Source organism: Pedococcus sp. P1_H8 (assembly GCF_056405175.1).
Window position 1 is genome coordinate 169390 of record NZ_JBFUCP010000007.1, and the last position, 57476, is coordinate 226865.

Genomic DNA, 57476 nt, shown 5'->3' on the forward strand with positions numbered 1-57476 from the left:
AGGCAACGGTCCCGAGGAGCAGGAACCCGGTGACCACCAGACGTCCCCAGGGGGTCGGCACCAAGAAGGGGAACCGGTCCATCCAGGTGTTCCTGGCCGTTGTCGCGCTGATCTGGATCTTCCCCGTCGGCTACGCGGTGCTCAACAGCTTCCGCGACTACGCCTACACCTCGAAGAACGGCTACCTGTCGTTCGGCGGATTCACCCTGTCCAACTACAAGAACGCCTGGGAGCAGGCGAACTTCTCCCACACGATGCTGAACTCGGCCTACATCACCGTGCCATCGGTGCTGCTGACCTTGTTCCTGTCCTGCTGCGTGGCCTTCGTCGTCGCGAGGTTCTCCTTCAAGTTTAACCTCGCGCTGCTCGGTCTGTTCACCGCGGCCAACCTGCTGCCGCCGCAGGCGCTGCTCATCCCGGTCTACCGCATGTTCCGGGCGATCGAGGTGCCGTTCTGGTTCAGCGAGTCCGGCACGCTGCTCAACTCCTACTGGGGCCTGATCCTGGTCAACGTGGCCTTCCAGACGGGCTTCTGCACGTTCGTCCTGTCCAACTACATGAAGACGCTGCCCCGCGAGCTCTACGAGTCGGCCGTGGTCGACGGTGCCGGCGTGCTGCGCCAGTTCTTCCAGCTCACGCTGCCGCTGTGCCGACCCCCGCTCGCCGCCCTGGCGACGCTCGAGGTCACCTGGATCTACAACGAGTTCTTCTGGGCGACCGTGCTCCTGCAGTCCGGCGACAAGTTCCCCGTGACGAGCTCGATCAACAACCTGCGGGGCCAGTTCTTCACCGACAACAACCTCGTAGCCGCCGGCTCGGTCGTCATAGCATTGCCCACCCTGATCATCTTCTTCCTGCTGCAGAAGCAGTTCGTCGCAGGCCTGACGCTGGGAGCCACCAAGGGATGACCCCGCAGACCGCAGTCCTCCGGTCCGCCGGCACGTGCCTGGTCTACGAGATCCCCGACAAGGGTCTGCCGACGGTGCTCCACTGGGGCGCGGACCTGCCCGACGGCGTCGCCTCCGAGCTCGCCGGGATCGTGGGTGGGCCGGTGCCCCACAACGCCCTCGACGAGCCGTGGCCACTGACCCTCCTGCCCACCTCGGGCGACGGCTGGCTCGGCACGCCCGGGTATGCCGCGCACCGCGCCGGCGGCGCGGCTGCCCCCCGCTGGGTGGTGACCACACAGCTGGACGGCGAGCGTTCCCTGGTCACGACGGCTCGCTATGGCGCCACCGAGGTGCGGCTGCGGCATACCCTCGACGCCCACGGCGTCCTGCGCGTCTCGACGTCGGTCACCAACCGCTCGGACGGGGACGGCGCCGACGTCCCCCTGGACGTGGGCGCCCTGAGGGCCATCCTGCCGTTGCCCTCGAGGGCAGCCGAGGTCCTCGACCTCACCGGCCGCTGGTGCCGCGAGCGGTCTCCCCAGCGCTCGACGCTGCAGGACGGCACCCACCTGCGGGCCTCCCGCCGAGGGCGCACCGGCCACGACGCGACCCTGCTGCTGACGGTCGGGACGGCCGGCTTCGGCTTCCGGACCGGTGAGGTGTGGTCGGTCCACGTCGCCTGGAGCGGCAACCACGAGCACCTCACCGAGCGCCTGCCCGAGGGCGCCGGTGTGCACGCCTCCGTCCTCGGCGGCGGCGAGCTCCTCGAGCCCGGAGAGGTGCGGCTCGCGCCGGGAGAGACCTACACGGCCCCCGAGGTCGTCTTCGTCCACGCCGTCGACGGTCTCGACGGACTGTCGCGACGGCTGCACCGCAGCCAGCGGGCGTCGGCGGCCCACAGCAACGCCCCGCGCCCCCTCGTCCTCAACACCTGGGAGGCGGTCTACTTCGACCACGACCTCGAGCGCCTCACCGAGCTGGCCGACACGGCAGCGCGGATCGGGGTGGAGCGGTTCGTCCTGGACGACGGGTGGTTCGGCGGCAGGCGGGACGACCACAGCGGCCTGGGGGACTGGGTCGTCTCGCGGGACATGTGGCCACAGGGTCTGCAGCCACTGGTCGAGCACGTCAAGGGACTCGGCATGGAGTTCGGGCTGTGGTTCGAGCCCGAGATGGTCAACCTCGACTCCGACCTGGTGCGCAGCCACCCCGACTGGGTGCTCGGCCCCGGGGCGGGGCATCCGCGGCCCTCGCGCGACCAGCACGTGCTCGACCTCGCGAACCCCCGGGCCGCCGCTCAGGTCGAAGGCCAGATCAGCGCCCTGGTGACCGAGCTCGGCATCGACTTCATCAAGTGGGACCACAACCGCGACCTGCACGAGGCCGTGCACACGGACGCCAGTGGCGTCGACCGTCCTGCCGTCCACGCGCAGACGCAGGCGTTCTACGACCTCCTCGACCGGCTGCGTGCCACCCACCCCGACCTCGAGATCGAGTCCTGCTCCAGTGGAGGTGCCCGCGTCGACCTCGGCGTCCTGGCCCGCACCGACCGGATCTGGACCAGCGACTGCAACGACGCGCTCGAGCGCAGTGCGATCCAGCGCTGGACGTCATTGCTCGTGCCGGCCGAGCTCATGGGGACGCACGTGGGCCCGGCGACGGCCCACACGACCCACCGGACGCTGGACCTGTCCTTCCGGATGCTCGTCGCCCTGCAGGGCCACGCCGGACTCGAGTGGGACATCACGACCTGCACCTCCGAGGAGCTCGACGCCCTGTCCGCCTGGTCCGGGCTCTACCGCGAGCTGCGACCGCTGCTGCACTCCGGTGACCTCGTGCGCGCCGACCTGCCCGAGGAGGTGGGCCTGCTCGTGACCGGGACCGTCGCGCCGGCAGGTGAGGCCGCGGCATACACCGTCGTGCAGACGCACAGCGGGCCGTCGGTGGCGCCGGGGCTGGTCACCCTGCCAGGGCTCGACCCGACTCGTACCTACACCGTGCGCGTGCGGCACGAGGCGGGCCTGCCCGCCGTGACGCAGGCCCGTGGCCCGCAGTGGTGGGAGCAAGGCCTCGCCGACGGGATCCGGGTCAGCGGCGCAGCGCTGGGGCAGGTCGGTCTCGCCCTGCCGGTGCTGGCCCCCGCCCAAGGTTTCCTCCTGCACCTGACCTGACAGAATGGCGCGCATGCCTGAATCGTCCGCGCCCGCTGCGCTGCCCCGGATCCTGTCCGGGATGCAGCCGACCAGCGACTCCCTGCACCTCGGCAACTACCTCGGGGCACTGGTCAACTGGGTCACGCTGCAGGACGACTTCGACGCCTTCTACTTCGTGGCCGACCTCCACGCGCTGACCGTGCCCACCGACCCCGAGGTGCTGCGCCACCGCACGAGGGTGACGGCCGCACAGTTCATCGCCGGTGGCGTCGACCCGAAGCGGTCGGCGGTGTTCTGCCAGAGCCACCTCACCGAGCACGCCGAGCTCGGCTGGGTGATGAACTGCCTCACCGCCGACGGCGAGGCGCGTCGGATGACCCAGTTCAAGGACAAGGTCGCCAAGGGCCAGAACGCCAACGTCGGGCTGCTCACCTACCCGATGCTGATGGCCGCCGACATCCTCATGTACGACGCGGCCTACGTGCCGGTCGGAGAGGACCAGCGCCAGCACCTCGAGATCACCCGCGACCTCGCCGAGCGGTTCAACACCCGCTTCGGCGAGACCCTCGTGGTGCCCGACCCCTACATCGTCAAGGGCGCCGCCAAGATCATGGACCTGCAGGACCCCACGGCCAAGATGAGCAAAACGGGGTCCTCGCCCAAGGGCCTCATCGACCTCATGCAGGACCCGGGCAAGATCGCCAAGAACATCCGGTCGGCCGTCACCGACACCGACGGCGAGGTGCGCTACGACCCCGACGCCAAGCCTGGTGTCTCCAACCTGCTCGTCATCCACTCCGTGCTCTCCGGCACCTCGGTCGAGGACCTGGCGGCGTCGTTCGCGGGCCGTGGCTACGGCGACCTCAAGAAGGAGGTCGCCGAGGTGGTGGTCGAGCGGCTGACGCCCTTCCAGACGCGGATGTCCGAGCTGCTCGCCGACCCGGCCGAGCTGGACCGCATCCTGGCCGACGGTGCCGACCGCGCGCGCGAGGTGGCGCAGGCGACGATGGCTCGGGTGCGTGCGGCCGTGGGGCTGCTTCCCAGTGCCCGCTGACAGCGTTCGGTAGGGTCGCGGTCGTGCCCACCATCGGTGTGTCCATCGCCATCCCGTCTCCGCACGCGGAAATGCTCCAGGGCAAGCGGGCCTCCTTCGGGGACCCGCTCGCCGAGTCCATCCCCACCCATGTGACGCTCCTGCCGCCCACCGAGGTCGGGGGCGACGACCTGTCGACGGTCGTCGAGCACCTGGAAGCCGTTGCCACGCAGGGGCGTTCGTTCCCCATGGTGTTGCGTGGCACCGGCACCTTCCGACCGATCTCGCCGGTCGTCTTCGTCCAGGTGTCCGGTGGGCTCGCCGACTGCGAGCTGCTCGAGAAGGCAGTGCGACGCGGGCCGCTCAAGCGCAAGCTCGACTTCTACTACCACCCCCACGTGACGGTGGCCCACCACGTCTCCGAGGACAACCTCGACCGCGCGTTCGCCGAGCTGGCGGACTTCGAGTGCACGTTCGACGTGGGCGAGTTCCACCTCTACGAACACGGCGCCGACGGTGTCTGGCGACCGGTGCGGTCGTTCGCCCTGAACGGGCGCTGACGTGCAGACGGTCAAGGCCTGGTGGGCCCGGTTCCAGACGACCCACGTCTGGCGCGCGTGGAAGCGGTACGGCGACCACAGGGGCAACCTGCTCGCTGGCGGTGTGGGGTACTTCGCCTTCTTCTCGATCTTCCCCGCGGTCCTGTTGGCCTTCACGGTGTTCGGACTGGTGCTGCGCAACCAGCCGCAGCTGCTCGACGACACCAAGAACGCCATCAACGACCTGCTCCCCGGCTTCGTCAAGAGCGACGCGCAGCCCGACGGCATCATCGATGTGACCGTGCCGACCGGCGCGACCCTGTCGGTCCAGGGAGTCGTCTCGGTGCTCGGCCTCGTCCTGGCGGGGACCGGATGGCTCAGCGCCCTCCGGGACGGGATCCGTGCGATCTTCGGTGTGCAGGGAGGGTCCGGCAATCCCGTCCTCGCCAAGCTGCGCGACGTCGGGGTCCTCGTCCTGCTCGGCGTCGGCATCCTGCTCTCGGCCGGGGTCGGGGCGACTGCCGGTGCGGTGGCGACCTGGGTGGCCGGGCGCGTCGGGCTGGGAGGTCAGGGCTGGGTGCTCACTGTGGTCGCGTTCCTGGTGGGGGTCGTGCTCGACGGCTTCCTCGTGGCGGTCATGCTGCGCCTCCTGTCGGGCATCCGCCTCCCGTGGCAGGCCGTGCGCAACGGCGCGGTCTTCGGCGGGATCGGCCTGACCGTGCTCAAGATGTTCGGCTCGGTGCTGCTCGCGAGCACGACCGGCAACAAGCTCTACCTCGGGTTCGCCCTCGTGGCCGGACTGCTCGTGTGGCTGAACCTCATGTCGCGGGTGATCCTCATCTCGGCGGCCTGGGCGGCCAACGACCTCGACACCGCCGGTGGCGCCGGCCTCAGCGCGGGCCAGGAGGCCAAGCTGGTCGAAGGGCCTGCGCCCGAGCCGCTGGACAGCATCCGCGAGCGCACCGACGCAGGTCTGCCGACCTTCGGCCAACGTGCCGCTGACCGGACCAGCGTGGCGGCCGGGGCGGTGCTGGGCGCCGTCGGTGCGGTGGCGTTGGGCACGCTCGGGCGCGGCATACGGAGCCTGGTTCGCCGGAGGTGAACCTCAGCGGTATCGGCCGCGGCGTGCCCGCACCGTGCGCCGGCGGACTCGTAGGCGGAGCAGCCCGACGAGCAGCACGAGGAGGACCAGCACCGCGGCGACGGGCCGCACCCACCGGCTCAGCGACGCGGAGTCCAGGTCCGCGCCGGGCAGCGCCGCCGCCGCCGTCGCGCCAGGGGTGTGCGGGCCTGCCGGGCCCGGGTTGGTGAGGGCGGGCGAGGTCGTGCTCGGCAGGAGGGTGGGCGACGCGGTGACCGTGCCGGGCGCGACGAGCTCACCCACCGGCCTCGCCTTGTCGGCGTAGGTGAAGGCCCAGTCGTACATCGCCGCTTGGGGGCGCCACGACGAGTCGAGCCCGTACATCTCGGTGAGCAGATAGGTCTTGCCCCCGCGGGTGACGGCCGAGATGAAGGTGCGGTTGGCAGCCTCGGTGTAGCCGTTCTTCACGCCGATGGTGCCGTCGTAGTTGTAGAGCAGCTTGTTGTGGTTGTTGACCTTGTAGGTCGCGCGCTTCTTCGTCTTGGGGTCCATGCGGCCGGGGAAGTCGACCTGCTTGGTCGTGACGTAGGTGCGGAAGTCTTTGAGCTGCAACGCTGCCCGACCGATCAGCGCCAGGTCGTAGGCACTCGACGTCTGCCCGGGTCGGTCCAGGCCGGACGGGTCCTTGGCGACGGTGTCGTGCGCTCCGAGGTATGCCGCCTGCTCGTTCATCGCGGCCAGGGTCGCCTCTCGCCCGCCGCCGGCTTCGCTGAGGGAGTAGGCGGCGTCGTTGCCCGACGCCATGAGCAACGCCTGGAACAGCTGTCCGGCCGTGTAGGGCAGTCCGGGCACCAACCCGACGCGCGTGCCGTCTGCGTTGGCATCGGCGGGGGTCGCGACGATCTTGCGCCCGGCCGGGATCTCGGGGATCAGCGTGAGGGCGGTCAGCGCCTTGAGCGTGCTGGCGGGCAGCAACCGGGCGTGCGCGGCCTTCGCTGCAACCACAGTCCCCGAGTCCAGGTCAGCCAGCACCCACGACACGTCACGCAGCGTGGGCGGGGCCGGAACCCCCGCCGGCAGATCCGTGACGACCCCCATCGACGCCAGCCGCGGGCCCCCCACCGACACCAGCGGATCGACAGTGCTCGCAGGCGTCGGCAGCGCCTTCGTCGTCACCGACGGCGACGGCGTCACCGCCCCGGATGCCGGGACTGCTGCACCCATCGAGATCGCGCCTGCCGAGACCAAGAGCCCGAGGAGCGCGCGCCGTACAGGTCCCGAGTGGGCGCCGAAGTGGGCGCGCAGCACCGTAAAACGAGCTTGCGAGAGGTGCAGGCGCCCGCTTCGGTGGCCGCGACCCGCGGGGGTGCGTGATGACGCTGGCAGGCGTGCCAACGGCTAGAAGCGACTCGTCAGGAGCGCGCGCTTCACTTCCTGGATCGCCTTCGTCACCTGGATGCCACGCGGGCACGCGTCGGTGCAGTTGAAGGTCGTGCGGCAGCGCCACACACCTTCCTTGTCGTTCAGGATCTCCAGGCGCTGCGCCCCGCCGTCGTCGCGGGTGTCGAAGATGAACCGGTGGGCGTTGACGATGGCGGCCGGGCCGAAGTACTGGCCGTCGTTCCAGAACACCGGGCAGCTCGTGGTGCAGGCGGCGCACAGGATGCACTTGGTCGTGTCGTCGAACCGGTCGCGGTCTGCCTGGCTCTGGATGCGCTCGCGCGTCGGCTCGTTGCCCTCGGTGATCAGGAACGGCATCACCTCGCGGTAGGCGTCGAAGAACGGCTCCATGTCGACGATGAGGTCCTTCTCGACGGGAAGGCCCTTGATCGGCTCGACGGTGATCGGCTTGTCGGGGTTGACGTCCTTGATGAGCGTCTTGCAGGCGAGCCGGTTCTTGCCGTTGATCCGCATGGCGTCCGACCCGCAGACCCCGTGGGCGCAGGACCTGCGGAACGACAGTGAGCCGTCCTGGTCCCACTTGATCTGGTGCAGGGCGTCCAGGACGCGGTCGGTGGCGTGCGAGGTGACCTGGTAGGTCTCCCAGTGCGGCTCGCTGTCGGTCTCGGGGTTGTAGCGCGAGATCTTCAGGGTGACGGTGAAGGACGGCACCGCGCCGGACTTGGGTGCGTCCTGACCAGCCGGGCCTGCGGAGGTCGTCTGGGTCGTGGTGGCGGTCATCAGTACTTGCGCTCCATCGGCTGGTAGCGGGTGACGGTCACGGGCTTGTAGTCGAGGCGGACCTCGTCCGCGAACTTCGGGCCCTGCTCGTCGTCGGCGACCGGCGCACGGTAGGCCATGGTGTGGCGCATGAAGTTGACGTCGTCGCGCGCCTCGTAGTCCTCACGGAAGTGACCGCCGCGGGACTCCTTGCGGGCCAGGGCCCCGAGGGTGATGACCTCGGCCAGCTCGATGAGGAAGCCGAGCTCGACGGCCTCGAGGAGGTCGGTGTTGTAGCGCTTGCCCTTGTCCTGGACGACGACGTGGGCGTAGCGCTCCTTGAGCTCGTCGATGACGCCGAGCGCCTCCTTCATGGAGGCCTCGGTGCGGAACACCTGGACGTTGCGGTCCATCGTCTCCTGCAGGGCTCGGCGCAGGTCGGCCACGCGCTCACCGCTGTCTCGGGTGCGGATGCCCTCGACCATGGCCTCGACGAAGGTCGAGGGGTTGGCCGGCAGGTCGACGTACGGTGCGTTCGCGGCATACTCCGCGGCGGCGATGCCGGCCCGGCGCCCGAAGACGTTGATGTCGAGCAGGCTGTTGGTGCCCAGGCGGTTGGAGCCGTGCACCGAGACGCAGGCGACCTCGCCGGCGGCGAACAGGCCCGGGACGACGTCGGTGTTGTTGCGCAGCACCTCGGTCTCCACGTTGGTCGGCACGCCGCCCATGGCGTAGTGCGCCGTCGGGTAGACCGGAACCGGCTCGGTGTAGGGCTCGACGCCGAGGTAGGTGCGGGCGAACTCGGTGATGTCGGGCAGCTTGGCGTCGATGTGGGCCGGCTCGAGGTGGGTCAGGTCGAGCAGGACGTAGTCCTTGTTGGGACCGGCGCCACGGCCTTCACGGACCTCGTTGGCCATGGAGCGGGCAACGATGTCGCGAGGCGCGAGGTCCTTGATGGTGGGGGCGTAGCGCTCCATGAACCGCTCGCCGTCGGCGTTGCGGAGGATGCCGCCCTCGCCACGCGCGGCTTCGGACAGGAGGATGCCGAGACCGGCCAGGCCGGTCGGGTGGAACTGGAAGAACTCCATGTCCTCCAACGGGATTCCGCGCCGGAAGGCGACCCCCATCCCGTCACCGGTGAGGGTGTGGGCGTTGGACGTGGTCTTGAAGACCTTGCCGGTGCCACCCGTGGCGAAGACGACCGACTTCGCCTGGAAGACGTGCAGCTCGCCGGTGGCGAGCTCGTAGGCCACGACGCCGGCAGTGTGCTGCACACCGTCTGCGCCGGTGTTCATCAGCAGGTCGAGGACGTAGAACTCGTTGTAGAACTCGACGCCCTGCTTGACGCAGTTCTGGTAGAGCGTCTGGAGGATCATGTGGCCGGTGCGGTCGGCGGCGAAGCAGGACCGGCGGACGGCGGCCTCACCGTGGTTGCGCGTGTGCCCACCGAAGCGGCGCTGGTCGATCTTGCCCTCGGGCGTGCGGTTGAACGGCAGACCCATCTTCTCGAGGTCGATGACGGCGTCGATGGCCTCGCGGCACATGATCTCCGCCGCGTCCTGGTCGACGAGGTAGTCGCCGCCCTTGACGGTGTCGAAGGTGTGCCACTCCCAGTTGTCCTCCTCGACGTTGGCGAGGGCGGCGCACATGCCACCCTGCGCCGCGCCGGTGTGGGACCGCGTCGGATAGAGCTTGGTCAGCACCGCCGTGCGGGTGCGGGTGCTCGACTCGAGCGCGGCACGCATGCCCGCCCCGCCGGCCCCGACGATGACCACGTCGTACTTGTGCGTCTGCATCAGTGTTGGTTCCTTTGGCGTTCCAGGGTCATCGTGCGCACACGGAGAGGGTGGCGGACGGGTCGAGGCACGGGTCGAAGGTGAAGATGACCAGCGTGCCGAGCACCATGACGAGCAGGGCGCTCGCGACCAGCAGACCCTTGAGGATCCACCGGGTGCGGTCCTTCTCCGTGTAGTCGTTGATGATCGTGCGGACGCCGTTGAAGCCGTGCAGCTCCGCGAGCCACAGCATCAGCAGGTCCCACGTCTGCCAGAACGGGCTGCTCCACTTGCCGGCGACGAACGCGAAGTCGATGCCGTGGATGCCCTCGCCCAGCATGAGGTTGACGAACAGGTGCCCGAACACGAGGACGAGCAGCAGCACGCCGCTGCCCCGCATGAAGACCCACGACCAGAGCTCGAAGTTGCCGCGGCTCTTGGAGACGCGGCGGTAGCGGGACTTCTTGGCGGAGGTGGCGTCGGGACCGGCGTGGTAGTTGGTTTCGGTGGTGGCGCTCATGGGTTCCCCTGGCCTCTCAGTGCGTGAACACGACGGTCAGGTGCCGGATCGCGAAGGGCGCGAACAGCACGACGAAACCGACGGCGACGGCCCAGAACAGCTGTCGCTGGTACTTCGGGCCCTTGGCCCAGAAGTCGACGGCGATGATGCGAAGACCGTTGAGCGCATGGAAGATCACGGCGGCGACCAGCCCGGCCTCGGCGATCCCGACGACGGGGTTCTTGTAGGCCCCCATCACCTCGTTGTAGGCGTCAGGGGAGACCCGCACCAGCGCCGTGTCGAGCACGTGCGCGAACAGGAAGAGGAAGATCAGTACGCCGCTGATGCGGTGGGCCACCCACGACCACATGCCTTCACGGCCGCGGTAGAGGGTCCCGTTGGCTGCCTGCGCCACTGCGCGTCCCTTTCGAAGCAGATGTCACGGCAGTCGTCGGCGAGCGTCGAGGGCCGTAGTTCGCCCGTCAGGTTATCGGCCCCGCCGCCCGGACCGTGAACGGCCTGCCTGTGAGAAACCAGACAGGCCCGGTTACCCGCCGGTATGCCGCGGGCCTGGCCCGCGCTACCCGGCGAGGGCGCGGGCGTGCCGGGCCGAGGAGTAGTGGGCGAGCAGCTGGTCGGTCAGCGAGGCCCAGCTCCGGTGGGCCACGCGGAGCCGCCCTGCCTCACCCATCGCCTCGCGCTTGACCCGGTCGCCGGCGAGGTGGGCAACCGCGTCGCGCAAGGCGGTCGGGTCGTCGGGGTCGAACAGCAGTCCCGTGCGCGAGTGGTCGACCAGGTCGAGCGGGCCGCCGCGGGCGGGTGCGATGACGGGCAGCCCCGTCGCCGCGGCCTCCTGCAGGGTCTGCCCGAAGGTCTCCCGGGTGCCGGTGTGCACGAAGAGGTCGAACGCGGCATACGCCCTGGCAAGGTCGTCGCCCTCGCGGCGGCCGAGGAACACGGTGTCGACGCCGACGGCGGCAAGGGCCGCGGCGTCGTCCTGGCGGGTGGGTCCCTCGCCCACGATCGCCACGCGCAGGCCCGGCAGGCCGGCGAGGGAGGCCAACCGGGTCAGCTCCTTCTCCGGGGCGAGCCGTCCGACGTAGCCGAGGAGCACCTCCCCCTGCGGCGCGAGGGACCGACGCAGTGCGCGGGTGCCGGCGTCCTCGCGCCACCCGGGGTGGAACAGGGCGGCGTCCACGCCACGGGCCCACAGGGCCGTGCGAGGTATGCCGTGCGCCTCCAGCTCGGCGAGCGTCGCCGACGAGGGGGCCAGGGTCAGGTCGGCCATCTCGTGCATCCGGCGGATCCAGCGCCAGGCCGCCCGGGCAGCGCCGCGGCCCACCGCCCCCGGGCCGTGTTGTCGGATGTAGCTGGGCATGTCGGTCTGGTAGATCGCCACGGTCGGGAGCCCGAGCCGTGTCGCGGCTGACAGGGCACTGGCGCCCAGCACGAACGGCGAGGCCACGTGGACGACGTCCGGCGCGAAGTCGGCCAGCGCCGCCTCCACCTCGCCACCCATCGGCAGCCCCACCGGGAACTGACGCACGGGGACGGACGCGAGGCCGTGGACGGCATACCCGGCGTAGTGGGTCGGGGCAGGACGGGGGGCAAGGATCAGCGCCTCGTGGCCACGGTCGCGCAGGCATTCGGTGACGCGGCAGACGCTGGTCGTGACCCCGTTGAGGTAGGGCAGGAACGACTCGGTGACGATGGCTACGCGCACCCGACCAGCGTCCGCACCCCGGGTGAGGTGACGGCCACCGTTGGGGGTGTGTCGGGTGAGCGGCAGGTGACGGACTGGTGGGTGGGCTAGCGTTCCCGCCATGTCATCGGCGGCGACCACTGAGGCTGCACCAACGAACGAGCACTTCTGGGCGGTGATCCCTGCCGGGGGTGCCGGGACGAGGCTGTGGCCGCTGTCGCGCGCGGGTTCGCCCAAGTTCCTGCACGACCTCACCGGATCGGGTCGCTCTCTCCTGCAGGCCACGTGGGACCGGCTGTCGCCGCTGACCGGGTCGCGGGTGCTGGTCGTCACCGGCGTCTCGCACCGCGCGGCGGTGGGGGAGCAGCTGTCGGACCTGCCGTCCGAGCAGCTCTTGGCCGAACCGGCGCCGCGCGACTCGATGGCGGCCATCGGGTGGGCGGCGGCGGTGCTCGAGGCGCGTGACCCCGAGGCGGTGCTCGGGTCGTTCGCGGCCGACCACGTGATCGCCGACGAGGAGGCGTTCCGCGCCTGTGTCGCCGAGGCCGTTCGCGTTGCCGAGCAGGGTTTCGTCGTCACGATCGGCATCGAACCCACCCATCCCGCAACGGGATTCGGCTACATCGAGATGGGTTCGCTGCTCGGCGAGGGGCCGGCCACGGCGGTCAGCCAGTTCGTCGAGAAGCCGGACCGGGCGCGGGCGGAGGAGTACCTCGCCACGGGGCGGTTCCGCTGGAACGCCGGCATGTTCGTCGTGAAGGCGACCGTGCTGCTGGACCTGCTGGCGCAGTGGCACCCCGAGCTCGCGGCGGGAGTCCGGGCGCTCGCGGCCGACCCCAGCCGGCTCGACGAGGTGTGGCCGGGGCTGGAGAAGATCGCGATCGACCACGCCGTCGCCGAACCCGCTGCCGCGCAGGGCAGGGTCGCGATGGTGCCGGGTGGGTTCGGCTGGGACGACGTGGGCGACTTCAGCTCCCTCGGCGCCCTGCTGACCGACGCCGCCGGTACGCCGGGGGTGCGGGTCCTCGGCGACGCCTCCACCGTGCGAGTGGTCGACTCGACGGGCATCGTCGTGCCGGGGATGGGCAGGGTCGTGGCGCTCGTGGGCCTCGACGACGTCGTGGTCGTCGACACCCCGGACGCGCTGCTCGTGATGTCCCGCGAACGCGCCCAGGACGTCAAGGCAGTCGTCGACGCCCTGCGGTCCGAGGGCCGCACCGACCTCCTCTGACCCCGGCCTCAGGTCGCGAGGTCGCGGCGGCGGAAGGCGGCGGCTCCCGCTCCTCCCGCGAGCGCCCCCACGACCAGCAGCCCCACAAGGCCGGCTGGGTTTGCGTCGCCGCCGGGCAGGCTGCCGAGGTGGTCGAACGGCGACAGCCCCAGCGCCCACCCCGGCAGGGACAGCAGGGCGCCGAACTCCCCGAGCACCACGAACACCGACAGCACCGCCCACGCCGCTGTCGAGAGCCTGGGTAGCAGCCCGAACAGCAGCACCGTGAGCGCGACGCAGACCAGCACGGCCGGGGCTGTGGCGAGCGCAGCCGGCAGCAGGTCGGCGACGCCGGTGTCGCTCACCGAGCCCGCGGCGAGCCCGGCCGCCACGCCCACCACGGCGAGCAGCCACACGGACCCCGCCGCCGCGATGACCAGGTGGCTCGCGAGCCAGCGCCACCGGCTGACCGGCGTGGCCAGGACGACCTCGGCGCGGGCGGAGCCCTCCTCCGAGCGCAGCCGCAGCGCGGTGGCGATGCCGTATGCCGCGGCCCCCACCGCGAGGAAGCGCAGCTCGGTGCCGAAGAAGGCATCGAGCAGCGAACCCTGGCCGCCGCTCATCTTGCGCAGCATCTCCTCGACGTCCGGGGAGTCGGCGATCTGGTCGACGGACGAGGCGATGTTGCCGACGACCAGGCCCAGCACGGCATACCCGATGGTCCAGCCGAGCAGCGATCCGCGCTGAAGGCGCCAGGCCAAGCCGAACGGCGTGGCGAGCCCTGCGCTGGCCCGCGCCGGACCGGGACGGGCGGCCCACAGGCCGGACCCGAGGTCGCGTCGGTGCAGCAGCACGTCGGCGACTGCGAGGAGCGCGCCGGTGGCCACCGCGGCGGGGAGCAGGATCCACAGCCGGTTCGCTCCGAACGGGCTGACCTTCTCGGCCCAGCCCAGGAAGGAGAGCCAGCCGAGGTCCGCTCCGGCTCCGGTGGCGGTGTCGGCCGTGGCCCGCACGACGAAGGCCAGCCCCAGGACGCCGATCGCGATGCCACCCGCGCCACGTGTCGTGGAGGTGAGCTGGACGGCGATTGCGGTGACGCCGGTCATCACGAGCCCGGCGACTACCTCCACGGTGCCGAGCGCGAACGACCCGGTGGCGTCGACCCCGGTGCCGAGCAGGCTCAGCGCGGAAAGCAGGCCGGTGGCGAGCACCGTCAGGGTCGCCAGCGCGACCGCTGCGGCCAGCGGAGCACGCCGACCGACGACGCCGGCGGCGAGCAGCTCCAGCCGGCCCTCCTCCTCCTCGCTGCGGGTGTGCCGCCGGACCAGCGCGAAGGCGAGGAAGGCGGTCGCGAGGCTGCCCATCATCACGGTCTTGAGGACGCCGATCCCCGCGGCGGTCGCGGAGGGCAGCGGTCCGTAGAGGGCGGTCAGCGACGGGTTGTCGACCATCGCCGCCGCTCCACCTGCCGCGGCGGCATCGGTCGGGTAGAGGTCGAGGGTGGCCGCCATCGAGCCGTAGGCCGTGGCGACCAGCGCGAAGACGCTGGCCACGACGATCCACCGGTCGCGTCGCCAGGCCAGCCGCAGGAGGGCGCCCGTGCCCGCGAACGAGGTCATGCCGACACCTCCTCCCGGGGAGCGGCCTCGGGAATCGCGTCGCGGTACTGGGAGAGGAAGAGCTCCTCCAGGGTCGGCGGCTGGCAGGTCAGCGCCTCGATGCCGTGGGCGCCCAGTCGCTGGAGCACGTCCCCGACGGCGCTGGTCTCGACGGACAGGACCAGGCGGTCACGGTCCTGCCTGGCGGCGTCGACACCGGGCCACCTCGCAGCCTCCGTCTGGGCGACAGGCCTGGCGAGGGTCGCGGACACGCTCGTGCGCGTCAGGTGTCGCAGGTCGGCGAGGGTGCCCGAGTCGACGATCCGACCGGCCCGGACGATGCTGACGCGGTCTGCCGCCGTCTCGACCTCGGACAGGATGTGGCTTGAGAGCAGGACCGTGCGGCCCTGCGCGCGCACCTGCGTGAGGTGGTCCTGGAAGACCTTTTCCATCAACGGATCGAGCCCCGAGGTGGGTTCGTCGAGGACCAGCAACGGGACGTCCGAGGCGAGGGCTGCGACGAGCGCGACCTTCTGCCGGTTGCCCTTGGAGTAGGAGCGACCCTTCTTGGTGGGGTCGAGCTCGAACGCCTCCAGCAGCTTGTCGCGCTTGCCCGGGTCGATCCCGCCGCGCAGCCGGCCGAGCAGGTCGATGACCTCGCCGCCGGTCAGGTTGGGCCACAGGACGACATCGCCGGGCACGTAGGCCAGCTGTCGGTGCAGCTCGGTGGCGTCCTTCCACGGGTCCTGCCCGAGCAGGGTGACGGTGCCGCCGTCGGAGCGCAGCAGGCCGAGCAGGATGCGGATGGTCGTGGACTTCCCCGCGCCGTTGGGGCCCAGGAAGCCGTGGACCTCGCCCTCGTGGACCGTCAGGTCGAGGCCGTCCAGGGCGGTGGTCGTGCCGAACTTCTTCGTGAGGCCGGTGGCCTCGATGACAGGAGCCATGGCCCCGACGATACACGATTTTCAGAAAACTCTGAATGATCTAAACTCTCTTCATGGCTCCCACCCCCGCGCCCGCAGACCCGTCGCGCTTCGTCGAGCGCTTCGGCTCGGCCCTGACCGCGGCCGGGATGCAGCGACTGCCGTCCCGGGTCTTCGCCGCCCTGCTGGCCGACGCCGACGGCCGGATGACGGCCGCCGAGCTCGGGGAGGTGCTCGCGGTCAGCCCTGCGTCCGTGTCGGGTGCGGTGCGCTCGCTGCAGCAGATGCGGATGATCCACCGGGAGCGCGAGCAGGGGAGTCGTCGTGACGTCTATGTCGTCGCCGACGACGCCTGGCACGACGTGATGATGAACTCGGCCAACATCTACGCGCCCCTCACCCAGTCCCTGCGCGAGGGCGTCGACCAGGTCGGCGGCCTGGGGACGACCGCCGGAGACCGCCTCTCTCTCAGCGTGGCGTTCCTCGAGTTCGTGACCGAGGAGATGCACCAGCTCTCCGTGCGATGGGACAAGCGCCGGGCCGAGCTCGGCTACTGACCCCGGCTTCACCTTTATCGGGTTTAGGGACTTTGTTGCGCTTCACCCGAGAACGCTTCTCGGGTGAATCGTGGGCGGCATGGCCGCTGACGTCCCCTCCGCACGATCCGAGTCCGACCTGCCGATCAAGGCGGTGTATGCCGCGGGCGACCTCGAGGGCTTCGACGCGGACTCCCAGCTCGGTGCGCCTGGGCAGTTCCCCTACACGCGCGGCGTCTACCCGAACATGTACACGGGGCGGCCCTGGACGATGCGGCAGTATGCCGGGTTCGGCACCGCCAAGGAGTCCAACGAGCGCTACCACGAGCTGGTGGCCAACGGCACCGGCGGACTGTCCGTCGCCTTCGACCTGCCGACCCAGATGGGCTACGACTCCGACGAGGCGATCTCGAGCGGTGAGGTCGGCAAGGTCGGCGTCGCGATCGACTCGATCGACGACATGCGGACGCTGTTCGGCGGACTGCCACTGGGCGACCTCTCGACATCGATGACGATCAACGCACCGGCCGCCACGCTCCTGCTGATGTACCAGCTGGTCGCCGAGGAGAACGGCGCCGACGCATCGCGGCTGGCCGGGACGATCCAGAACGACGTGCTCAAGGAGTACATCGCGCGAGGGACGTACATCTACCCGCCGAAGGAGTCGCTGCGGCTGATCAGCGACATCTTCGCCTACTGCCACAAGGAACTTCCGCGCTGGAACACCATCTCCATCAGCGGCTACCACATGGCCGAGGCAGGGGCGACGCCTGCGCAGGAGATCGCCTTCACGCTGGCCAACGCCAAGGAGTACGTCCGCGCCGCGCAGGCCGCCGGTCTCGACGTCGACGACTTCGCCCCGCGGCTGTCGTTCTTCTTCGTGGCCCGCACCACCCTGCTCGAGGAGGTCGCCAAGTTCCGGGCCGCCCGGCGGATCTGGGCGCGGATCATGCGTGACGAGTTCGGTGCCAAGAACCCCAAGAGCCAGATGCTGCGCTTCCACACCCAGACGGCAGGGGTGCAGCTGACCGCCCAGCAGCCCGAGGTCAACCTCGTCCGCGTTGCGCTGCAAGGGCTCGGGGCCGTCCTGGGTGGCACCCAGTCGCTGCACACCAACTCGTTCGACGAGGCGATCGCCCTGCCGACGCAGAAGGCCGCCCGCCTCGCCCTTCGGACGCAGCAGATCATCGCCTACGAGACCGACGTGACCAAGACCGTCGACCCGTTCGCCGGCTCCTACGTCGTCGAGGCGATGACCGACGACGTCGAGGCTGCCGCGCTCGACCTCATCCAGGCCGTCGAGGACCGTGGGGGAGCCGTCGCGGCCATCGAGCAGGGCTTCCAGAAGTCCGAGATCGAGCGCTCGGCCTACCGCATCGCCCTCGAGATCGACCACGGCGAGCGGATCGTGGTCGGGGTCAACCGGTTCACGCTCGACACCGAGGAGCCCTACGAGCCGCTGCGCGTCAACCCGCAGATCGAGCACGACCAACGCGAGCGGCTCGCCGCGCTGCGTGCCGAGCGCGACAACGTGGCCGTCGAGGCCGCCCTCGAGGCAGTCCGCGAGGCGGCCCGGGGCACCGAGAACCTCCTCTACCCGATGCGCGAGGCCCTGCGCCTGCGCGCCACCGGCGGCGAGGTCAGCCACGCGCTGCGCGACGTGTGGGGTCTCTACGTCCCCCGCGAGACCTTCTAGGTTGACCGGAGCGACGCGCAGCCGCGAGTAGAGTCACCGCTGACATGAGCGACAACCATCTGCTGGCCGACCTGTGCACCACCATCGACGCCCTCGCCCCCGAGCTCCTCGCCCTGCAGCACGACCTGCACGCGCACCCGGAGCTCTCCCGTGGCGAGACGCGCACGACCGCCAGGGTCGCCGAACGCCTCGAGGCCGCCGGGGTCGCCGTGCGCCGCCTGCCCGTCAGCGGACTGATCGCCGACCTCGGAGCCGAGCAGCCGGCATACCGCGTGGCGCTGCGCGCCGACCTGGACGCACTGCCCGTGGGGGAGCGGACCGGCCTGCCGTGGGCCTCGACCACCGAGGGCATCTGCCACGCCTGCGGACACGACGTCCACGTCGCCGGGATGCTCGGTGCCGGGCTGGCGCTCAAGGCCCACGAGGAGGCCCTGCGCGAACGCGGCATCGGGGTCCGCCTGCTCTTCCAGCCCGCCGAGGAGGTCATCCCCGGTGGGGCGGTCGACCTGCTGGCCGAGGGTGCCCTCGACGAGGTCGACGCGATCTTCGCCGTCCACTGCGACCCGAGCCTGGACGTCGGCACCGTCGGCCTGCGCGACGGCGCGATCACGGCGGCGGCCGACCGCGTGACGGTGCACCTGGCGGGTCGAGGCGGCCACACGTCGCGCCCCCACCTCACCGAGGACCTCACCTTCGCCCTCGCCAAGGTGGTCACCGAGCTGCCGGCCGTCCTGTCCCGCCGACTCGACCCGCGGACGGCGTTCGCGCTGGTGTGGGGCGAGGTGCACGCCGGCCAGGCCGCCAACGTGATCCCGTCCAGCGGCACCGTCGCCGGCACCCTGCGCATGCTCGACGCCGCCGCGTGGACGACCATCGGACCGCTGCTCGCCGAGGCGGTGGAGCACATCGTGACCCCGTATGCCGTGACGGCAGTCCTCGAGCACGTCCAGGGAGTGCCCCCCGTGGTCAACGACGCGGAGGCGATCGAGGTGTTCCGGGCCGCGGCCGAGGGTGCGGGCCTGACGGCCCTGGGAACGCAGCAGTCGCTCGGTGGCGAGGACTTCGCGTGGTACCTCCGAAAGGTTCCGGGAGCCATGGCCCGGTTGGGAACGCGCACGCCGGGCGGTCACACCTACGACCTCCACCAGGGTGACCTCGTGGTCGACGACGACTCGGTCGTCCAGGGCGCCCGGCTGCTGGCCGGAGTGGTGGTGGCTGGCGTCGTCAAGACGCCGGTGGGCGCTCCTGACCCCAGTTGAGGGACAGTCGCGGATCGGTAACGGTTTGTGTCCCAAGTGCCCCAAGGCTGAGTTACTCAGCAGTTCGTCGGGCTATCCTCACGCCCTAGTGGCGCAGCACAGCGCCTCTTGCACATCAAAGAACAGGAGAACAGCCTTGCGTCACACGATGAAGGTTGCCGCGGTGATGTCGGTGGCAGCACTGACCCTCGCCGCATGTGGTGACTCGGGCGACAACGCCGGGGGCAGCGGTTCCAGCTCGAGCTCGAGCTCCAGCAAGAAGAGCGACGTCAAGGTCGGCATGGCCTACGACGTCGGCGGTCGCGGAGACCAGTCGTTCAACGACTCAGCCGCCGCAGGCCTCGACAAGGCCAAGTCCGAGCTCGGGGTGGACACCAAGGAAGCCGCTGCCGTCAACGGTGAGAACGAGGCAGCCCGTGAGGAGCGCCTCCAGCAGCTCGTCGACGCCGGCTACACGCACGTCGTCGCGGTCGGTTTCGCCTATGCCAAGTCCGTGGGCAAGGCCGCCAAGGCGAACCCCGACGTGCACTTCGCGATCGTCGACGACGCGTCGGACGACTCCAAGGGCCCCAACGTCGACCAGATCACGTTCGCCGAGAACGAGGGTTCCTTCCTCGTCGGTGCGGCGGCCGCGCTGAAGTCCAAGACGGGCCACGTCGGCTTCGTCGGCGGCGTCAACGTGGACCTCATCAAGAAGTTCGAGGCTGGCTTCATCGCCGGGGCGAAGGCCGTCAACCCGGCCATCAAGATCGACTCCCAGTACCTCACCCAGCCGCCGGACTTCAGCGGCTTCGGTGACCCGGCCAAGGGCAAGACCGCTGCCGACGGCATGTTCCAGAAGGGCGCCGACGTGGTCTACCACGCTGCTGGTGGCTCGGGTGGTGGCGTCTTCACGGCCGCCAAGGCTGCCGGCAAGCTGGCCATCGGTGTCGACTCCGACCAGGCCCTCACCGCTCCGGCGGACGTTCGCTCGGTCATCATGACGTCGATGATCAAGAAGGTCGACGTCGCGGTCTACGACTTCATCAAGTCGGCGGCTGACGGCAAGGAGAAGACCGGCAACAACATCTACGACCTCAAGGCTGGCGGTGTGGACTACTCCACGACCGGCGGTCAGGTGGACGACATCAAGACCAAGCTCGACGACTACAAGCAGCAGATCATCGACAAGAAGATCACGGTTCCCGAAAAGCCCTGATCGACACCTCTTTGTCGAGCATGTGGGCAACACACGGCCCGGGCGGCGCGGTAGCGTCTGACCCGGGCCGTGTGCTTCCCTGAGCGCCCCAGCACGCGGCGCCACGACCCTTGCCGCAGGTGCCCGAAATGCGCCACCCGCCCGCGATGCTGCGGGCCCGGACCACGGAGTGTGAACCATCACTGCCTCCCCACCGCTGACGCAGACCACGACCGAGGGTGGTGCCCCAGCCGTCGAGCTCGAGGGGATCACCAAACGCTTCCCGGGTGTGGTCGCCAACAAGGACATCGCCTTCTCCGTGCGGCGCGGCACCGTCCATGCGATCGTCGGGGAGAACGGCGCCGGCAAGTCCACGCTGATGAAGATCCTGTACGGCGTGCAGCGCCCAGATGAGGGCACCATCAAGATCGACGGCCGGCTGGTCAACCTGCACTCGCCGTCCGACGCGATCGCGGCCGGCATCGGCATGGTCTTCCAGCACTTCATGCTCGCCGACAACCTCACGGTCCTGGAGAACGTCGTCCTGGGCGCCGAGAAGCTGCACGGGATCGGCGACGGCGCGCGGCGCGAGATCAAGCGGATCTCCGACGCCTACAAGCTGGATGTCGATCCGGACGCCTTGGTCGCCGACCTCGGAGTCGGCGCGCGCCAGCGGATCGAGATCCTCAAGGTGCTGTTCCGCGGCGCCAAGACCCTCATCCTCGACGAGCCCACGGCCGTCCTCGTGCCCCAGGAGGTCGACGAGCTGTTCGACCAGCTCGCGGAGCTCAAGGACGAGGGACTCACGGTGCTGTTCATCTCGCACAAGCTCGACGAGGTGCTCAAGGTCGCCGACTCGATCACGGTGATCCGGCGCGGCACGACCATCGACACGGTGGACCCCAAGTCCGTCAACGCCCGCCAGCTCGCCGAGCTGATGGTCGGCTCGGAGCTGCCGTCCCCGACCACCGAGGAGTCCACGGTCACCGACCGCGTGCTGCTCAAGGTCGACGACCTCGTCCTCGGCGGCGGCACCGGCCGACCGATCCTCGACGGGATCTCGCTGACCATCCACGCGGGTGAGGTGCTCGGCATCGCCGGGGTCGAGGGCAACGGCCAGGCCGAGCTCGTCGAAGTCATCATGGGCATGCGCGAGCCCACGTCGGGCGAGGTCTTCCTCGGTGACGTCGACATCTCCGACTGGCACACCCGCGAGATCCGCGAGGCGGGCGTCGGCTACATCCCCGAGGACCGCCACCGCCACGCCCTGCTCCTCGAGGCGCCGCTGTGGGAGAACCGCATCCTCGGACACCAGACCGAGGCCCCCAACGTCAAGGGTCAGCTCATCGACGCCGCCGCGGCCAAGGCCGACACCGAGCGAATCGTCAAGGCCTACGACGTCCGCACCCCCTCGATCTTCGTGACTGCCGGCTCGCTCTCCGGTGGCAACCAGCAGAAGCTCATCATCGGCCGCGAGATGAGCCACAAGCCCAAGGTGCTCATCGCCGCCCACCCGACCCGAGGTGTCGACGTCGGGGCCCAGTCGAGCATCTGGGACCACATCCGCGAGGCACGACGCGAGGGACTTGCGGTGCTCCTCATCTCGGCCGACCTCGAGGAGCTGATCGGCTTGTCGGACACGATCCGCGTGATCCTGCGGGGCAAGCTGTCCGGTGACTTCGACCCGGACCACGTGACGGCCGAAGACCTCGGTGCGGCGATGACCGGTGCCGGCGAGAAGGAGGAGTCGCGGTGAAGTCCCTCAACGTGCGCCGGATCCTGATGAGCCTGGCGGCGCCGGTCCTGGCGCTCGTCGTCGCGTTCGTCGTCACCTCGCTGGTGCTGGTGGCCGTCGGCGACCCGGTGTGGGAGGTCTGGAAGACCATCCTCGCCGTGCCGAAGCCGCGCCAGAGCGTCAACATCATCAACGCGGCATCCGTGTTCTACCTCTCGGCCATCGCGGTTGCGGTCGGCTTCCGGATGAACCTGTTCAACATCGGGGTCGACGGCCAGTACCGCATCGCGGTCTTCGCGGCCGCGGTGTTCGCCGGCCAGGACTGGCTTCCCGGGTGGCTAAACATCATCGCGGCGATCATCATCGCGATGGTGGCCGGTGGGCTGTGGGCCAGCATCGCGGCATACCTGAAGGTGAAGCGTGGCGTCTCCGAGGTGATCTCGACCATCATGCTCAACGCCATCGCGACCGGCGTGGTGAGCTGGCTGCTGCTCAAGGTGGCGGACCGCCAGAAGGGCAGCAACTCGATCAACACCAAGACGATCCCGGAGTCGTCGCAGCTCGAGGGCTTCAAGCTCATCCCCGGCGCCACCAACCGCGTCTACACGCTGCTCTTCCTGGCCCTGCTGGTCGGGTTCCTCTACTGGTTCGTGCTCGGCAAGACGCGGTTCGGCTTCGACCTGCGCGCGACCGGCCGCTCCGAGAGTGCGGCGGTCGCCAGCGGTGTGAAGGTGCCGCGGATGGTGATGACCGCGATGATCGCCTCGGGTGCGCTGGCCGGACTCGTCGGGATGCCGCTGTTGTTCGGGCAGGACTACAACTACGGGACGACGTTCCAGTCCGGACTCGGCTTCGCGGGCATCGCGATCGCCCTGCTCGGGCGCAACAACGCGGTCGGCATCGCCTTCGCGTCCGTCCTGTGGGCCTTCCTCGACGTGCAGTCCAACGCCCTGCAGATCCAGGCCGACGTCGCCCAGGAGCTGGTCAACATCATCCAGGGCGTGATCCTTTTCGCCGTCGTCATCGCCTACGAGCTGATCCGCCGGGCCGACAAGCGCATCGAGCAGACTCGCGTCGCCCGTGAGCTCTCCGCCCAGCGACAAGCCGCCCCGGCGACGGAAGGAGCCCCGGCATGAGCGCCGCCGGACTCGAAGTCGGCACCAAGGCCGTCCCTGACCGTCCCAAGCGTCGCCGGTTCGGCGTGCGCGAGTGGTCCATCGTGGCCATCGGTGCGCTCGCCGTGATCTCGGTGCTGCGACTGGTGACCGGTGCCGACGACATCGCGTCGTCCGGTGCGTTGGCCGCCGCCATCGGCCTGGCCGTCCCGATCGGCCTCGCCGGTCTCGGTGGCCTCTGGTCGGAGCGCGCGGGCGTGGTCAACATCGGCCTCGAGGGCATGATGATCCTCGGCACCTGGGGGGCCGGGTTCTTCGGCTACCACATGGGTCCGTGGGCCGGCGTCCTCGGCGCGATCGCCATGGGCGCGCTCGGTGGCCTGATCCACGCGACCGCCACCGTGACCTTCGGGGTCGACCACATCGTGTCCGGTGTCGCCATCAACATCATCGGACTCGGCGTCGCGAAGTACCTCGCCGCCCGCTTCTTCAACGGCCTGCCCGGTGGTGGCCCCACCCAGTCGCCGCCGATCAAGTCGCTGCCGGACTTCACCCTGCCCGGAGTGTCCAGCGGGCTCGGCACGGTGGAGAAGAAGGACTGGTTCTTCGTCAGCGACGTCGCCGCCGTCCTGCGCGCACTGTGCACCGACATGTCGATCCTGACCATCCTCGCGCTGCTGCTCTTCGTCGGGACGTGGTGGGTCCTGTGGCGCTCGGCGTTCGGCCTCCGGTTGCGTTCGGTCGGTGAGTCACCTGTCGCAGCAGAGTCGCTCGGCGTCAACGTGCTCCGCTACAAGTTCCTCGCCGTCATCATCTCCGGTGGCCTCGCGGGCCTCGGTGGTGGCTTCCTGGCGCTGGTCGCCGCGAACATCTATCGCGACGGACAGACCGGTGGACGTGGCTACATCGGCCTCGCCGCCATGATCTTCGGCAACTGGCGACCTGGCGGCCTGCTCACCGGCGCTGCCCTGTTCGGCTACACCGACGCCGTGCAGCTGCGCGGTGGAGCGACGGTCCACGCGTTCCTGCTCCTGTTCGCGGTGCTGCTCGTGGCCATCGGGGTGTGGCAGATCGTGCGCAACCAGCGGATCGTGCAGGGTGGCCTCGCCATCGTCGTCGGCGTCCTCGTCGGCTGGTGGTACTTCGCCGCCGACGCCGTTCCGGCCGAGCTCACCGGCACCACCCCCTACGTCACCACGCTGCTCGTGCTGGCCTTCGCCTCGCAACGGTTGCGCATGCCGGCGGCCGACGGCCAGATCTATCGCAAGGGCGAGGGCCACTAGGTGTGCCCTGACCCAGGGACGCAGCAGGAGGGGTATGCCGCGGAGCCGGCTTCGCGGCATACCTCACCCCCTGCTCCGGAGGACGTGGACTGGGAAGCCTTGCGCGCCAAGGCGATCGAGATCATGGGCAAGGCCTACGCGCCCTACTCGAACTTTCCGGTCGGAGTCGCCGGGATCGTCGACGACGGTCGGGTGGTCGCGGGCTGCAACGTCGAGAACGCGGCCTACGGCGTGGGCCTGTGCGCCGAGTGCGGCATGGTCTCGGAGCTGCACGCGACGGGTGGGGGGCGGCTCGTGGCCGTGTCCTGTGTCGGTGGCGACGGGGCGCCGCTCATGCCGTGTGGGCGCTGTCGCCAGCTGCTCTGGGAGAACGGCGGCCCCGACTGCCTGCTGCTCACCCCCGAGGGCGTGCTGCCGATGCGTGAGGTGCTGCCGCAGGCGTTCGGCCCCGACACCCTGACCGCAGCCCGCCACCCCGCCTGACCCCGCCAGCCTTGGCTCTGCCGAGCCCGTCGTTGGTCTGACACGATGTCCCCATGAGTGAAGCCTTCGATGCCGTCGACGTCATCATCACCAAGCGGGGCAAGGGTGAGCTGTCCGACGGGCAGATCGACTGGGTGATCGATGCCTACACGCGCGGGGCCGTCGCCGACGAGCAGATGTCCAGCCTGGCCATGGCGATCCTGCTCAACGGCATGAACCGTCGCGAGATCTCCCGCTGGACCGGGGCGATGATCAGCAGCGGCGAGCGGATGGACTTCTCCGGTCTGTCGCGACCGACGGCCGACAAGCACTCGACCGGTGGGGTGGGTGACAAGATCACGTTGCCGCTGGCGCCCCTCGTGGCGGCGTGCGGCGTGGCGGTGCCGCAGCTGTCCGGCCGCGGACTGGGGCACACCGGGGGCACCCTCGACAAGCTCGAGTCGATCCCCGGCTGGCGGGCGGCGATGAGCAACGAGCAGATGATGCAGCAGCTCGAGGACGTCGGCGCCGTCATCTGCGCCGCCGGGGACGGACTGGCTCCCGCCGACAAGAAGCTCTACGCCCTGCGCGACGTCACCGGGACGGTCGAGGCCATCCCGCTCATCGCCTCCTCGATCATGAGCAAGAAGATCGCCGAGGGCACGGGCGCGCTGGTGCTCGACGTGAAGGTGGGCAGCGGTGCGTTCATGAAGAACGTCGAGGACGCCCGCGAGCTGGCGCGCACCATGGTCGACCTCGGCACCGATGCCGGAGTCAAGACCGTCGCGATGCTGACCAACATGCAGGTGCCGCTCGGTCTCACGGCCGGCAACGCCATCGAGGTGCGAGAGTCGGTGGAGGTGCTGGCGGGCGGCGGTCCCGAGGACGTCATCGAGCTGACCCTGGCCCTGGCCCGCGAGATGCTCGCCTGCGCCGGCCGCGGTGACGTCGACCCCGCCGACGCGCTCAAGGACGGCCGCGCCATGGATGCCTGGAAGGCGATGATCCGGGCCCAGGGCGGCGACCCCGACGCGACGCTGCCCGTCGCGAAGGAAAGCCACGACGTGCTCGTCCCTGCCGACGGCGTGCTCACCGAGCTCGACGCCCTCAAGATCGGGGTCGCTGCCTGGCGTCTCGGTGCCGGTCGGGCGCGCAAGGAGGACCCGGTGCAGGCCGGTGCCGGCGTGGTGATGCACTACAAGCCGGGCGCCACCGTCCGGGGCGGCGACCGCCTGCTGACGTTGCACACCGACACCCCCGAGCGGTTCGAGCGGGCCCTGGAGTCGCTCGACGGCGCGTTCACGATCGCTTCGGAAGGATCGCGACCGGACCTGCTGCCACTGGTCATCGAGAAGATCTCCTGACCCGTTCGGCGGCCGTCACTGCAAAGGCCGTCACCCGCTCGACGACGTCGGGGTTCCACAGCACCCGGCGGTGCCCGAGTCCCTCGGTGACCATGAGACGGGCGTCGTGCCACGCCTTGGTCACGCGCACGCCGCCGGCGAGTGGGGCTTCCTGGTCGCCGCGGTCGTGCACCACGAGCAGGTGCGGCAGCGACGCGTGTCCCGCCGCCATCGTGAGGAGGTCGAGCTCGGCCACGGGCGTGCCCACCCGCCGCTCGGCACGGCGCACCATCACCTCTTGGGACCGGGGACCGACTCCGAGGGCGGCGGCGAAGACCGGCAGCATCGTCTCGACGCCGTCTGGCGGCGCGACGAGCACGAGGGAGTCGGGCCGCACACCCAGTCCGAGGGCGTGGACCGCCGCGAGCCCGCCGGCGGAGTGGGCCACCACGAGCGTGGGTCGCCCGAACTCGGCCACCACCGCCGCCAGCGCCTCGGCCATCTCCAGGAAGGTGGTCGAACGACTGCCGTGGACACCGGGCCCGGAGTCGCCGTGGCTCGGGGCATCGAAGGCCACGACGCACAGGCCGCGGGCCACCAGCGGCTCGACGTGGGCGCCGAGCTGCTGCCACCAGCCGCCCCAGCCGTGCACGAGGTATGCCGTGGGGTTGCCCCACTGGCCGTAGACCCGGCCGCGGACCGTGCCGTGGGCCCACTGCACCTCGAAGGCCTCGCCGCCGCGCGGCGTTCGAGCGGCGCGTGCCGCCGCCGACGGGGCGGCGGGCAGCCGGAACCACAGCCGCTCGGCCACCAGTCCACCCAGGGCGGGGGACTGCCGCTCCAGCAGGGCGAACAGCCTCCTCAGGGCGGGGGAGGCGGGAAGGCCCGTCGCAGGTGCGGCGGCGCGGCCCGTCGTCGCAGCGGTCCGGGCGGCAGGCACCCGGGCGGCAGGCACCCGGGAGGCACTGACCCGGGAGGTGCGGGGGAGGACAGTGAAACGATCGATCGTGCTTTTTTCTACGGACATGAGTGGAGTCTCCTGTGTCGATGGATTCAGTCGCGGATGTGGTCGAGCAGCCGGTCGAAGGCGTCCAGGGCGCGACGCGCTGCCGCCGGGTCGTGGAGCAGGCGTGCCGAGAAGTTGTAGCCGAGGACGATGGCGAGCAGGTCGTGGGCGAAGGCCGCCGGGTCGGTCGACTCGCGGAACTGACCCTCGGTCATGCCGCCTCGGACGATCGTCTCGATGGTGTCGAGCAGGTCTCTCTCGGTCTGCACGACCTTGCTGCGAACCGGGCCGTCGGGTGCGTCGTCGAACTCGCTCGCCACGGAGATGAAGATGCATCCGCCAGGCAGTGCGTAGTCGGCATAGCCGCCCCACCCGAGCCATCGGTCGAAGAGGGTGCGCAGCCGTGGCTCACCCCGGGGTTCCTTCAGGGCGGGGCGGATGACGAGCTGGGTGAACGCCTCGGCCGCATAGTCCATCACGGCCGACTGCAGCCCCTCCTTTGACCCGAAGTGCGCGAACAGCCCGCTCTTGGACATCTCCAGCGCGTCGGCGAGGCCGCCGATCGTGATGCCGCGCAGGCCGACCTGGCTCGACTGGGCCAGCGCCACGCGAAGCACCGAGTCGCGCGTCTCGTCTCCTTTGCTCACTGTCCAATAAAAGCACGACCGTTCGGATCTGGCAAGGCCCGGCGACAGGGTGTGCCTCGCCGCCAGGCTGCCCGGCCGGGCCGGACGCTCAGGGCTAGGGTGGCCCTGTGCCTGAGCTCATCGCGACCCCCACGACCATTCCCGTGCCCGGCGGCAAAGTCATCGACGAACACGTCGGCCGGGTGAACACCGGCAGCGAGGCCGTCTCCGTGGCCCACATGAAGGCGCCGGCCGACTGGACCGAGCCGTTCCAGGCCCCGGCCTTCGACGAGATCACCCTTGTCATCGCCGGTGCCGTGCTCGTGGACCACGACGGCGGCCAGCTGCGCGTCGAGGCCGGCCAGAGCGTCGTCACCCGCGCCGGCGAGCGGATCCGCTACTCGACCGGGTCGGAGGGTGCCGAGTATGTCGCCGTCTGCCTGCCCGCCTTCAGTCCCGAGACCGTCAACCGCGACGAGGAGGAGGGCGCGTGATCTTCGGTCGCAAGGGGTCCGCGGAGTCCTCCGACACCAGCGCGGACGGTGCCGACGAGCAGGTCCGGCGCGCGCCCAAGGCGCTGCTGCACGACCACCTCGACGGTGGCCTGCGTCCGCAGACCATCGTCGAGATCGCCGACCAGATCGGGTATGCCGGGTTGCCGACCACCGACGCCGACAGCCTCGGCGCGTGGTTCCGGGAGAGTGCGGACTCGGGGTCCCTGGTGCGCTACCTCGAGACGTTCGACCACACGCTGGCCGTCATGCAGACCGCGGAGGGGCTGCGGCGAGTGGCGCGCGAGAGCGTGCTCGACCTGGCCGCCGACGGCGTCGTCTACGCCGAGAGCCGCTACGCGCCCGAGCAGCACCTCACGGAGGGGCTCGCGCTCGAGGACGTCGTCGAAGCCGTCAACGCCGGGTTCCGCGAGGGCGAGGAGCAGGCCACCAGGGCGGGAACTCCGATCCGGGTCACCGCGCTGCTGACCGCGATGCGGCACGCGGCCAAGAGCACCGAGATCGCCGAGCTCGCGGTCCGTTACCGCGACCAGGGTGTGGCCGGGTTCGACATCGCCGGCGCCGAGGCCGGCTTCCCTCCCACCCGGCACCTCGACGCCTTCGAGTACCTCCGTCGCGAGAACGCCCACTTCACGATCCACGCGGGCGAGGCGTTCGGCCTCCCCAGCATCTGGGAGGCGATCCAGTGGTGCGGCGCGGACCGGCTCGGTCACGGCGTGCGGATCGTCGACGACATCACCGTCGGTGACAAGGCCTTCGGCGACGACGTCGCGGCGGCGGTCGCCGCTGACACGGACGACGTGCACCTCGGGCGCCTCGCGGCATACGTCAGGGACACGCGCATCCCGCTGGAGATGTGCCCCAGCAGCAACGTCCAGACCGGTGCAGCGGCATCCGTTGCGCTGCACCCGATCTCGCTGCTCAAGCGGTTGCGGTTCCGGGTGACGGTCAACACCGACAACCGCCTGATGAGTGGCACGTCGATGTCTCGCGAGATGGGACTGCTCGTCCGGGACGCCGGCTGGACCATGGAGGACCTGCGCTGGGTCACGATCAATGCGATGAAGTCGGCGTTCATTCCCTTCGAGGAGCGGCTGGCCATCATCGAGGGAGTCGTCAAGCCCGGCTATGCCGCGCTCGAGACGCAGGTCCAACAGGACTGACGGCAGCCCACGAGATCCCAGCTCTCGGGCTTCCGGACCACCGGAAGGGCCGAGAGCTGGGATCTCGGCGCGGCTGCGTCGAGGCAGGATGGGTGGCTAGCGGTCGAGCGGATCCGCGGGCAGGAGCCGGGCCAGCCGCTGGTCCTCGCGGGCCAGACGTTCGGCGTCGCGGCGCCGGCGGTCGGCGATCACGGCGGCGAGGACGTACTCGGCGTGGATGCCCGGTGGGGGTGGTGGCGACACGTGCGGCAGCACCGAGCGCAGCAGGCGCTGGCCCAGCTCCTCTCGTGACGCGGGAGTGAGCCTGGCGGCCCGACCCAGGAACTGGCGGACAGCGATGGCCAGGCCCGGAGGCAGCGCCGCAAGGTCGGCCTGGGCCGCCCACTGCGCCAGTGGGGGCGGCATGACCGGAGGAGGCAGCAACCGCATCGTGGCGCGCTGCGACACGACGTACGTGCCGGCCGCCAGGTCGCCGAGTCGCTTGGCGCGCGGGCTGACCAGGGACGCCACCATCGCACCGGCACCCGCGAGCAGGTAGATCTCCGGCCACCCGACGAGGGCCCGGGTGAGCGCGTGCCGCGCCGTGATGGGACCACCGTCGTCGCGCACCACGCGCAGCCCCAGCGCCAGCTTGCCCAGGGTCCGGCCACGCGTGAGGGTCTCGACCACGGTCGGGAGGCCCACGGTGACCCCCACGACCAACAGGATCATGGCCGTCCGGCCGACCGCCTCGGACGTGCCCGAGAACACCGCGCCCACCGCGATCGAACCGGCCACGAGCAGGACCCCGGCGACGAGCAGGTCGATGATGCCGGAGGCGGCGCGGGTGGGAACGCCGGCGATGGGCAGCTCGACGGCCACCCCTTCGCCGGTGACCATGTCGTCGCTCGCGTAGCTGCGGTAACCGGCCCCCGTGCTCATGGCCGAAGCATAGAGTGACGCCGTGGACCTGGATGCGTATGTCGCCGCACGCAGCCGGTACTGGGGGCGACTCGAGGAGCTGGCCGGACGACGCCGTCTGTCCGGTGCCGAGGGAGACGAGCTGCTCGACCTGTACCAGCGCGTGTCCACCGACCTGTCCGTCGTCAGATCGGCTTCGCCCGACCCGTCGGTCGTGGCCTACCTGTCCATGGTGCTCACCCGCGCGAGAGTGGGGATGGTCGGCACCCGGACGAGCACCTGGGCGGACATCCTGCGCTTCTTCACCCGGACCTTTCCCGCTGCGTTGTACCGCACCCGGTGGTGGTGGGTGACGACGGCGCTCGGCAGCCTCCTGGTCATCGCCCTCGTCGCCGCGTGGACGCTGCGGCATCCCGAGGTCTATGCCAGCCAGCTGACACCGGCCGAGATCCAGGCCTATGTCGGGACCGACTTCGAGCACTACTACAGCGAGTTCCCACACCACGAGTTCGCCACCCTCGTGTGGGTCAACAACGCCTGGGTCGCAGCCCAGTGCATCGCGTTCGGGGTCCTGGGACTCCCGGTCCTCTATGTGCTGGTGAGCAACGTGCAGGGCGTCGGTGTCGTGGCCGCCCTGATGATGGCCCACGACCGCACCGGACTCTTCTTCGGCCTGATCCTGCCGCACGGCCTGCTCGAGCTGACCGCCGTCTTCGTGGCCGCGGCGGTCGGTCTGCGACTTTTCTGGTCCTGGGTGGAACCGGGCCCGCGCACGCGACTGCAGGCCTTGGCGGCGGAGGGGCGCATGGCGGTCGCGATCGCGACCGGGCTGGTCTTCGTGCTCCTCGTGAGCGGGGCGATCGAAGGCTTCGTGACGCCGTCCGGGCTGCCCACGTGGGCGCGGATCGGGATCGGCGTCCTGGCGGAGTCGGCCTTTCTCGCCTACGTGTTCGTGGTCGGGCGCGGCGCCCACCGCGACGGAGTGACCGGAGACGTCGACGCGCGCGACATCGGCGACGAGGCGATCGTCGTCGCCTGACCGCGGACACCGGTCAGGCTCGGCGCCGAGGCCACGACCTGCAAGCTGGGCACCCCAGAGGGCGCCCAGGTTGCGAGAGAGTCAGAGCAGTCCCTGCCGCTTGAGCATGAGGTAGTGGTCGGCCAGCCGGACGGGGAGCTGGTCCGGCGGCTCGTCCAGCACGTCCACCCCGAGGCTGACGAGCGCGGCAGCCGTGCGTCGCCGCAGCGAGGTCGTGCGCTCTGCTGCGGCCGCCTCGTAGACCTCGGCCACGGTGTCGCGAGCCGTGCGCATTCTCGCGACCGCGGGGTCGGCCACCGAGGCGACCACCACCCTGTGGTGGGCGCTGAGAGCAGGCAGCACCGGCAGTAGTCCCTGTTCGACCGCGGCTGACTCCAGCGGCGTGAGCAGCACGACCAGGGCTCGTGGTGTGCCGAGCCGGCTGATCTCGGTGGCGAGCAGTCCCCAGTCGGCCTCGACCAGCCGGGACTCGATGGGCGCGAGCGTGCTGATCGTGTCGTGCAGCAGCGTGGCGCGGTCGGCGCCGGAGACCCGGGCCAGCACCACCCGGTCGCCGGCGAGCACCTGGATCCGGTCGCGTGCGTGTCCGGCGAGGGCCGTCAGCAGGAGAGCGGCGTCCATGGCGGCATCCAGGCGGGGAGCGTCGTCGACCCGTCCCGCGGAGGTCCGCGACGTGTCGACCACGATGACGATGCGGCGGTGCTGCTCCGGCTGCCAGGTGCGCACCACCAGGTGCTGGCGCCGGGCGGTGGCGCGCCAGTCGATGCTGCGCACGTCGTCGCCGTCGACGTACTCCCGCAGGCTGTCGAACTCGGTGCCCTGCCCGCGCGTCCGCACCGCGGCCCGGCCGTCCAGCTGGCGCAGCACCGCCAGGCGGCTGGGCAGGTGCTTGCGGGCCGGGAACGGATGGAGCGTCCTCAGGCGCCCCGGCACGTCGAACGACCGTTGCCGGGCGGCCAGCCCCAGTGGCCCCGTGGAGCGCACGGTCACCCGGTGCGCGGTGCGGTCGCCCCTGCGGGTCGGGGTCAGCGTCGTCGTGACCCGGGTGCGTTCCCCGGCAGCGAGGGCGAGGGTATGCCGCGTGCTTGCGGCCCCGGCGGAGGGCGGCCAGGCGTCGCGGAGGGCGCCACGCAGTGGGCGCCTCCCGGCGTTGGTGACCAGGACCGACGTCGAGGTCTGCTCGCCGAGGCGCACCTGGGCCGGCCCCTCCCGGGCGAAGGTCAGCGAGCGAGGTGGGCTGGCGAGGAGGACGTCGACACCGATGAGGACGACCATCGCGACCCACCACCACCGCACCGTGTCGCCCTGCGGCCACACGGCAACCGGCACCAGCCCGAGGAGGGCCAGCGCGACGGCACGGTAGGTCAGGCTCATCAGCGGGGGACCGGCACCGCTCCGAGCGCACTGTCGAGGACCGCCGTGACGTTGACGCCCTCGAGCTCGGCCTCCGGGCGAAGCGACAACCGGTGGGCGAGGGTCGCGTGGGCGAGGGCCTTGACGTCGTCGGGGGTGACGAAGCCGCGGCCGTTGATCCAGGCCCACGCCCGCGACGTCGCCATGAGTGCGGTGGCGCCGCGCGGGCTGACGCCCAGGGCCAGTGACGGCGAGTTCCGTGTCGCCCGGGCGATGTCGACGATGTAGGCCGTCACCTCGTCCGAGATCTCGACGCTGCGAACTGCCTCGGCACCTGCCGCGAGGTCCGCCGCCGACGCGACCGGCCGCAGACCGGCGGCCTGCAGGTCGCGGGGGTCGAACCCGGTGGCATGCCGGCGCAGGACCGCGATCTCGTCGTCCCGGGGTGGGATCGGCAGCGTCACCTTGAGCAGGAAGCGGTCCAGCTGGGCCTCCGGCAGGGGATAGGTGCCTTCGTACTCGACGGGGTTCTGGGTGGCGGCGACCATGAACGGTTGGGGCAGCGGGTGGGCCCGGCCGTCGACGCTGACCTGGCGATCCTCCATCGCCTCGAGGAGGGCCGACTGCGTCTTGGGTGGGGTGCGGTTGATCTCGTCCGCGAGCAGGAGGTTGGTGAAGACCGGCCCCGGGCGGAACGTGAAGTCGCTGCTCGACGCGTCGTAGACCAGTGATCCGGTGAGGTCGCCCGGCATCAGGTCGGGGGTGAACTGCACGCGCTTGGTCTCGACGTCGAGGGCGGCGGCGAGGCTGCGGACGAGCAGGGTCTTGGCGACGCCCGGGACTCCTTCGAGCAGGATGTGCCCGCGGCAGAGCAGGGCGACGAGCAGTCCGGCGACCGCGGCGTCCTGCCCGACGACGGCCTTGGCGACCTCGGCGCGCACGGCCAGCAGGGCTGCCCGGGCATCGGGCGCGGCGATGGCTGGCCGGTCCGGCTCGACGGGCTTCACGGGCTCGACGGGCTCGACGGGCTCGACGGGCTCGACGGGCTCGACGGGCTCGACGGGCTCGACGGGCTCGACCTGGTCGGCCAGGTCGGCCAGGGCTTGGGCGGGGTGGGGCTGGTCGGTCATGAGCGGCGGACCCTCTCCTCGAGATCGGTCAGTGCATTGGCCAGGGTGTGCAGTTCGACATCGGTGGTGGGGGGCGGGCCGGCGAGCAGCGCCGAGACTTGGGCGGGCGGCATACCTGTGGCTGCCGCGGCAGCGGCCTGGACCGCGTGCGGCGCGTGGGGCGGCAGGGCCAGTCGTCGTGCGAGCCTTTCGGTGGTGCCCTGCCGCAGGATGGCGGCGGCTCTGGGTCGGTCACGGGCGCGGCGATAGATCCGGCCGCGACTCTCGGTGGTCTCGACGGCGCGCACCACCACTGGGAGCGGTTCGGTCACCAGCGCACCCATCCGCCGCCCCCGGACGAAGGCGAGGACGATCACGGCCGTTGCGAGCACGGCGGCTGCCGGCGCGAGCCAGAGCGGCCATCCGTCGTCCGCCCCTTTGCGGGTGCTCGCGAGGTCGCCGAGGCCGGGCTGGTACCACAGGAGTCGCGGCGAGTGGCCGAGGGCACGGACGGCCAGACCGGCATGCGACTCCTCGTCGACCCAGCGGTTGGTGAAGGCAGTGGAGATGCCCAGTGCCACGACCTCGGGGTGGGCGGCGGCGGCGGGGACCGTCGCCATCGCCGCCCCGAAACCGAACCCCTGTGCCTCTGCGGGATCCTCGCCCTGTGCCTGCTCGCCGCCTCGCGGGTTGGGCAGACCGAAGCAGAGAGTGGCCGCCCCGCTCCCTCGCCGGACAGGGATGAACCGCGTGTCGACGAGGGTGGCCGTGTCGTCGGCCCTCGCCACCGCCGAGGTGCACCCTGCGGTCAGCCGCACCTCGGCCTCGAGCGTGCCCGAGGTCAGCGGCAGGTCGAGGGCAGCCAGCTGGGCTGCCGTCGGGTCGAGCAGCACGAGCCGGTCGGCCCCAGCGGACACGTGCCCCATGGCGGTCGCGCTGTCGTGACCGAGGTAGGCGGAGTTGGCCATCACGACGGTGCTGCCCGAGCCTGGCTGGGCGTCGGCGAGCGCGCCGATCGACCGGACGACCTCGACGTCGACGCCGTGCTGGCGCAGCACCTCCACGATGGCCCTGCCGCCGGTGGGGCCGGTGTCGTCGGGGTCGAGCACCTGGTCAGGGGCTGTCGTGGCCAAGGCCATGACCACGAGCGCTCCCACGCCGACCGTCACGGCCAGGCCCCACACAGCCCTGCGGCGGATCCGCGTCGCACGACTGCCTCGGGGGTCCGGGCCTGCCTCCGATGTGGCGGTCACGGGGCGACCAGGTGTCCGTGCTGGGGCCTGGTCCGCAGCAGTACCGCGTCGAGCTCTGTCGTGCTGACGGCCTGGGTCCGCGTGGTCCGGCGGTGGCCGTAGCGGACGTCGTCGAAGGACGCCGCCGCCGTCGCGAGGGCGTTCGCCTGGTCGGGGAAGACCGGGGCCAGGGCGAGCGCCACCTCGTGGGCCGTTCGGCCCGGGAGCTCGGTCAGCAGGGTGCGCTCGACGGCCGAGGCGGCCAGCGCCCGATAGCCGTCCAGCAGCACGGCATCCCAGTCGCCGCGGTCGGCCGACGCGCGAGCCCGGACGCGGTAGTCCGCGGCGCTGAGCCCCTCGTCGTCCACGGGGGCCGCCGTGCCGCCGCGTCGTCGGGTCACTGCCTCGGGACGGACCAGCCGCAGGAGCACCAGGACGACAACGGCCAGGAGCACCACGACCACGAGGACCACGCCCCAGGACGGCAGCAGGCCCGGCCCCGGCCGGCCGGCGAACAGGGTGCTCAGCCACTCCATGAACCGCTGCCACAGGGAGGGTTCAGTGAGGTAGCGGCCGTTGGCGAGCTCGTCACGCAGCCACTGCTGGGCCTCCGGTGAGCTCGGGTCGAGTGGTGGGCCGTCGAAAGGGGCGGTCAGGCTCGTCATCTGACGGCGGCTGCTCCCGGCCACTGCCGCGTCACGTCGTCCTGGGCTGCGGCGATCAGCTGGACGTCGAACCCTTCGCGCCGGATCCGCTGGTCGACGTACAGGAGCGCGTCGACCCCGGCGGTGAAGGGCGTGGTCAGGGCTCCGGTGATGAGGCCGGAGATGCCGGAGATGACGGCCTGCCAGACGTACAGGTTCCCGGGGTCTCCCGTGGCGACGATGCCGACACCGCCGACGATGCCCAGGGGGAGCGCCAGGATCTGGGCGGCGATGCCCACGATGATGCCGGTGAGGATCCTGATGCCGAGGACCCGCCAGAACTGGCTTCCGGACGTCAGTCGCCAGGACCTCGCGATGCCCTCGCCGACGCTGGCCTTCTCGAGCACGACGGCCACCCCCACGAAGGCCAGTCGGGTCGAGAGGAACAGCACGAGGGCGATCGCGACCAGGCCTGCGACGATGGCGAGCAGGACTGCCCCGACCACTCCCGTGTCGTCGGCGGAGGAGACCGCGCCGATGACGGCGAGGACGGGCAGCACCAGCACGGCGGCCAGGGCCAGCGTGATGACCAGGCCGGTCACGATGGTGGCGCCCACCAGGGGAAGGAGCCTGCGCCGAGTGCCCTCCCACGTCTGACCGGCAGTCACGCGCCTGCCCATCACGGCCTGGCTGATGACGAACGCCACGAACCCCGTCAGCAGGATGGCTGACCCGGACGTCCCCAGCGACGGGATCACCGAACCCAACGTCCCCGCCACCGGGAAGATGTCCTGGGTCGACTCGATGTCCAGCGACTCCTGCGCGGCGACCCAGGCGCCGAGCGCGGTCGTCGGCACGAGGAAGACGAGCGTGGTGACGAAGGCCAGGCCCATGGTTGCGGCGACATTGCCGCGGATCGCCTTGATCACCGCGCCGTACAGGTCGCTCAGGGAGAGCGGGCGCAGGGGGATCACTCCGGGCCGGAACTCCATGGCCGGGTGGGCGCCCCACGGCGCGCCCGGAGGGGGGCCGTACCCAGCGGGTTGCCCGGGTTGCCCCGCTGGCTGCCCGGGTTGCCCCGCTGGTTGCCCTGGTTGCCCTGGTTGCATCCAGGGTTGCGGCCCCGTCTGCGCTCCGGGAGGCACCGACGGGTATGCCGCGTGGCCACCTGTCGGGGTGGCCACCGGTTCTGCTGGCCCACTGGTCCCTGGAGCCACCCACTGCGGGTCGGTCATGTGCGCACATCCCCCTCGCTGACGTGGTGGAACCCTAACAAGCCGGGGTGCCCTCCGGGCGTGGAGCCGCGAGAATCCCGCGAAACGGTGGTTGCTCGGCAAAACGGGAGCCACAGACCCCGTTTTGCCGAGGGCCAGGCCGCGGCGCACCAGCGTCCACGGAGGCTTGCGGTGCTCGGACAGGTCGCGCAGCAGCCGCCAGACGAAGGTGACCACGCGGTGGTGGTGCACGCAGTAGGCGCCGGCGAGCAGTCCGCGGTCGCGCAGGTCGGCGATGATCTCGGCCGCGAAGATGCCCTCGGCGAGGATGAGGTCGTGCGGGTCGGCGCGCACGGTGGTCGTGTCGACGGCACGGCTGAGGGAGATGTCGTAGACAGGAGTCTTGACCTCACCGGTCTCGACGAGGGTGGCCAGGGCGTCGAGGGCGGCAGCGCGGTCCCACGAGTCGGGGTGGTCCCAGTCGACGATGCCGAGCTCCTCGGAGCGCGGCATCGCCGGGTCGTCCTCGTCGCGGTAGAAGTCGTCGAGCCGAACGATCGGCCAGCCGTGGGCGCCCTGGAGCCGGGCGGCCAGCCGTGACTTCCCGGCGCCGCTGGGACCGGCCAGGACCACCACCCGGGCGGTGGTCGTCATACCGCCCCTCGTGTCCCTGGTTCGATGTGAACACGCCGGTAGCTCCCGGCGGTTGTACATCGAACCGGTGGAGTGCGAAGGGTCAAGGGTCAGCGGCCCTTGGGGTGCCAGACGGTCTTGGTCTCCAAGAAGGCCGTGACGCGCGACAGGTCGGGCGTGCGTGACCAGTCGGGCTCGACGGCGTCGGAGCCCTCACCGGCGGGCCGCACGACGCGCTTGAGGTTCTCGGCGGCGGCCAGCTCGAGGTCGCCCCAGCTGACTCCCTCGGCGTCGGCTGCACCACTCAGGTCGATGGCGTTGACGTCACGGTGCGACGCGAGCCAGGGCGCGACCTCGGCGGTACGGCCGGTGATGAGGTTGATGACCCCACCGGGGACGTCGGACGTGGCCAGCGCCTCGGAGAGCGTGATCGCCGGCAGGGGGCGGAGCTCGCTGGTCAGGACGACCGCGGTGTTGCCCGAGCAGACGACCGGGGCGAGCACCGAGACCAGACCGAGGAGCGAGCTGCGCTGTGGCGCGAGGACGGCCACGACACCGGTCGGCTCGGGTGCGGAGATGTCGAAGTACGGGCCTGCGACCGGGTTGAGACCGCCGAGGATCTGGGCGAGCTTGTCGGTCCACCCGGCATACCAGACCCAGCGGTCGATGGCCTGGGAGACGATGGTCTCGGCGCGACGCTCGGCGACACCCTCGCTGGCGCGCACCTCGGCCACGAACTGGTCGCGGCGACCCTCCATCACCTCGGCGACGCGATAGAGGACCTGACCACGGTTGTATGCCGTGGCGCCGGCCCAGCCACCGAAGGCGCCGCGGGCGGCGACGACCGCATCACGGGCGTCCTTGCGGGAGCCCTGGGCGGCGTTCGCGAGGAACTTGCCGCGGCCGTCGACGACCTCGTAGGAGCGGCCCGACTCGGAGCGGGGGAACTTGCCGCCGATGTAGAGCTTGTAGGTCTTCCTCACGTCGACGCGTGCGTCGGCGCCTGTCGACCGCGTGGCGGTGGGGCTCACTTGCTGTCTCCCGTCGTGACGTAGGCAGCGAGGCCGTGGCGGCCACCCTCCCGGCCGTAGCCCGACTCCTTGTAGCCGCCGAAGGGGCTGGTCGGGTCGAACTTGTTGAACGTGTTGGCCCAGACGACGCCGGCGCGGAGCTGGTCGGCCATCCACAGGATCCGCGAACCCTTCTCGGTCCAGATGCCCGCGGACAGGCCGTAGGGGGTGTTGTTGGCCTTGGCGACGGCTTCCTGCGGAGTGCGGAAGGTGAGCACCGACAGGACCGGCCCGAAGATCTCCTCCTGGGCGATGCGGTGGCCCTGGCTGACCCCGGTGAAGACCGTCGGCCGGAACCAGAAGCCCTTGCTGGGCAGCTCGCAGCCGTTGTCCCAGCGTTCGGCGCCCTCGGCCTCGCCGGCTGCTGTCAGCTCGACGATCCGCTGGAGCTGGGCCTTGGAGTTGATCGCGCCGACGTCGGTGTTCTTGTCGAGCGGGTCGCCCACGCGCAGGGTCTCGAGGCGGCGCTTGAGCCGCTTCTCGACGTCGTCCGCGATGTTCTCCTGCACGAGCAGGCGTGACCCGGCGCAGCAGACGTGGCCCTGGTTGAAGAAGATGCCGTTCACGATGCCCTCGACGGCCTGGTCGAGCGGGGCGTCGTCGAACACGATGTTGGCGGCCTTGCCGCCGAGCTCGAGGGTGGCCTTCTTGCGGGTGCCGGCGATGGAGCGGGCGATCATCTTGCCGACGCCCGTCGAACCGGTGAACGCCAGCTTGTCGATGTCTGGGTGGTCGACGATGGCCTGACCGGTCGCTCCGGCGCCGGTGATGATGTTGACGACGCCCGGCGGCAGGTCGGCCTGCTGGACCACCTCGGCGAAGAGCAGCGCCGTCAGCGGGGTGGTCTCGGCCGGCTTGATGACGACGGTGTTGCCGGTGGCCAGGGCGGGGGCGATCTTCCACGCCAGCATGAGGATCGGGAAGTTCCACGGGATGACCTGACCCACGACGCCGTGCGGGCGGGGGTTGGTGCCCAGTCCCGCGTAGTCGAGCTTGTCGGCCCAGCCCGCGTGGTAGAAGAAGTGCGCCGCGGCCAGGGGCACGTCGACGTCGCGGCTCTCCTTGATCGGCTTGCCGTTGTCGATGCTCTCGAGCACGGCGAACTCGCGCGCGCGCTCCTGCAGGATGCGCGCGATGCGGAAGAGGTACTTGCCACGGTCGGCCCCGGACATCCGGCCCCAGGCGCCGTTGTAGGCGCGACGGGCAGCAGCGACGGCCCGGTCGACGTCGGCGTCGCTCGCCGACGTGATCTCCGCGAGGACCTCCTCGGTGGAGGGGTTGATCGACTTGAACGCCGAGCCGCCTTGGGAGTCGGTGAACTCGCCGTTGATGAAGAGCCCGTAGGAGGGCTTGATGTCGACGACCGCGCGCGACTCCGGCGCCGGTGCGTACTCGAACTTGGCCATGGCTTCAGGTTCCTCAGGATCCGTCGGGTGCAGGGGGCTGCTGGGTGGCTCGCACGTCAGTACAGGCTGGGCGAGTCGTCGGTGACGTAGTCGGCGCCGGAGTAGGCGCCGATCGCCATCCGCTGGCGTTGCAGGATGAGGTCGTTGAGCAGGCTCGAGGCGCCGAACCGGAACCAGTGCGGGTCCAGCCAGTCCTCGCCGGCGATCTCGCTGACGGTCACCAGGAACTTGAGCGCGTCCTTGCTGGTGCGGATGCCGCCGGCCGGCTTGACGCCGACCATCTCGCCGGTGAGGTCTCGCCAGTCGCGAACCGCCTCGAGCATGATGAGCGTGACGGGCAGGGTCGCAGCGGGGGAGACCTTGCCGGTGGAGGTCTTGATGAAGTCGCCGCCGGCCAGCATCGACAGCCACGACGCCCGTCGGACGTTGTCATAGGTGACCAGCTCACCCGTCTCCATGATCACCTTGAGCCGGGCCCGGGACCCGTCCTTGCGGACGCACGCCTCGGAGACCTCGGCGATCTGGCGGAACACCGTGAGGTAGTCGCCGGACAGGAAGGCGCCGCGGTCGATCACCATGTCGATCTCGTCGGCACCGGCGTCCACGGCGTCGCGGGTGTCGGCCAGCTTGACGGGCATCAGGGCTCGGCCGCTCGGGAAGGCGGTAGCGACTGCGGCGACCTTGACGCCGCTCTGGCCGAGGGCGTCCTTGGCGGTGGCGACCATGTCGCCGTAGACGCAGACGGCCGCTGGGCGGGGAGTGTCGGGGTAGCCGGGGTCGGGGTTGATCGCCTTGGCGCACAGACCACGGACCTTGCCGGCGGTGTCGGCGCCCTCGAGGGTCGTCAGGTCGATCATCGAGATCGCGAGGTCGATGCCCCAGGCCTTGGAGGTGGTCTTGATGGACCGGGTGCCCAGACCTGCGGCCCTGGCCTCGCAGCCCACCTGGTCGACGCCGGGCAGGCCGTGCAGCCAGCTCGTGAGGGCCGCGTTGGTGAGGCGGGAGACGCCGAGGAGGTCGCGCGCCCTGGTCGTCGCGTCGACGGAGGGGGCCGCAGCTGTGGGGGTGCTCACCGACCAATCCTAGCCGTGTCTCACCCCGTGGTCAGATCGCGAGGTGCCTCGGTCTGCGGGGCCGGACCCCAGGGTGGCGGTCGCGGTCTGGCCCTTCGGGGTGCCGTGGGTCGTGGTGTCACGAACAACCACACGCCGCAGGGGTGGTGTCCCCCGTGCAGCGCCTCGGCGTTTGCCTGTGTCTGGGGGAGACGGCCCAGAGCCAGGCTCGACCAGGTGTGGATAAGCGGTGCCGCAACGGTGCCGCAACGGTGCCGTGGCGGTGCCGCGGCGGTGCCGTATCTGGTTGCGCTGCAACGGGTTTTCGCGGTCGCCCTGCCGCCGACATCCCGCCTGACACCTGTGAGCCGCCATGGCCCCTCGGCTACGTGAGTGAAGGATCGCGACGGCCATGACCTCCGGGATCCTTCAATCTGGTCCGTCGGACGCGGTCGCTCCTCGGCGAGTTGCTTACTCAGCCCGAGCAATGGCCACTGCCACCCTCAGTCAGACGGCGGTCAGCTGCTCCATGGCTGACTTGATCTTTCCCAGCCTGGCGGCGGCGGTGGCCCGTGAGTCCCGCAACGTCTCGGCGCCCGCGACGGGTTCGATGACCTCGAGGTAGACCTTGAGCTTGGGCTCGGTGCCCGAGGGCCGCACGATGATCCGCGAGTCGTCGGAGAGGTAGTACCTCAGCCCATCGGTCGGCGGGAGGGCATCGCTGCCCACGGCCAGGTCGTCGACTCGCGAGACGGGGATGCCAGCGACCTCCTCCGGCGGGTTGTCGCGGAGCCGAGCCATCACCGTGCCGATCAGGGACAGGTCCGCGACGCGCACGGCCAGCGCGTCGGTGGCGTGGACCCCGTGCTCGACGGCCAGGTCGTCGAGCAGGTCGGTCAGCGACCGACCCTCCGACTTGAGGGTCGCCGTCATCTCGGCGACGACGAGGGCGGCGCTGACGCCATCCTTGTCGCGCACGTGGGGCGGGTCGACGCAGTACCCCAGCGCCTCCTCGTAGCCGTAACGCAGGCCCTCCACGCGGGAGATCCACTTGAACCCGGTCAGCGTCTCCTCGTGCCGCACACCCGCCGCCTTGGCCATCGCCGCGAGCAGTCGCGACGACACGATCGAGTTAGCGAAGACCGCGTCGTCGTCCACGCCCCGCGCGAGGATGTGCGCCCCCAGCAGGGCCCCGACCTCGTCGCCACGCAGCATCCGCCAGCCGCCGGGACCGGGGACCGCGACGGCGCACCGGTCGGCGTCGGGGTCGTTGGCGATGACGACGTCCGGGCCCGTCTGCTCGGCCAGCTCGAGCGCGGCATCCATCGCACCGGGCTCCTCCGGGTTGGGGAAGTGCACCGTCGGGAACATCGGGTCGGGCTCGGCCTGGCTCGCGACGGGGATCGGCGCGGCATACCCCGCTCGCACGAAGGCCTTGGCCACCGTCTCGGAGCCGACCCCGTGCAGGGCCGTGTGCACGACGGTGACGTCGCGCGGGGTGTCGGCCGACACGACCGTGACGGCGTCCTCGAGGTAGGCAGCGAGCACGTCGTCACCGAGGGTCTCCCAGCCGTCCTTGGCCAGGGGGACGTCCGCGACGGCGGTGATGCGCGCGATCTGGGCGGCGATGCCGGCGTCGGACGGCGGCACGATCTGCGAGCCGTCGCCGAGGTAGACCTTGTAGCCGTTGTCCTCGGGCGGGTTGTGGCTGGCGGTCACCATCACGCCGGCGTCGGCTCCCAGGAAACGGATCGCATAGGCCAGCACCGGGGTCGGGAGCGGCGAGGGAAGGATGGCGGCGCGACCCCCCGCTCCGACGACGACGGCCGCGGTGTCACGGGCGAACACGTCGGAGTTCTTGCGGGCGTCATAGCCCACCACCACGAACGGTTCAGGCTTCAGGGCCTTGACGTATGCCGTGAGGCCGGCTGCCGCCCGGATCACCACGGAGCGGTTCATCCGGTTGGGACCGGCGCCGAGGGCGCCGCGCAGGCCGGCGGTGCCGAACTCGAGCATCCCCGAGAACCGGTCGGCGAGGTCGTCGACGGCGACCTGGTCGCCCTTCTTGGCCTTGGCGAGGATGTCGCCCAGCTCCACGCGGGTCTCGTGGTCGGGGTCGTCGTCGACCCAGGCCTGCGCGGCGTCGATCAGCTCCTGCGCGTGCGCTTCGGAAGCGGACGGTGAGGCGGCTCCGCGGCCGTGCCGCGCGGCATACGTCATGGGTGCCCTCCTTCTCAGGGTGATGGTCTCTCAGATGGTGGCGACGACGGCGGCGAGCAGCTTGCCGCAACGCTCCGCGGCGGCCTTGCCGCTTTCCATGACCTCCTCGTGGGACAAGGGTTGGTCACTGATCCCCGCTGCGAGGTTGGTGACCAGGGAGATGCCGAGGACCTCGAGCCCGGCCTGGCGAGCGGCGATGGCCTCGAGGGTGGTGGACATACCGACGAGGTCGCCCCCCAGCACCTTGGCCATCTGCACCTCGGCGGGGGTCTCGTAGTGCGGTCCGCGGAACTGGACGTAGACGCCCTCGTCGAGCTCGGGGTCGACCGCCCGGGCCAGGTCGCGCAGGCGGGGCGAGTAGAGGTCGGTGAGGTCGACGAAGTTGGCGCCCTCGATCGGGGAGGCAGCCGTGAGGTTGAGGTGGTCGCGGATCAGCACCGGGGTGCCGGGGGTCCAGGCCGGGTTGAGTCCGCCGCAGCCGTTGGTCAGGACGATGGTCTTGCAGCCGGCGGCGGCCGCGGTGCGGACCGCATGGACGACGGCGCGGACGCCCTTGCCCTCGTAGAAGTGGGTGCGGGTGCCGTAGACGAGGGCGCGGCGGCCGGTGTTGGCGATCGCGACCGAACGCATGGTGCCGCTGTGCCCGGCGACGGCGGCCTTGGCGAAGCCCGGCACGTCGGAGTTGTCGATGGTGGCGAGCGTCTCGCCGATCAGGTCGCCGGTCTGTCCCCAGCCGGAGCCGAGGACGAGCGCCACGTCGTGCCGGGCAGCGCCGCTGCGTTCGGCGATGACCGCTGCGGCGGCCCGGGCCACCTCGAACGGGTCCGTCGCGGGGTCGGCGAGGTCGGGATGGCCCGTGGACGGGCTGCGCTGCTCAGTCACGCTCGAAGACTACCGACGCTGCGAGGGGACGGCTCTTCGGATGGTTGGATAGGGCTCGTGAATGCGCCCAAAGCCTCCGTAGTGATCCTCGGCGGTGGCCCCGGTGGCTACGAGGCCGCGCTCGTGGCCGCCCACCTCGGTGCCACCGTGACCGTGGTCGACCGCGACGGCGTCGGCGGCGCCGCGGTGCTGACCGACTGCGTGCCCTCCAAGACCCTCATCTCGACGGCCGACTTCATGAGCCAGTTCGAGACGGCGTCCGACCTCGGGGTGCACCTCGAGGACCACGAGGGCGACGAGGTCTCCGACTCGGTCGCCGAGCTGACAGCGGTGAACCGTCGGATCCTGGCGCTGGCCGCCGCGCAGTCCCGCGACATCGGGGCGCGGCTCGCGGGTGACGGCGTCACGGTGCTACCCGGCAGGGCACGGCTGGTCGCTCCCGGCGAGGTCGTGGCCACCCTCGCCGACGGGTCGACCCAGAGCCTGAAGGCCGACGTCGTGCTCATCGCGACCGGCGCCACCCCGCGAGTGGTGCCGACGGCTCAGCCCGATGGCGAGCGGATCCTCACCTGGCAGCAGATCTACACCCTGGCCGAGCTCCCCGAGCACCTGGTCGTCGTCGGATCCGGCGTCACCGGTGCCGAGCTGGCCCAGGCCTACCTCGGGCTCGGCTCGCGAGTCACCCTCGTGTCGTCGCGTGACCGGGTGCTCCCCGGTGAGGACGCCGACGCGGCCACCGTCATCGAGGACGTGTTCCGCAAGCGGGGCATGGACGTCCTCGGGCGCTCGCGGATGGCGTCGGTGTCCCGGACCGAGTCCGGCGTGGTGGTCCGCCTCGAGGACGGCCGAGAGGTCGAGGGCAGCCACGCGCTGCTCGCGGTCGGCTCGATCCCGCAGACCTCCGGCATCGGGCTCGAGGACGTCGGCGTGGTCGTGAGCGAGTCCGGACACGTGGTCGTCGACAAGGTCTCCCGCACCTCGGTGCGAGGGGTGTATGCCGCGGGCGACTGCACGGGGGTGCTGCCCCTCGCGTCGGTGGCCGCGATGCAGGGGCGGATCGCCATGGCGCACGCCCTGGGTGATGCGGTGGCCCCGCTCAACCTGCGGGCTGTCTCGGCCAACATCTTCACCGACCCCGAGATCGCCACGGTCGGGTTCTCCCAGAAGGACCTCGACGAGGGCACCGTCGACGCGACGTCGGTGATGCTGCCCCTCGCCACCAACCCGCGCGCGAAGATGCAGGGCATCACCGACGGCTTCGTCAAGCTGTTCGCACGAAAGGGCGGCGGCACCGTCGTAGGTGGCGTGGTGGTCGCTCCGCGTGCGTCCGAGCTCATCTATCCGGTGACCCTGGCCGTGCAGCACGGGCTGACCGTCGACCAGCTGGCCGGCACCTTCACCGTCTACCCGTCGCTGTCCGGATCTGTCGCCGAAGCCGCCCGACAGCTGCACCAACGCGACTGAACCACGTCTCTTCGGTCAGTGCAGCTAGCAGACTTTGGCTCGCTCAGCAGAAGTTGCACGCTGCGCTGAGCGAGCGAAGTTCTGCTAGCAGACTTTGGGGCGAGGGCGGGAAGTCTGGTGTCGGAGGGCAACTCCCACACCTTCGTGGGTAATGTCCGGGGTGAGGGTGCTGCGATGCGCCGACTCCGGCGTGACGACACTGAAGTTCCCAAGAGAGGGGCGTGGAGCATGGCAGGCGGTTGGCTGGACAAGATCAAGGACCTCGCCAAGGGCAATCCGCAGCAGGCGGACTCTGCCATCGACAAGGTCGAAGACCTCATCGACAAGCAGACCGGTGGCAAGTACGCCGACCAGGTCGACAAGGGTGGGGAAGCGCTGCGTGACCAGCTGGGCCTGCCCGAGGAGACACCGGAGCCCGCACCTGTGCCCGAGCCGGCACCGGAGCCCGCGCCCGAGCCGGCACCGGAGCCCGCCCCCGAGCCGGCACCGGAGCCCGCACCCGAGCCGGCACCGGAGCCCGCACCCGCACCTGCCCCGGAGCCCGCCCCCGCACCTGCCCCGGAGCCGGCCCCTGCACCCGAGCCGGCCTCCGTGCCCGACAGTGGTCCCGTGCAGGTCCCCAGCGACGAACCCGGCACCGGCAACATCCCCGAACCCGGCCCCGACGTCGAGACCGACGCGGGCGACGGTGGCACCAAGGAGCTCCCGCCCTTCGGGCGGAGCTGAGCGAGCCGGCATACGACAGCGGCGCCGTCTCCCGGCTGGGAGGCGGCGCCGCTCGCGTGCGTATGCCGGGTGGTCAGTCCTTGATCTCGGCGATGACGGCGCCGTTGGTCACCGTCTGGCCGACCTCGGCGACGAGGCCGGTGATGGTGCCGGCCTTGTGGGCGTTGATCGGCTGCTCCATCTTCATCGCCTCGAGGACGACGACCAGCTCGCCTGCGGCGACCTGCTGGCCCTCCTCGACGGCGATCTTGACGATGGTGCCCTGCATGGGCGCGGTGAGGGAGTCGCCCGACGCGGCGGCGCCGGTCTTGGAACCACCGGAGCGGCGCGGGGCCTTCTTCTTCGCAGCACTGGCGCCGCCGCCGAGTGAGAGCCCGCCCGGCAGCACGACCTCGAGCCGCTTGCCGCCGACCTCGACGACGACGCTCTGGCGTTCGCCGGTCTCCTCGGGAGCCTGCGCGACGACGCCGGAGTAGGCCTCGATCTGGTTGTCGAACTCGGTCTCGATCCAGCGGGTGTGCACCGTGAACGGCTTGTCGCCCTCGGGTGCGAAGGCGGGGTCGGACACGATCACGCGGTGGAACGGCAGGACGGTCGGCATGCCGTCGACGGTGAACTCGGCCAGCGCGCGACGGGACCGCTCGAGCGCCTGCTGCCGGTCGTGCCCGGTCACGATGAGCTTGGCCAGCATCGAGTCGAACGCCCCGCCGATGACGTCACCGGCGACCACGCCGGAGTCGAGGCGCACGCCGGGGCCGGACGGCGGTTCGAAGACCGCCACGACGCCGGGGGCGGGCAGGAACCCGCGACCGGCGTCCTCGCCGTTGATCCGGAACTCGAACGAGTGCCCCGTCGGTGCGGGGTCGGAGTAGCCCAGCGCCTCGCCGTTGGCGATACGGAACTGCTCACGCACCAGGTCGATCCCGGTGACCTCCTCGGTCACCGGGTGCTCGACCTGCAGGCGGGTGTTGACCTCGAGGAAGGAGATGGTGCCGTCCTGGCCGACGAGGAACTCACACGTCCCGGCGCCGGTGTAGCCGGCCTCGGTCAGGATCGCCTTGGAGGCCCGGACCAGCTCGGCGTTCTGCTCGTCGGACAGGAACGGCGCGGGGGCCTCCTCGACGAGCTTCTGGTGGCGGCGCTGCAGCGAGCAGTCGCGGGTCGAGACGACGACGACGTTGCCGTGGGTGTCGGCCAGGCACTGGGTCTCGACGTGACGCGGCTTGTCGAGGTAGCGCTCCACGAAGCACTCGCCGCGACCGAACGCCGCGACAGCCTCACGGGTGGCCGAGTCGAACAGCTCGGGGATCTCCTCGATGGTGCGCGCGACCTTGAGGCCGCGACCGCCACCGCCGAAGGCCGCCTTGATGGCCACCGGCAGACCGTGTTCCTTCGCGAAGGCGACGATCTCGTCCGCGCTGTCCACCGGGTCGGCGGTGCCGGGCACGAGCGGGGCGTTGGCGCGGGCGGCGATGTGGCGAGCCTTGACCTTGTCGCCGAGGGAGTCGATCGCGGCGGGAGAGGGGCCGATCCAGCGCAGCCCGGCGTCCATGACGGCCTGGGCGAAGGAGGCGTTCTCGGCGAGGAAGCCGTAGCCGGGGTGGACGGCATCAGCGCCGGCCTTGCGCGCCACCGCGAGCAGCTTCTCCTGCACGAGGTAGGAGTCGCCGGGAGTCGTGCCCCCGAGGGCATAGGCCTCGTCGGCGACCTTGACGTGCAGGGCGTCCCGGTCCGGATCGGCATACACGGCAACGGAACCGATGCCGCTGTCCGCGCACGCGCGGGCGATGCGCACGGCGATCTCGCCACGGTTGGCAATGAGGACCTTGGAGATCGGCTTCGTCGTCGACTCGGAAATGGGCGCCATGCGCGGGAGCCTAGCCCGTTTCCCCGACGGTACTGCCACTCAGCGGGTGTGGCTTCGCCCACGCGCAGGGCGTCTTCTCGCCCCCGCGCCGGGCGTCTTTTGGCCCACGCGCAGGGCGTCTTCTCGCCCACCCGCCGGGTGTCGTCTCGCCGACTCACCGGGTGACCTCGCCACGGCTCCGCTGGCTCAGCTGAGGACGCCACCCACCTTCGACCAGGTGTAGTGACCGCCGCGACCGTCATAGGCGTACAGGGCATTGTCGGTCCCGCGCCCGAATACGACGTAGCTCGTGGAGGAGCGGCTGGTGACGGCCGGCGCACCGGTCAGCAGGCCACCGATGGCGGTGGCGAAGCTGCCCTGGATGATCACCGGTGTCTGGCCGTTCCGGCTGACCATGGCGGGCGCGGGACCCTGCGCGAGCGCAGGCCCGGACCACGTCAGCCGTCCGAGGTTGGTGAACCCGCGCGCGACACCTGTCGCGGAGAGCACGACGCGGAAGAGCTGGCCGTTGGTGCCCCGCACGACCACCGCGACGGTCCCGGCGGCCCGGTCCGCGCTCGCAGCCGGCGCTCCGGACAACACGCCGCCGACCTGGGTCCACGGGGTCCAGCGAGCGCCGTCCCACCGGATCCGGGACAGGACATCTCCGGTCGTGCGGGCGACGATGTCGATCGTGCCGGCGCTCAGGGAGGCGGCGGAAGGAGCGCTGGTCAGCTCACCGCCGACGTCCTCCCATGCGTGGTAGGCGCCGCCCGTGGAGTACGTGTGCAGGAGGTGCCCGTTGCTGCCCTTGGCGAAGAGGTCGACCCGTGACCCGCCCCAGGTCACCGCGGTCGGGGCGGACGCGATCGTGCCGGGAATGGACCGGAAGACACCGAAGGCGCGACCGGCGTCGGACTGGTTGGTGTACCAGACGCGGTCGTCGGTGCCACGCACGAAGGCGGTCACCGCTGACCCGCGAAGCACGGTGGCGACCCCGCTCGGCGAGACGTCGAGGCCGGGGGACCACGTCGGCAACGCGGGCGCGACCGGGTCGACCCGTGAGATGCGGTCGTTCCCGCCGCCGTTGCTGGTGCTGACGTACACCGATCCGCCGGCGGCACTCTGGACGGTGCGGATCCGGCCGATCGTGTCATCGAGCTGGCTCATCTGCTCGTTGCCGATCACGCGCCCGTCGGGCGTCATCGAGAGCACCCGGACGCCCTCGTTCTTCAGCTCGGCGACGGCCAGAGCGCCTTCCCACCGACCCCAGGCCGCCCCGGTGAGGAACGTGGCTCCGCTCGTCGCGACCGTCGGCCTGCCGGACCGCCACTTCGCGCGAATGGCGGAGGGGTACGTGACGGTGTCGGTCATCGGGGCCGACTGGTCGTAGTTGTGCGTGGCGCCGTCCGGGTCCCAGCCGTAGTTGCCACCGCTGCGCAGGAGGTTGACCTCGTCGTCGACGTCCGGCCCGTGCTCGGCGCTCCACATCTGGGAGGTGCCCGGGCGCAAGGCTAGTCCCTGCACGTTGCGGTGCCCGTACGTGTAGATGAACCGGGCCCGCCCGCCCCTGCTGTAGAAGGGGTTGTTGGTGGGTGCCGTGCCGTTCCGGTTGACCCGCAACGTCTTGCCACCCAGGGAGCTCAGGCTCTGGGGTGCCGGACCGGTGATCGCGTCACCGGTCCCGATGCGGAGCGTGCCGTCCGGCGCGTTGCGCAGCCGGCACCCACCGTGCTGCCCCGTCGTGATGGGTATGCCGGTCAGCACGGGGGAGCCGCTGCGGGACGCCGAGGCGCCGTTGGCCGCGAGGACCCAGCGCAGCACGCGGATGTCGACCGGTGACGTGCCGGCGCCCTTGTAGGCCTGACAGGTGTAGTAGGTGCGGTTGGTTGCGAACGAGGGATCCAGGGTGAGCCCCATGAGGCCCGACTCCGATCCGACGAACAGGTCCGACTGGTTGGCCGCCACGGTCTGCACCGAGCCGTTGGTGCGGCGCAGCCTGGTGGCGCCGCTGCGCGAGGTGAACAGCACGGACCCGTCGGGGAGCACGGCCAGGTCCCAGGGGATGGTCAAGCCGGTGGTCAGGGTGGTCACCTGGACGCCTGGGGCGGGTTCTGCCGCCGCGGCGACCTGCGGTGTCACGGCGGGCGTGATCAGGCAGGCCGTCGCAGCGAGCCCTGCACACAGCCGCATCGCGACCTTCCGCCCCGCAGGCGCACGAACCGCAGGCGCACGAACCGCAGGCGAACGAACCGCAACCGAACGAACAGAGTCCATGCTTGGGACGGTACCCCCGCCCCGCGACCGATGCCTGTTGTGAGGAGGCACTTCCTGGCGCCATAGGGTGGCGCCATGAGCGGTGACGACGCGCGGTCGGTGCGGGAGATCGAAGAGGGCGTGCAGCGGGACTTCTCGGGGGCGATGTCCTACGGCGACTACCTGGGGCTGGACCAGCTCCTCGCAGCGCAGCACCCCCGCAGCCAGCCCGCGCAGCACGACGAGCTGCTGTTCATCATCCAGCACCAGACCTCCGAGCTGTGGCTCAAGCTGATGCTGCACGAGCTGCGGTCGGCGCGTTCACTCCTGACCACCGACGAGCTCGCGCCTGCGCTCAAGCGGCTGGCGAGGGTCAAGCGCATCCAGGAGGTCCTCACGGACCAGTGGTCCGTGCTGGCCACGCTGACGCCAAGCGAGTACGCCGAGATCAGGCCCTTCCTGGCGACCAGCTCGGGCTTCCAGTCCTGGCAGTACCGCGCCGTCGAGTTCCTGCTCGGCAACAAGAACGCCGACATGGTCACGGTGTTCGAGCACGACCCGACTGCGCGCGACCTGCTCGCCGAGCTGCTGGTCGAGCCGAGCCTCTACGACGAGTTCCTGCGCTACCTCGCTCGCCGCGGGTATGCCGTGCCCGCCGAGCTGCTCGAGCGCGACTTCACCCAGCCCTACCGGGAGAACGACGAGCTCGTCGACACGTTCGCGTCGGTCTACGCAGCGCCGAGCGAGCACTGGGGCGTCTACGAGACCTGCGAGGAGCTCGTGGACCTCGAGGACAACTTCCAGCAGTGGCGGTTCCGGCACCTGCAGGTCGTCACCCGCACGATCGGCCACAAGAAGGGGACGGGCGGCTCGTCCGGTGTGGACTTCCTGCGGCGTGCCCTCGACCTCACCTTCTTCCCCGAGCTCTACTCGGTGCGCACCCGCGTCTGAGCGCGTGGGACGCCCTGGAGCCATCCGGTCTTCGAGGTACCCGGCTAGGGCGTGAGCCAGCCTTCGGGGCCGGTAGACCCCGCGGCATACGTCTCCAACGGCACCTTGTCGTCCGCCCACGCCTTGATGACCGGTGCCATCACGCGCCAGCACTCCTCCGCGGCATCGCCGCGGACCGTCAGCAGCTGGCTCCCGTCGAAGATCTGCGCGAGCACCTCGCCATAGGGCTGCATGCGCGGTGCGGCGAGACTGGCGGTCAGGGTCTTCTGCTCGAGGTCGACCGGGTCGCCCTCGGCGTTCATCGTCAACGTCAGCGAGACGGCCCCGGGCTTGAGGTCGATGGTCAGCAGGTCGCCTTCCGAGCCGCCGCCGAAGCCGGTGGGCAGGTGCGGGACGTCGCGGAAGTGGGCGACGATCCGCTTGCGCGGCACGCCCATGGCCTTGCCGCTGCGCAGCACGAACGGCACACCGGCCCACCGCTGGTTGGCCACCTCGAGGGTGACCTGGGCGAGTGTCTCGGTTGACCTCTTCGGGTCGACCCCCTCCTCCTTGGTGTAGTCCGGCACCGTTCGGCGACCGAGCGTCCCCTCGGTGTAGCGGGCCCGGCGGGAGGACCGCTTGGGTGAACCGCCCCAGACCTTCGTGGCGCGCAGCACCTGGGCCTTCTGGTCCTGCAGCTCCCGGGCGTCGAGGGCGGCGATCGACTCCATCGCGAAGAGCGCGAGCACCTGGAGCAGATGGCTCTGCAGCATGTCCTTCAGCGCCCCCGCACCGTCGTAGTAGCCCGCCCGCCCCTCGAGCGCGAGGTCCTCGTCGTAGACGATCTCGACCCGCTCTATGTGCTCGGCGCTCCAGATCGGGGCGAGCACGCGGTTGGCGAAGCGAAGACCCACGAGGTTGAAAACCGTTGCGACACCTAGGAAGTGGTCGATGCGGAAGATGTCCTCCTCCGGCACCACCTTGTGCAGCAGGGCGTTGAAGTGCACCGCCGACGCGTGGTCGGTGCCGAACGGCTTCTCCAGGGCGAGCCGGGTCACCTCGGGCAGGTCGACGTGCCGCAGCAGCTCGCAGACCTTCATCGTGACCTGCGGGGGCAGCGCGAAGAAGATGACCAGCGGGCCGGCACCACAGCCGTCCACCAGCTCGCGCAGCGCCGCCTCGTCGAGCACGTCGGTCTTGACGTATGCCGTGTGCTTCGTGACCGCGCCGGTCAGCTCGGTTTTCGATGGGCGTGGCGCCGGTGGCTTGACCTCGGAGAAGGAGTCCTTCACGCGGGCCTTCCACTGCGCGGCGGTGAAGTCGACGCGGTCGGCGCCGATGACGCGGACGCGGCGCTCCGGCTCGACCGCGAGCAGGCTGGCCAGCCCGGGCAGGAGCAGCCGCCTGGTCAGGTCACCCCCGGCGCCGAGGATGAGCAGGGTCGTCTCCGGTGCAGTCGCCATGTCGTGCAGCATTACACGGCGGTGGGGTCAGACAGCTGCGAGTCGCACGGGGAGCACCGTGCCCACGCACGCGGCATACTCCCTCAGCATGACCAGCCACGAAGGCACCCCGGATCGCGCGCCGGCTCCTCGGGTCATCCACACCGCGCAGGCGCTGGTCGACGAGGTGGTCGTGGTCGAGTCACTGCCGGTGCGTGGAGGCAACGCGGTGGCGCAGTCCTACGCACGCTATGCCGGGGGAGCGGCCAACATCCTCGTGGCCGCCGCGCGTTCCGGGGCTCAGGCGGTGCTGGCAGGAGCGGTGGGGACGGGCGCCAACGGCGACCTCGTGCGATCGGCACTCGCGGCCGAGGGAGTCACCGTGAGCAGCCCACCTGTCCCGGATCTGGACACCGGGATCTGTTTCGTGATGGTCGAGCCGAGCGCGGAACGCACCTTCGTGACGACCCAGGGCGCCGAGCGACGGATCAGCGTCGAGTCCCTCCAGACCTCGGCACCCTTGGCCGGTGACCTGGTCTGCCTGAGCGGCTTCTCGCTCGTGGGCCGCACGCGGGACCCGTTGGTGGAGTGGTTGGACGGCCTGGTGGCCGGTGTCGTCGTCGTCCTCGACCCGGGCGCGGCCTTCGCGGACCTGCCCGGCGACCTGCAGCAGCGCGTGCTCGCCCGCACGAGTGTCTGGACGAGCAACGCGCAGGAGGCCGAACAGCTCACCGGGCACGCCGACCCGGGGGCCTCGGTGCAGGCGCTGACGGGGCGCCTGCCTGCGCGTGCCGTCGCGATCGTGCGCGACGGGCCCAAGGGCTGCCACCTGCGCGAAGGTGGCCGCACGGCATACCTGCCGGGATATCCCCAGGAGGCGGTCGACACCAACGGCGCCGGGGACACCCACACCGGAGTGCTCGTCGCGTGCCGCGCGGCGGGTGCCGACTGGGAGACGGCGGCGAGGCGGGCCAACGCAGCCGGGGCGATCAAGGTGACCCGCCGGGGTCCGGCGACCGCGCCGACCGCCGCCGAGATCGACACGTTTCTCGACAGGCAGGGCCTCGCCCAGCAGGATCGGTAGGCGGCACCAGGCGGGTGTGTGCCACGACTTCCTGCTCTGCGGTAGTCACGGACGGGCCGAAAAGTGGCGCCGGTGACGATCAGGAGGCAACACGTCGCGCGCTGGCTAGCGCCAGGCGGCGGCGACCTCCACCGCTGCCAGCACCGTGGCGCCGGCACAGACGAGGATGAACGTGCCGTTCCAGACGACGCTCGGCACATGGGTGAGGGTCGCGAGGACCGCGGGGTCGCTGGTGCGGTTGCGCGTCCGCAGCACGGCGCCGAGGTGCCGCCAGGCCCCCACCAACAGCACGATCCCGGACCCCACCAGGACCTGGGCCTGCACGGCGTCGTCGCGCCACCACCACAGTGCGCCGGTCGCGCCGAGCGCCGCCAGCATCACCGCCGCCGTGAGCAGCGAGCGCACCCGGACGAGCGCGACGAGCAGGACGACGGCGACCAGGGTGAGCGCCGGAGCGGCCCACCCGCGACCTGCGGTCCAGATCAGCGCCGCACCCACCACTGCCGGCGCGGGATAGCCGGCCCAGGTCGACAGGACGCGGCCCGGGCCACGCGTCGGGCCGACGGTGACCGCGTGCCCGGACATGTCGCCGCGCAGCACGAACCCGGTGAAGCGACGTCCCACGGCCAGGCCCACCATCGCGTGACCGAGCTCGTGGACCAGGGTCACGGCCAGCCGCAGGACCTGCCAGACGGCTGGCACCGCCACCACGAGGAGGGCGGCCACCAGGGCGACGGTCACCGCGGGAGCGTTCATCGCGACGTCGCCCGTCGCCGGCTCGACCCGGCTGCGTACTTGTTCCCAGTCCACGGCGGCGAACCTAGCCGACGCCGCTGTGCGCGCTGCCTGGCCCTCCAACCACCTACCACCCCTTTATCGGGTTTAGCAGGAAGGTTGCGCTTCACCCGAGAACCGTTCTCCAGCGAAGCGCAACCAAGTCCCTAAACCCGATAAAGGGGGGCGGCGGGAGGGGGTGGCTGGAGGGGCTCTCGGTCTCCAGCCGGCTACCGGCCGGGGAGGCGGTGCGCCTCGACCAAGCGGTCGTAGATGGCGTCGAGTCGCTGGTCGACGGCGCGGCGGGCGGGATCGGCGTCGTGCCAGTCGACGATCTCCTGCGCCCCCTGCCGGAACGGCACGCGGGCGGTCCAGCCGGGCACTAGCGTGCGGATCTTGCTGTTGTCGAACACCATCGAGTGCGCCTTGTCGCCCAGCAGGCTGTCGCCGAACTCCTCGTCCACGGCGGCAATGGCGTCGGACGTCACGTGCACGAGGTGTGCTTCCACCCCGGCCGCCTCGGCGATGTCGGCGTAGATCCGGTTCCAGGTCGGCGCCTCGTCGCCGGTGATGTGGAACGCCTCGCCGATCGCCTCCCGCCGCCCCAGCAGCCCCACGAAGGCCCGCGCGAAGTCGGTGTGGTGAGTGATGGTCCACAGCGAGGTTCCGTCGCCGTGCACGACGACCGGCTTGCCCTGACGCATCCGCTCGACCAGGGTCCAGCGGCCCTCGAAAGGCGGCAGCGTGTGGTCGTAGGTGTGCGACGGTCGCACGATCGTCATCGGCAGGTCGCTGTCGCGGTAGGCCGCCACGAGCAGGTCCTCGCAGGCGATCTTGTCGCGCGAGTACTGCCAGAACGGGTTGCGCAGAGGCGTGGACTCGGTGACGGGCAGCCGGCTCGGAGGCGTCTGGTAGGCCGACGCCGAGCTGATGAAGACGTACTGCCCTGTCCGGACGGCGAACTCGTCGAGCTGCTGCTGCACCTGGTCCGGCGTGAACGACAGGAAGTCGACGACCACGTCGAACTCGCGCTCACCCACGGCGTCGCTGACGGCTGCAGCGTCGCGGACGTCAGCCGTCAGGGCCTCGGCGTCGGGGTGCGGCGGATGGGTGGTGCTGGTGCCGCGGTTGAGGATCGTGACACGGTGGCCGTGCGTGACGGCTTCGGCGACGCAGGCCGAGCTGATGACGCCGGTACCGCCGATGAACAGGACGCTCTGACTGGCCATGTCGCGAGCCTAGGACCAGGGCCGGGTGACCGCCGCCCGGGTGCGCCCGCGCCCCATCGCGGCCCGCGTCCGGGGGCCGCTCGGGTCAGGCCAGGCGCTCGAGGTCCGCCCGGCAGCGGCGCTCGAACTCCCCGAGCTCGGTGATGGCGTCCTCGAGGTCGCGGCGGCGCTGCTCGAGGTCGCTGCGCCGCTCGTCGATCTGGTCCAGGACGTACTCGAGCTGGCTGGCCTTTCCCCGCGGCCGGTCGTAGAGGTCGATGATCGTGCGGATCTCCTCGAGGGGGAAGCCGAGCCGCTTGCCTCGCAGGATCAGCGCGAGCCGGGTGCGGTCGCGGCGGTGGAAGATCCGCACGGTGCCCCGTCGCTCGGGGGTGATCAGGCCCAGGTCCTCGTAGTGCCGCACCGTCCGGTGGGTGACCTCGAACTCGTCCGCGATCTCGCGGATCGTCCAGGTCTCCCTTGTCTCCCTCGTCTCCCGGGTCTCGTGGACGCGCTCGTCGACGGCGGCGGAGGCGGGGGCTGGCATACCCGTGAGTATTGCTTTACGTTTACGTCAACGTCAAGCAACACCACACCCACGGTATGCCGCGTGGCCGGGAGCGTGTCTGTGATCCACTCCGCCCCGGCGCGCACCCACGAAGGAGAAACGATGTTCGAGCTGATCAAGGAGCACGAGGACTTCCGCAAGGTCGTCCGGGAGTTCGCCGAGGCAGAGGTCGAGCCGCACATCGCCAAGTGGGACAAGGACCACCACTTCCCGAGCGACCTCGTTCCCAAGATGGGCGAGCTGGGGCTGTTCGGCCTCGTCGTGCCCGAGGAGTTCGGCGGAATGGGAGACGACGGCGACTTCACCTCGCTCTGCGTCGCCATCGAGGAGCTCGGCCGGGTCGACCAGTCGATCGGCATCACCCTCTCCGCAGGGGTGGGCCTGGGCATCAACCCGATCCTGACCTACGGCAGCCAGGAGCAGAAAGAGCGCTTCCTGCCCGACCTCGTGGCGGGTCGCGCCCTCGCCGGCTTCGGCCTCACCGAGCCCGACGCCGGCTCCGACGCCGGTGCCACCCGCACCAAGGCGGTCCGCGACGGCGACGAGTGGGTCGTCAACGGGTCCAAGGCGTTCATCACCAACTCCGGCACCGACATCACCTCCGTGGTCACCGTCACCGCCCGCACCGGCACGAACGACGATGGCTCCGCGCAGCTCAGCGCGATCATGATCCCTTCCGGCACACCGGGATTCACCGTCGAACCGGCCTACGACAAGCTCGGTTGGCACGCCTCGGACACGCATGGCCTGACCTTCGAGAACTGCCGCGTCCCGGCCGGGAACCTCCTCGGCAACGAGGGCGAGGGGTTCAAGCAGTTCCTCAAGACCCTCGACGACGGCCGCATCGCCATCTCGGCCCTCGCGGTGGGCATGAGCCAGCGGATGCTCGAGGAGACCACCGAGTACGCCAAGACCCGCAAGGCGTTCGGCAAGCCGATCGGCGTCAAC

General features: G+C 70.7%; 50 protein-coding genes (2 of these 50 only partly in view). 23 read left to right on the forward strand and 27 right to left on the reverse strand.

Features of this window, described 5'->3' with window-relative positions; all coding sequences use genetic code 11:
* The 5 genes in view from AC1DYG_RS11865 to AC1DYG_RS11885 are tightly spaced (at most 23 nt apart) and all read left to right on the forward strand, a layout consistent with a single transcriptional unit that may run on beyond the window.
* Window positions 1-908, forward strand: the 3' portion of a protein-coding gene (locus tag AC1DYG_RS11865; RefSeq protein WP_477640064.1) for a carbohydrate ABC transporter permease. 25 nt of this gene lie to the left of the window's left edge; the window shows 908 of its 933 coding nt (coding positions 26-933); its start codon lies beyond the left edge, outside the window; it ends in the stop codon at window positions 906-908.
* Window positions 905-3061: an alpha-galactosidase gene (locus tag AC1DYG_RS11870; protein WP_477640065.1), complete on the forward strand. Its 2157-nt coding sequence runs from the start codon at window positions 905-907 to the stop codon at window positions 3059-3061. The genes AC1DYG_RS11865 and AC1DYG_RS11870 overlap by 4 nt, the downstream gene beginning before the upstream one ends.
* A 13-nt stretch (window positions 3062-3074) precedes the next feature.
* Window positions 3075-4097 (forward strand): tryptophan--tRNA ligase, encoded by a 1023-nt coding sequence (gene trpS, locus AC1DYG_RS11875; RefSeq protein WP_477640066.1) that lies wholly within the window; start codon window positions 3075-3077, stop codon window positions 4095-4097.
* Between the two features lie 23 nt (window positions 4098-4120).
* Window positions 4121-4636: a 2'-5' RNA ligase family protein gene (locus AC1DYG_RS11880; protein ID WP_477640067.1), complete on the forward strand. Its 516-nt coding sequence runs from the start codon at window positions 4121-4123 to the stop codon at window positions 4634-4636.
* 1 nt (window position 4637) lies between these two features.
* Window positions 4638-5717 carry a YihY/virulence factor BrkB family protein gene (locus AC1DYG_RS11885; protein ID WP_477640068.1) on the forward strand — a complete coding sequence of 360 codons (1080 nt, stop codon included), beginning with the start codon at window positions 4638-4640 and terminating at the stop codon, window positions 5715-5717.
* 3 nt (window positions 5718-5720) lie between these two features.
* On the opposite strand, the gene AC1DYG_RS11890 is transcribed toward AC1DYG_RS11885, so the two are convergent.
* The 6 genes from AC1DYG_RS11890 to AC1DYG_RS11915 all read right to left on the reverse strand — a co-directional run bounded on the left by AC1DYG_RS11890 (window position 5721) and on the right by AC1DYG_RS11915 (window position 11853).
* The gene (locus AC1DYG_RS11890; protein WP_477640069.1) at window positions 5721-6920 is read right to left on the reverse strand and encodes a D-alanyl-D-alanine carboxypeptidase family protein; all 1200 of its coding nucleotides are present in this window, start codon (window positions 6918-6920) and stop codon (window positions 5721-5723) included.
* A 174-nt stretch (window positions 6921-7094) separates the two neighbouring features.
* A complete protein-coding gene (locus AC1DYG_RS11895) occupies window positions 7095-7877 on the reverse strand; it encodes a succinate dehydrogenase iron-sulfur subunit (protein ID WP_477640070.1) in 783 nt (260 codons plus the stop codon).
* Window positions 7877-9652 carry a succinate dehydrogenase flavoprotein subunit gene (sdhA, locus tag AC1DYG_RS11900; protein WP_477614878.1) on the reverse strand — a complete coding sequence of 592 codons (1776 nt, stop codon included), beginning with the start codon at window positions 9650-9652 and terminating at the stop codon, window positions 7877-7879. Before sdhA ends, AC1DYG_RS11895 begins: the two co-directional genes overlap by 1 nt.
* 28 nt (window positions 9653-9680) lie before the next feature.
* A complete protein-coding gene (locus tag AC1DYG_RS11905; RefSeq protein WP_477640071.1) occupies window positions 9681-10151 on the reverse strand; it encodes a succinate dehydrogenase hydrophobic membrane anchor subunit in 471 nt (156 codons plus the stop codon).
* Window positions 10152-10167: 16 nt separating this feature from the next.
* Entirely contained in the window at window positions 10168-10545 is a 378-nt protein-coding gene (gene sdhC / locus AC1DYG_RS11910) for a succinate dehydrogenase, cytochrome b556 subunit (RefSeq protein ID WP_477640072.1), read from the reverse strand.
* 165 nt (window positions 10546-10710) lie between these two features.
* On the reverse strand, window positions 10711-11853 hold the full coding sequence (locus AC1DYG_RS11915) for a glycosyltransferase family 4 protein (RefSeq protein ID WP_477640073.1): 1143 nt from the start codon (window positions 11851-11853) through the stop codon (window positions 10711-10713).
* A gap of 100 nt (window positions 11854-11953) precedes the next feature.
* Between AC1DYG_RS11915 and AC1DYG_RS11920 the strand changes: the two genes are divergently transcribed.
* Window positions 11954-13063 (forward strand): mannose-1-phosphate guanylyltransferase, encoded by a 1110-nt coding sequence (locus tag AC1DYG_RS11920; protein ID WP_477640074.1) that lies wholly within the window; start codon window positions 11954-11956, stop codon window positions 13061-13063.
* 8 nt (window positions 13064-13071) lie between these two features.
* Here AC1DYG_RS11920 and AC1DYG_RS11925 read toward each other — a convergent pair whose 3' ends face one another.
* Together AC1DYG_RS11925 and AC1DYG_RS11930 are read right to left on the reverse strand one after the other, a co-directional pair.
* Window positions 13072-14661: an ABC transporter permease gene (locus AC1DYG_RS11925; RefSeq protein ID WP_477640075.1), complete on the reverse strand. Its 1590-nt coding sequence runs from the start codon at window positions 14659-14661 to the stop codon at window positions 13072-13074.
* On the reverse strand, window positions 14658-15584 hold the full coding sequence (locus AC1DYG_RS11930; protein WP_477640076.1) for an ABC transporter ATP-binding protein: 927 nt from the start codon (window positions 15582-15584) through the stop codon (window positions 14658-14660). Before AC1DYG_RS11930 ends, AC1DYG_RS11925 begins: the two co-directional genes overlap by 4 nt.
* A 53-nt stretch (window positions 15585-15637) precedes the next feature.
* On the opposite strand from AC1DYG_RS11930, the gene AC1DYG_RS11935 reads away from it, so the two are divergent.
* From AC1DYG_RS11935 to AC1DYG_RS11975, 9 genes are all read left to right on the forward strand, one after another.
* Window positions 15638-16120 (forward strand): GbsR/MarR family transcriptional regulator, encoded by a 483-nt coding sequence (locus AC1DYG_RS11935; protein WP_477640077.1) that lies wholly within the window; start codon window positions 15638-15640, stop codon window positions 16118-16120.
* Window positions 16121-16199: 79 nt separating this feature from the next.
* Entirely contained in the window at window positions 16200-17795 is a 1596-nt protein-coding gene (locus AC1DYG_RS11940; protein ID WP_477640078.1) for an acyl-CoA mutase large subunit family protein, read from the forward strand.
* 44 nt (window positions 17796-17839) lie between these two features.
* Window positions 17840-19054 carry an amidohydrolase gene (locus AC1DYG_RS11945; RefSeq protein ID WP_477640079.1) on the forward strand — a complete coding sequence of 405 codons (1215 nt, stop codon included), beginning with the start codon at window positions 17840-17842 and terminating at the stop codon, window positions 19052-19054.
* A 148-nt stretch (window positions 19055-19202) separates the two neighbouring features.
* The gene (locus AC1DYG_RS11950) at window positions 19203-20252 is read left to right on the forward strand and encodes a BMP family lipoprotein (RefSeq protein ID WP_477640080.1); all 1050 of its coding nucleotides are present in this window, start codon (window positions 19203-19205) and stop codon (window positions 20250-20252) included.
* Window positions 20253-20520: 268 nt separating this feature from the next.
* Window positions 20521-21987: an ABC transporter ATP-binding protein gene (locus AC1DYG_RS11955; protein WP_477640081.1), complete on the forward strand. Its 1467-nt coding sequence runs from the start codon at window positions 20521-20523 to the stop codon at window positions 21985-21987.
* On the forward strand, window positions 21984-23102 hold the full coding sequence (locus AC1DYG_RS11960; protein WP_477640082.1) for an ABC transporter permease: 1119 nt from the start codon (window positions 21984-21986) through the stop codon (window positions 23100-23102). Before AC1DYG_RS11955 ends, AC1DYG_RS11960 begins: the two co-directional genes overlap by 4 nt.
* Window positions 23099-24364, forward strand: a complete 1266-nt coding sequence (locus AC1DYG_RS11965; protein WP_477640083.1) for an ABC transporter permease — start codon at window positions 23099-23101, stop codon at window positions 24362-24364. The genes AC1DYG_RS11960 and AC1DYG_RS11965 overlap by 4 nt, the downstream gene beginning before the upstream one ends.
* An 84-nt stretch (window positions 24365-24448) precedes the next feature.
* Complete coding sequence (locus tag AC1DYG_RS11970; protein WP_477640268.1) at window positions 24449-24847, forward strand: cytidine deaminase; 399 nt, start codon at window positions 24449-24451, stop codon at window positions 24845-24847.
* A gap of 53 nt (window positions 24848-24900) precedes the next feature.
* Entirely contained in the window at window positions 24901-26190 is a 1290-nt protein-coding gene (locus AC1DYG_RS11975) for a thymidine phosphorylase (protein WP_477640084.1), read from the forward strand.
* Here the strand turns inward: AC1DYG_RS11975 and AC1DYG_RS11980 are convergent.
* Both AC1DYG_RS11980 and AC1DYG_RS11985 read right to left on the reverse strand, forming a co-directional pair.
* Window positions 26171-27196, reverse strand: a complete 1026-nt coding sequence (locus AC1DYG_RS11980) for an alpha/beta hydrolase (protein ID WP_477640085.1) — start codon at window positions 27194-27196, stop codon at window positions 26171-26173. The two genes, AC1DYG_RS11975 and AC1DYG_RS11980, sit on opposite strands and share 20 nt — an antisense overlap.
* Window positions 27197-27222: 26 nt before the next feature.
* Entirely contained in the window at window positions 27223-27822 is a 600-nt protein-coding gene (locus AC1DYG_RS11985) for a TetR/AcrR family transcriptional regulator (RefSeq protein WP_477640086.1), read from the reverse strand.
* 107 nt (window positions 27823-27929) lie between these two features.
* Between AC1DYG_RS11985 and AC1DYG_RS11990 the strand changes: the two genes are divergently transcribed.
* Both AC1DYG_RS11990 and AC1DYG_RS11995 read left to right on the forward strand, forming a co-directional pair.
* Entirely contained in the window at window positions 27930-28295 is a 366-nt protein-coding gene (locus tag AC1DYG_RS11990) for a cupin domain-containing protein (RefSeq protein WP_477640087.1), read from the forward strand.
* Between the two features lie 83 nt (window positions 28296-28378).
* A complete protein-coding gene (locus AC1DYG_RS11995; protein WP_477640269.1) occupies window positions 28379-29476 on the forward strand; it encodes an adenosine deaminase in 1098 nt (365 codons plus the stop codon).
* 96 nt (window positions 29477-29572) lie between these two features.
* Here the strand turns inward: AC1DYG_RS11995 and AC1DYG_RS12000 are convergent, their stop codons facing one another.
* The gene (locus AC1DYG_RS12000) at window positions 29573-30397 is read right to left on the reverse strand and encodes an RDD family protein (RefSeq protein ID WP_477640088.1); all 825 of its coding nucleotides are present in this window, start codon (window positions 30395-30397) and stop codon (window positions 29573-29575) included.
* 22 nt (window positions 30398-30419) lie between these two features.
* Here AC1DYG_RS12000 and AC1DYG_RS12005 point away from each other — a divergent pair, with 22 nt between their 5' ends.
* Window positions 30420-31415: a stage II sporulation protein M gene (locus AC1DYG_RS12005; protein ID WP_477640089.1), complete on the forward strand. Its 996-nt coding sequence runs from the start codon at window positions 30420-30422 to the stop codon at window positions 31413-31415.
* Window positions 31416-31496: 81 nt separating this feature from the next.
* On the opposite strand, the gene AC1DYG_RS12010 is transcribed toward AC1DYG_RS12005, so the two are convergent.
* The 10 genes from AC1DYG_RS12010 to AC1DYG_RS12055 form a co-directional block, all read right to left on the reverse strand.
* A complete protein-coding gene (locus AC1DYG_RS12010; RefSeq protein ID WP_477640090.1) occupies window positions 31497-32789 on the reverse strand; it encodes a DUF58 domain-containing protein in 1293 nt (430 codons plus the stop codon).
* The gene (locus tag AC1DYG_RS12015; RefSeq protein WP_477640091.1) at window positions 32789-33898 is read right to left on the reverse strand and encodes an AAA family ATPase; all 1110 of its coding nucleotides are present in this window, start codon (window positions 33896-33898) and stop codon (window positions 32789-32791) included. Before AC1DYG_RS12015 ends, AC1DYG_RS12010 begins: the two co-directional genes overlap by 1 nt.
* Window positions 33895-35130: a DUF4350 domain-containing protein gene (locus AC1DYG_RS12020; protein ID WP_477640092.1), complete on the reverse strand. Its 1236-nt coding sequence runs from the start codon at window positions 35128-35130 to the stop codon at window positions 33895-33897. Before AC1DYG_RS12020 ends, AC1DYG_RS12015 begins: the two co-directional genes overlap by 4 nt.
* The gene (locus tag AC1DYG_RS12025) at window positions 35127-35774 is read right to left on the reverse strand and encodes a DUF4129 domain-containing protein (RefSeq protein WP_477640093.1); all 648 of its coding nucleotides are present in this window, start codon (window positions 35772-35774) and stop codon (window positions 35127-35129) included. Before AC1DYG_RS12025 ends, AC1DYG_RS12020 begins: the two co-directional genes overlap by 4 nt.
* Entirely contained in the window at window positions 35771-37621 is a 1851-nt protein-coding gene (locus tag AC1DYG_RS12030) for a DUF7847 domain-containing protein (protein WP_477640094.1), read from the reverse strand. Before AC1DYG_RS12030 ends, AC1DYG_RS12025 begins: the two co-directional genes overlap by 4 nt.
* Window positions 37622-37710: 89 nt before the next feature.
* On the reverse strand, window positions 37711-38631 hold the full coding sequence (locus AC1DYG_RS12035; RefSeq protein WP_477640095.1) for an aldehyde dehydrogenase family protein: 921 nt from the start codon (window positions 38629-38631) through the stop codon (window positions 37711-37713).
* The gene (locus tag AC1DYG_RS12040) at window positions 38628-40076 is read right to left on the reverse strand and encodes an aldehyde dehydrogenase family protein (RefSeq protein ID WP_477640096.1); all 1449 of its coding nucleotides are present in this window, start codon (window positions 40074-40076) and stop codon (window positions 38628-38630) included. Before AC1DYG_RS12040 ends, AC1DYG_RS12035 begins: the two co-directional genes overlap by 4 nt.
* Window positions 40077-40132: 56 nt before the next feature.
* Window positions 40133-41149, reverse strand: coding sequence for a deoxyribose-phosphate aldolase (gene deoC / locus AC1DYG_RS12045; protein ID WP_477640097.1), 1017 nt, complete (start codon window positions 41147-41149; stop codon window positions 40133-40135).
* A gap of 486 nt (window positions 41150-41635) precedes the next feature.
* Window positions 41636-43348, reverse strand: coding sequence for a phospho-sugar mutase (locus tag AC1DYG_RS12050; protein WP_477640098.1), 1713 nt, complete (start codon window positions 43346-43348; stop codon window positions 41636-41638).
* A gap of 30 nt (window positions 43349-43378) precedes the next feature.
* The gene (locus tag AC1DYG_RS12055) at window positions 43379-44230 is read right to left on the reverse strand and encodes a purine-nucleoside phosphorylase (protein ID WP_477640099.1); all 852 of its coding nucleotides are present in this window, start codon (window positions 44228-44230) and stop codon (window positions 43379-43381) included.
* 57 nt (window positions 44231-44287) lie between these two features.
* Here AC1DYG_RS12055 and AC1DYG_RS12060 point away from each other — a divergent pair, with 57 nt between their 5' ends.
* Complete coding sequence (locus tag AC1DYG_RS12060) at window positions 44288-45694, forward strand: NAD(P)H-quinone dehydrogenase (RefSeq protein ID WP_477640100.1); 1407 nt, start codon at window positions 44288-44290, stop codon at window positions 45692-45694.
* 228 nt (window positions 45695-45922) lie between these two features.
* Window positions 45923-46420 carry an antitoxin gene (locus AC1DYG_RS12065; RefSeq protein WP_477640101.1) on the forward strand — a complete coding sequence of 166 codons (498 nt, stop codon included), beginning with the start codon at window positions 45923-45925 and terminating at the stop codon, window positions 46418-46420.
* Between the two features lie 73 nt (window positions 46421-46493).
* On the opposite strand, the gene AC1DYG_RS12070 is transcribed toward AC1DYG_RS12065, so the two are convergent.
* Window positions 46494-48287, reverse strand: a complete 1794-nt coding sequence (locus AC1DYG_RS12070) for an acetyl/propionyl/methylcrotonyl-CoA carboxylase subunit alpha (protein ID WP_477640102.1) — start codon at window positions 48285-48287, stop codon at window positions 46494-46496.
* 186 nt (window positions 48288-48473) lie between these two features.
* Window positions 48474-50360, reverse strand: coding sequence for a PQQ-dependent sugar dehydrogenase (locus AC1DYG_RS12075; protein WP_477640103.1), 1887 nt, complete (start codon window positions 50358-50360; stop codon window positions 48474-48476).
* 258 nt (window positions 50361-50618) lie between these two features.
* Here AC1DYG_RS12075 and kynA point away from each other — a divergent pair, with 258 nt between their 5' ends.
* A complete protein-coding gene (kynA, locus tag AC1DYG_RS12080) occupies window positions 50619-51473 on the forward strand; it encodes a tryptophan 2,3-dioxygenase (RefSeq protein WP_477640104.1) in 855 nt (284 codons plus the stop codon).
* 44 nt (window positions 51474-51517) lie between these two features.
* Here the strand turns inward: kynA and AC1DYG_RS12085 are convergent, their stop codons facing one another.
* Window positions 51518-52915, reverse strand: coding sequence for a glucose-6-phosphate dehydrogenase (locus tag AC1DYG_RS12085; protein ID WP_477640105.1), 1398 nt, complete (start codon window positions 52913-52915; stop codon window positions 51518-51520).
* A gap of 88 nt (window positions 52916-53003) precedes the next feature.
* On the opposite strand from AC1DYG_RS12085, the gene AC1DYG_RS12090 reads away from it, so the two are divergent.
* Window positions 53004-53978, forward strand: coding sequence for a PfkB family carbohydrate kinase (locus AC1DYG_RS12090; RefSeq protein ID WP_477640106.1), 975 nt, complete (start codon window positions 53004-53006; stop codon window positions 53976-53978).
* A gap of 105 nt (window positions 53979-54083) precedes the next feature.
* Here AC1DYG_RS12090 and AC1DYG_RS12095 read toward each other — a convergent pair whose 3' ends face one another.
* The 3 genes from AC1DYG_RS12095 to AC1DYG_RS12105 form a co-directional block, all read right to left on the reverse strand.
* Window positions 54084-54788, reverse strand: coding sequence for a M50 family metallopeptidase (locus AC1DYG_RS12095; protein WP_477640107.1), 705 nt, complete (start codon window positions 54786-54788; stop codon window positions 54084-54086).
* A gap of 194 nt (window positions 54789-54982) precedes the next feature.
* The gene (locus AC1DYG_RS12100) at window positions 54983-55981 is read right to left on the reverse strand and encodes an SDR family oxidoreductase (RefSeq protein ID WP_477640108.1); all 999 of its coding nucleotides are present in this window, start codon (window positions 55979-55981) and stop codon (window positions 54983-54985) included.
* An 85-nt stretch (window positions 55982-56066) separates the two neighbouring features.
* Window positions 56067-56507, reverse strand: coding sequence for a MerR family transcriptional regulator (locus tag AC1DYG_RS12105; RefSeq protein WP_477640109.1), 441 nt, complete (start codon window positions 56505-56507; stop codon window positions 56067-56069).
* A 123-nt stretch (window positions 56508-56630) separates the two neighbouring features.
* On the opposite strand from AC1DYG_RS12105, the gene AC1DYG_RS12110 reads away from it, so the two are divergent.
* Window positions 56631-57476, forward strand: partial view of an acyl-CoA dehydrogenase family protein gene (locus AC1DYG_RS12110; protein WP_477640110.1) — the 5' portion only. Its footprint extends 336 nt past the window's final position; only the first 846 of its 1182 coding nucleotides appear in the window; it begins with the start codon at window positions 56631-56633; its stop codon lies beyond the right edge, outside the window.

What these genes read in the sequence shown, in the direction of transcription:
- AC1DYG_RS11870 (WP_477640065.1), top strand. Translation starts at nt 905, where the DNA reads ATGACCCCGCAGACCGCAGTCCTCCGGTCCGCCGGCACGTGCCTGGTC.
- trpS (WP_477640066.1), top strand. Translation starts at nt 3,075, where the DNA reads ATGCCTGAATCGTCCGCGCCCGCTGCGCTGCCCCGGATCCTGTCCGGG.
- AC1DYG_RS11890 (WP_477640069.1), bottom strand. Translation starts at nt 6,920, where the DNA reads ATGGGTGCAGCAGTCCCGGCATCCGGGGCGGTGACGCCGTCGCCGTCG.
- AC1DYG_RS11895 (WP_477640070.1), bottom strand. Translation starts at nt 7,877, where the DNA reads ATGACCGCCACCACGACCCAGACGACCTCCGCAGGCCCGGCTGGTCAG.
- sdhA (WP_477614878.1), bottom strand. Translation starts at nt 9,652, where the DNA reads ATGCAGACGCACAAGTACGACGTGGTCATCGTCGGGGCCGGCGGGGCG.
- AC1DYG_RS11905 (WP_477640071.1), bottom strand. Translation starts at nt 10,151, where the DNA reads ATGAGCGCCACCACCGAAACCAACTACCACGCCGGTCCCGACGCCACC.
- AC1DYG_RS11920 (WP_477640074.1), top strand. Translation starts at nt 11,954, where the DNA reads ATGTCATCGGCGGCGACCACTGAGGCTGCACCAACGAACGAGCACTTC.
- AC1DYG_RS11925 (WP_477640075.1), bottom strand. Translation starts at nt 14,661, where the DNA reads ATGACCTCGTTCGCGGGCACGGGCGCCCTCCTGCGGCTGGCCTGGCGA.
- AC1DYG_RS11930 (WP_477640076.1), bottom strand. Translation starts at nt 15,584, where the DNA reads ATGGCTCCTGTCATCGAGGCCACCGGCCTCACGAAGAAGTTCGGCACG.
- AC1DYG_RS11935 (WP_477640077.1), top strand. Translation starts at nt 15,638, where the DNA reads ATGGCTCCCACCCCCGCGCCCGCAGACCCGTCGCGCTTCGTCGAGCGC.
- AC1DYG_RS11940 (WP_477640078.1), top strand. Translation starts at nt 16,200, where the DNA reads ATGGCCGCTGACGTCCCCTCCGCACGATCCGAGTCCGACCTGCCGATC.
- AC1DYG_RS11945 (WP_477640079.1), top strand. Translation starts at nt 17,840, where the DNA reads ATGAGCGACAACCATCTGCTGGCCGACCTGTGCACCACCATCGACGCC.
- AC1DYG_RS11950 (WP_477640080.1), top strand. Translation starts at nt 19,203, where the DNA reads ATGAAGGTTGCCGCGGTGATGTCGGTGGCAGCACTGACCCTCGCCGCA.
- AC1DYG_RS11965 (WP_477640083.1), top strand. Translation starts at nt 23,099, where the DNA reads ATGAGCGCCGCCGGACTCGAAGTCGGCACCAAGGCCGTCCCTGACCGT.
- AC1DYG_RS11975 (WP_477640084.1), top strand. Translation starts at nt 24,901, where the DNA reads ATGAGTGAAGCCTTCGATGCCGTCGACGTCATCATCACCAAGCGGGGC.
- AC1DYG_RS11980 (WP_477640085.1), bottom strand. Translation starts at nt 27,196, where the DNA reads ATGTCCGTAGAAAAAAGCACGATCGATCGTTTCACTGTCCTCCCCCGC.
- AC1DYG_RS12000 (WP_477640088.1), bottom strand. Translation starts at nt 30,397, where the DNA reads ATGAGCACGGGGGCCGGTTACCGCAGCTACGCGAGCGACGACATGGTC.
- AC1DYG_RS12010 (WP_477640090.1), bottom strand. Translation starts at nt 32,789, where the DNA reads ATGAGCCTGACCTACCGTGCCGTCGCGCTGGCCCTCCTCGGGCTGGTG.
- AC1DYG_RS12015 (WP_477640091.1), bottom strand. Translation starts at nt 33,898, where the DNA reads ATGACCGACCAGCCCCACCCCGCCCAAGCCCTGGCCGACCTGGCCGAC.
- AC1DYG_RS12025 (WP_477640093.1), bottom strand. Translation starts at nt 35,774, where the DNA reads ATGACGAGCCTGACCGCCCCTTTCGACGGCCCACCACTCGACCCGAGC.
- AC1DYG_RS12030 (WP_477640094.1), bottom strand. Translation starts at nt 37,621, where the DNA reads ATGACGACCACCGCCCGGGTGGTGGTCCTGGCCGGTCCCAGCGGCGCC.
- AC1DYG_RS12040 (WP_477640096.1), bottom strand. Translation starts at nt 40,076, where the DNA reads ATGGCCAAGTTCGAGTACGCACCGGCGCCGGAGTCGCGCGCGGTCGTC.
- AC1DYG_RS12050 (WP_477640098.1), bottom strand. Translation starts at nt 43,348, where the DNA reads ATGACGTATGCCGCGCGGCACGGCCGCGGAGCCGCCTCACCGTCCGCT.
- AC1DYG_RS12065 (WP_477640101.1), top strand. Translation starts at nt 45,923, where the DNA reads ATGGCAGGCGGTTGGCTGGACAAGATCAAGGACCTCGCCAAGGGCAAT.
- AC1DYG_RS12070 (WP_477640102.1), bottom strand. Translation starts at nt 48,287, where the DNA reads ATGGCGCCCATTTCCGAGTCGACGACGAAGCCGATCTCCAAGGTCCTC.
- kynA (WP_477640104.1), top strand. Translation starts at nt 50,619, where the DNA reads ATGAGCGGTGACGACGCGCGGTCGGTGCGGGAGATCGAAGAGGGCGTG.
- AC1DYG_RS12085 (WP_477640105.1), bottom strand. Translation starts at nt 52,915, where the DNA reads ATGGCGACTGCACCGGAGACGACCCTGCTCATCCTCGGCGCCGGGGGT.
- AC1DYG_RS12090 (WP_477640106.1), top strand. Translation starts at nt 53,004, where the DNA reads ATGACCAGCCACGAAGGCACCCCGGATCGCGCGCCGGCTCCTCGGGTC.
- AC1DYG_RS12100 (WP_477640108.1), bottom strand. Translation starts at nt 55,981, where the DNA reads ATGGCCAGTCAGAGCGTCCTGTTCATCGGCGGTACCGGCGTCATCAGC.
- AC1DYG_RS12105 (WP_477640109.1), bottom strand. Translation starts at nt 56,507, where the DNA reads ATGCCAGCCCCCGCCTCCGCCGCCGTCGACGAGCGCGTCCACGAGACC.